Source organism: Serratia silvae, assembly GCF_023282985.1.
GTDB classification, from domain to species: domain Bacteria; phylum Pseudomonadota; class Gammaproteobacteria; order Enterobacterales; family Enterobacteriaceae; genus Chania; species Chania silvae.
In genome coordinates this window covers 57672-114514 of sequence record NZ_JAGQDC010000005.1, presented here as the reverse complement: position 1 = coordinate 114514, position 56843 = coordinate 57672, and the positions used below count along the sequence as shown (strand labels likewise).

Below are 56843 nucleotides of genomic sequence, written 5' to 3'. Positions count from 1 at the left end.
TGGGATGAGGCGGCGCAGCAGGCTATCCCCAAAGACATGCTTATCTACACGCAGGACGAGAGCGACGCGGCGCTGATCCGCTCTCAGGGCTTTCGCAACATCCGCGTTCTGAAAGATGAAAATCATTTCGTTGACGGTCTGAGTATCTATAAAACTGACGGTCAGCACGGCAGTAACGAATTGTACGCAGATGTCCAATGGGGTGATTTACTAGGTGATGCATGTGGGTTGGTCTTCACTCATCATGATGAAAAAACGCTTTATATCGCGGGTGATACCGTCTGGGTTAAACCTTATGTAAGAAGCCTGCAACGCTTCAAGCCGGAGATTGTGGTGCTAAACACCGGCTATGCTATCAATGACATTTACGGCCCGATTCTCATGGGTAAAGAGGACACGCTGCGCACGCTGAAGATGTTGCCGACTGCAATCATCGTGGCATCTCACATGGAATCGATTAACCATTGCCTTCTTACACGCACGGAGTTAAGGGAGTTCACCCTTGAACACAGCATTGAAGATCAGGTTCTTATTCCTGCAGACGGTGAGACAATGACTTTCTGATAAGTGACTCAGTCTGATTGAGGGGAAGATGCCATTCCGACAGATCACCTGTTATCCTTTGGTCAGTCAAAATCAGCATTTTAGCCGCCGGTGATCCGGGGGCTATCATTTACGGTAAGGTTAACGTTATGTCTGCACTGACGGTCGCCGTGATCGCCACGGCCGGATTTAGCCCGTTTCACTTTTCAGTGCCCTGCATTATTTTCGGACAGTCGATGCCGCAACCGGATTTATTCTGCGTCAAAATCTGTGCTGAAAAACCGGGCATCGTTCTGTCTGATATTGGTCTGTCCATCAACGTGGAGTATGGCCTTGAGCTGCTTGACGTCGCAGACATTGTTATCGTGCCCTACTGGAATCATCCTGATGAAAGACCCTCTCAGGCGCTGCTGGATAAGCTCATAAGCGCATGGCAGCGCGGCGCAGAAGTGGTAGGCCTTTGTCTCGGCGCTTACGTGCTGGCCTATTCCGGTTTGCTGGATAAGCACCGCGCCGCAACGCACTGGGAGTACGAACAGGACTTTATTGAAAGATTTCCCTCCGTGCATCTGGACAGCAACTCGCTGTATACCAGTGATGAACGTCTTATTACCTCTGCCGGCACCGCCGCTGGCATTGATTGCTGTCTGAATATTATCCGTGGTCATTACGGAACTACGGTTGCCAACCGTGTGGCACGAAAAATGGTTGTTCCTCCTTACCGGGAAGGCGGTCAAGCTCAGTTTATTGAACGTCCCATCCCGGTAACGACACGTGACAGCAAAATGAACGAGTTGATGGACTACCTGCGCCGCAATCTGGACAAGCCGCACGATCTTGACTCACTGGCCGGATTTGTCAGCATGAGCCGGCGAACGTTGACCCGTCATTTTTTCAAGGCAACCGGGACGACGCTGGGAGAATGGCTTAACGCAGAGCGTCTTCAAAGAGGTCAGGAACTGCTGGAAACCACGGACGTCAGCATTGAAAATGTGTCAGACATGGCAGGGTTTCAGTCGCCGATTTCTTTCCGCCAGAGTTTTAAGACGAGATTCAGCGTCAGCCCAAGCGAATGGCGCCGGGCATTTCGTGGCCCTGCGCCTATTGATCCGGAAAAGGCCTGACCGAAAGCGATAACTTTCTTCTTTTCCAGCAAAGGAGTCTGCCTTCGTACAACCCGCGTTACGGCCTCCAGATAGCGTACTGGCATGTGTGCCTGAACTGCGATCTTGCGATTTAATGTGATGAATATCACCTTTTCATGCAACTCAATAGCTATTTTCATTCGTTTGTTTTTATACTGCTCTGCACTTTACCTATACAAAAATAATGAGTGCCTATCATGATCGACGCCCGTTTACCCCTTACCGATATTCACCGTCATCTGGACGGCAACATCCGTGCGCAAACCATTCTCGAACTGGGCCGCCAATTCAATCTCGCCCTGCCCGCCGACGAGCTGGCTGCCCTGCTTCCCCATGTGCAAATCACCCATGCTGAACCCGACCTGATGAGCTTCCTGCAAAAGCTGGACTGGGGCGTGGCGGTGCTGGGCGATCTGGATGCCTGCCGTCGCGTGGCCTATGAAAACGTGGAAGATGCGGCAAACGCCGGGTTACACTACACCGAACTGCGTTTCTCCCCATACTACATGGCGATGAGGCACCAACTGCCGGTGGCTGGCGTGGTTGAAGCGGTGATTGACGGTATTCGCTCTGGTTGCCGCGATCGCGATATTGACGTGCGCCTGATAGGCATCATGAGCCGTACCTTCGGTGAAGCAGCCTGTCTGCAAGAGTTGGACGCCTTACTGGCCCACCGTGACGGCATTACCGCACTGGATCTGGCCGGTGATGAACTGGGCTTCCCTGGCAGCCTGTTCCTTAGCCATTTCAACCGTGCCCGTGACGCTGGCCTGCGTATTACTGTTCATGCCGGTGAAGCCGCTGGCCCGGAAAGCATCTGGCAGGCGATCCGTGAGTTGGGTGCCGAACGCATCGGCCACGGGGTTAAAGCGGTAGAAGATCCGGCATTAATGGATTACTTGGCGCAGCACGCTATCGGCATCGAGTCGTGCCTGACCTCGAATATTCAAACCAGCACCGTAGCTTCACTGGCGCAGCACCCGCTGGCCACCTTCCTGCGCCATGGCGTGGTAGCCTCAATCAATACTGACGATCCTGCCGTTCAAGGCATCGAGATTGAGCATGAATATCGCGTGGCAGCCCCGCAGGCCGGATTAACCCAGCAAGAAATCCGCACCGCGCAGGAAAACGGCCTGAAGATGGCCTTCCTCAGCGATCAGGAAAAACAGGCGCTACGCGAAAAAGTGCTTGGTTAGCACACGATGCAGGCTTAGCGGCCTTATTGGTTGCTAAGCCTGTTCCTCATAGTAAATTCAAGAATTCGCTAATCGCTTTGGTCACTTCTTTAGGGGCTTCAATCATCGCGTGATGCCCAACGTTGGCCAAAGTCAGCAACGATGCATTCTCAATAGCGCTCACTATTTCACGGCTCAGCTCAACAGGGGCTGCCCTATCATGCTCGCCACAGATAACCAACGTAGGCACCTTAATCTGGGGGAGTAACTCCTGCACGTCGCCCCGGGTAATCACAGCAGCGTCAAGAGCCAATGCCAATCCGGCCCGATCATGAGCCAACATAATGCTCCTTTCGTGGATCACCTCAACAGGATTACTCGATAACCACGCTTCGCCATTGATATGACGCTGAATGGCGGTAAATACCGCTGCACGCTGTTGCTCAGACCCATTGAGGATGACTTCACGCTGTTGTTGCCAGCGTGCCAGCCGTTCAGGAAGCTCAGCTCTGGCACTCGTGCCGATCAGGATCAATCCCGATATCAGTTCCGGATAACGTGCCGCCAGCCTGATGCCAACCATCCCGCCCTGGCTTTGACCAATAAAGGTGACTTTACCCAGCGACAGTTCCTGGATCATCAACGCCAAATCCCGGCTCAGATCGTCAAGCGTCCACCCGTTAGGATGATAACCACTTTGCCCATGGCCTGGCATATCAAGCACAATACAGCGGTATGAGTCACTCAGCGCGTTGAACTGCGCGGTAAAAGCTTGATGATCAACCAACAGCCCATGGGCAAAAATCAGCGTCGGGCCTTCGCCGCGCTCCCAATAGTGATAGAGGGTCTGGTTAACTTTAAGCTGTTGCTGCTGCCAGTTATCTACGGGGTCAAAAGCCCGGCTAAGCAACGCCGAATCTTCAAATATCTGATAGCGAGCGATCTTCGAATTAGCGACTTTAAAATGGATCACCATGTCACTGCCCACGGTATTCCCGGTACTTAACAAAGTATGACGAAAGCGCCCCAAAGCCACGACGTTATCGTTATGCTCGAAAAGCTCGCTAATGACAAACTCCTGCGGCTTGAAATTTTTGGGGAAGCTCTCGAGCCAACGCCTGACCTGCACCGTCCCTTGCAGTATTCCCACGGTAGAAACATGCGGGCTACCGTCGATATGCCAGACAACTTCATCATCCAGCAACGCGATAGTTTGATTAATGTTCCCCTGTGCAAACGCAGAAAAATAGCGCTGTACCACTTCTTTCGCACTCAACTTTGAAGCCGTACCACGATCAAGAATATCCACTATGTCACTCCTGGTGAGAATAGATCACCGATGTCATTATCGGTTGATACTGTGTGATCGAATTATATGCATTCCAAATATGCATAAATATGGACATAATCAGGAAATCATTTTCCATAAATAGAAAACAACATGATCTCAAACGAGTTGGACTGGAATGATTTACGTTTTTTTCTCACCGTAGCGAGAACGCGGAGTTTAACTAAAACCGCCACGGCGCTAAAAGTCAGCCAATCAACGGTAGCCAGAAGAATTGAGGCAATAGAAAACAGCCTGCGGGCAAACCTGTTTGCACACCATCAGACCGGTTACTTTTTGACCGACGCAGGTCAGGACATCTTAAAATATGCCGAAGAAGTGGAAGAGAGAATTCTGTTGTTGGCAAGTCGAGTCTCTGGGCTAGATCTTCGCCCTGTGGGGACAGTACGGTTAGCAACGGCGGAGACGTTGGCAAGCCAGCTGATTATTCCGGCCTTGTCACGTTTTAGCGCTCGTTTTCCCGATATCACGCTGGAAATTATTACTGGGGTCAATACTGTCTCAATCACCCGCCACGATGCTGACCTCGCACTCCGCCTTGTACGTCCGGAACAGAACTCACTTAAAATCCGCCGGGTGGGCCGAATGGCATCGGCAGTCTATGGTTCTGAAACCTATCTACGGCAGCATCCAGCGCCTGATACTCTTCCGCTGGACAGAAGAGGTTTCATTACCTGGGATAGCTCTTATAACCACCTGCCATCGGCAAAGTGGCTTAGCGGCACCTACCCGAATGCCCCTGCCACACTGGTCATAACCAGCGTCGTATCACAGATTGCTGCGGTAAAAGCCAGTCTGGGTCTGGCGGTTTTACCCTGTTTTATCGCCTCGCAAAACAGCGAGATGGTTGAGGTCATTCCGACAGAACAGGTGTTTGCAGAAGATCTGTGGTTGGTCAGCCATGCCGACTTGACCGCATCGACCCGTATCCGGGCCGTGGCTGATTTTTTAGTGAAGATTATCGCCGAAGCGCAATTGGTATAAATTGGGACAGGCACCGGCGTAAATACCACCAGTGCCTGAGCTGATTAAACAACAGCGAGCTGATAGGGCAGCACCACCCGGTGACTCTCCTCGATCAGCGCCACAATCTCCGTACGCGGGCCTGCCAACCAGGCTTGACTGCGGTAGAAATCCTGTAATACCTGTTCCATTTCCGCCATGCCGTCAAACCGCCGCAGCAGGTAATAGGCATCGGGATCGTGTAGCGAAATACCGTACTCAAGCACGGTGATCCCTGCGGCCTTATGCAGCGGCACGCTGTCATGCTGCATGATGTGGTGAAAACGCTCGCCGCTGCCCGTTTGTAAACGATATTGCAAAATCTCGACTACCTTGCTCATGCTACGTCCTTGTTTTTTTATTTAGTTACGGCAGCTGCGTGCTGCTGGGCTGTTTTACGCGCATAGCGCTGCGCCAGCACCGCACACACCATCAATTGTACCTGATGGAAAATCATCAAAGGTAACACCATCGCCCCAACGGCAGCGGCTGGAAATAGCACGTTGGCCATCGGGATACCGTTGGCCAGGCTCTTTTTCGAACCGCAGAACACGATAGTAATCTCATCGGCGGTATCAAAGCCCAGCCAACGTGCGGCATAGGTGTTGATAATCAGTATCACCGTCAACAGCACCAGCGACATCACCAGGATCGTCAGCAGCGACCAGCCGTCAATGGTGTGCCAAATCCCCTCAACCACCGCCGCGCTGAAGGCGGTATAGACCACCAGCAGGATCGAGGAACGGTCGGTGAGGTTAATCAGTTTGCGATGGCGATCGATCCATTTACCAATCAGCGGACGCGCCAGATGACCAATAACAAACGGCACCATCAGTTGCAAAATAATCGCGCCGATGGCATGCAACACGTCAGTATTGCCTCCTTGTGTGTGCATCAATGCCCCCACCAGCAGCGGGGACAGGAATACCCCAAGAATGCTGGATGCCGAAGCGCTGCAGATCGCCGCAGCCACGTTCCCTCCGGCAGCGGAGGTGAAAGCGATTGCTGATTGCACCGTGGCAGGCAGAGCGCACAGATAGAGGAAACCCAGATATACGGTCGGCGTCATTAAGCCCGGCACCAATAGGTTCATCGACAGCCCTAACAGCGGGAAGAGTGCAAAGGTACTGAGAAACACCACCAGGTGCAGCTTCCAGTGGCTCATACCGGCAATGATCGCCTCACGGGAGAGCTTCGCCCCATGCATGAAGAACAGCAAAGCTATCGCGGCGGTGGTTAAATGCTCGAAGAAGGTCTGCCAAATCCCTTCACAGGGAAACAATGAGGCCAACAGCACCACCATCAGCAACACCAATAAAAACTTGTCGATACGTAGACGTTGTAACCAAGACATTCTTCAAAATTCCTTGCCATTAAAACGTAAAAAGGGTTCAGAAGCGCTCTGAACCCTGCTGTTATTGCTGATATCAGGTGACCGGCAGCGCTTTTTGCTGTTTAGCCGACTCAATGCCCAGCTCGATCATTTCCATGACCTGTATCGCCTCGCTGGCCGCCACCGGGTTGGTACCGGTACCGGCAATCGCGTCGCGAATGGCGGCGTAATAGGCCGGGTAATTGCCCGGAATGGTCAACAGCGGCTGTTCTGCCAGCATGCCATCACGTGACAACGTCACCACTCCGTCGCGCATATCGTACCCCCAGTCGGCCTGCGGTAAACGCTCGCCGGCTTTCAGGCGGTCTTCCTGCGGATCCAGACCATATTTGATAAAGCTGCCCTGCGTACCGTGCACAATATAACGGGCAGTTTCTGCCGCGGCCAGCACCGTGCCATGCAGCACTACACGCCGATGGCCGTAATTGAGCACCGCATGGAAGTAATCTACCGATTGTGAGCCAGGGCGTAACTCGCCGAGATCGACAAACAGCGTTTGTGGCTTGCCAAACAGCTGTAAGGCCTGGTCGATCAGATGCGGCCCCAGATCGTACCAAATACCGCTACCAGCCCCACCTTGCTCACGCCAGCGCTGGCGAACTTCTGGGCGGAAACGATCGAAATGGGATTCAAAATAGACCACTTCCCCTAAAGCGCCGTCTTTCAGCAAGGCTTTTAAGGTCAGGAAATCGCTGTCCCAACGGCGGTTGTGGAACACCGAAAGCAGTTGCCCACTCTGTTGTGACTGCTGTTGTAACTGCTGCGCCTGTGACAGTGTCACGGCAAACGGTTTATCCACCACCACATGCTTGCCCGCCGCCATTGCCTGTTGTGCCAGCGGGAAGTGGGTATCGTTCGGCGTTGGGATGACAATCAGGTCAATCGAGGGATCGTTAAACAGCGCCTGCGGGTCACTGACCACCGTCATCATCGGCCAGTCGGCGTGGACTTTACCAGCGTCACTACTGGAAACGGCGGCCAACGCCATGCCAGAGGTTCCCGCGATCAGCGGAGCATGAAAGGTCTTGCTGGCGTAACCATAGCCCACCAGGCCAACGCGGATTGTTTCAGACATCTTGTTTCCTCATACAGGGCGAGATACACATCAATTCCAGGCAGTTGAAATGCTACGTCCGTGTAAGTTGGGGCGAGAAACCCGCCCCTGAATGTTGCCGCTAGAAAAAGATGAAGTCGGGATTGATTCGATTTGACACCATGATGCGGGCTGGAACAAGAGCTAAATGCAGATTAGCAATATAACCGATAGGGCTAGGCGGGCGCAGCATACAGCGCCCCTACAATGTGGTCATATCAGCAATCGCGTAAATGGTAGGTTAACCAACAACGGCAACCAAAGGTCGATCCTGGGAATGGTTCACCGGGTAGTTGATCTCCAGGCTACGGCGGCGAAAATCGCTGGGGCTGACGCCAACCCGTTTGCGAAACACGCGGGAAAAATAGAGCTGATCGTCATAGCCAACCACCCTACCAATGGTGGCAATCGATTCCTGAGTGGTTTGCAGCAGCAGCTTGGCGCGGATCACCCGCTGATCTTCACGCCAGCGCAGGATATTTATCCCGACCTGGTCACGGAACAGATGCGCCAGCCGCGAAGGCGAAAGACAAACGTGGCGTGCCACTTCATCGATACGCAACTCTCCCGCCAGATTGCCGGTAATAAACTGGCAGGCCTCAATCACCCGTGGGTCCATAATCTTCTGCGGGCTGAGGGGATCTTCCTCCATTGCGCGCAGCAACAGCCGTTCCAGCAGGTTCATGCCTATCTCTTCGGCAAAACGGCGGCCAGAGCGTTGGGTCTGCTCAATGTTGGCAAACAGCCGGTCAAACTCGGTCAGCAATTGGTTGTTGGGCAGCGTCAGACGCCCTACCTGATGTGCCTTGCTATGCCATTCCAGCCAGTCGGCCCAATAGGCTCGCGGGCGGAAATAGACCCAGCGGTGATACCAGCAGTCACTCTCCGGTGATCGGCCATAGTTATGCGCCGCCTTGGGCGGAAACAGCAGTAGATCGCCAGGGTTACAGTAAAGCGTCTGCTCACCGTCAAACACCTTGCCCTGGCCTTTAATGGTCAGATTGAGGATGTACCCCTTCATGCCGCCAGGGCGATCGATAAAGAAATCCAGCGGCCCATCTGCCATAATCGGCGTCAACCCGGCAACCAGATAGGCGTTAAAGGTGTAACCCGGCAACAACGGGTTCGGTTGGGGTTCCTGAACCATGCGATGATACATCTGGCCTCCAAAAGTGTCTTACCGATATCCCTGCGCCTGGCAATTGCAGCGCAATGCTTAACTGGCTGGGGAGTAAGGCTCCTCACCCTAGCCTTCTCCCAAAGGGAGAGGAGACTGTCTGTGCTACAGATTAACTTCCGCGTTTCGGAGCAATACAACAAGTTTACCCATCCGGAAAAATGCTGCTCATAGCAATCGCAAAATTGTGATGGGTCTTCACGCCCTGCTCTTCGCTTGTTGCTTGTAGCGGTCAAAAATCACCGCAGCCAGCAGGATCACACCGCGCACCACATACTGCGAGAACGGCGAGATGTTCAGCAGGTTCATGGCGTTTTCCACCGTGCCCAGGATCAGGATCCCGGCAATAACGTAGGAAATTTTGCCAATGCCCCCTTTGAGCGAAACGCCCCCCAGCACGCAGGCGGAGATCACGATAAGCTCATAGCCGATGGAAGTCATCGGCTGGCCGCTGGTCATACGCGAAGCCAGAATGATGCCCGCAGCGGCAGATACCAGCCCGGAAAGGACAAAGATGATGATCTTGGTACGCACTACCGGCACCCCGGCCAGACGAGCCGCTTCCTCGTTGCCACCGATAGCCAGAGTATTGCGGCCAAAAGTGGTTTTATTGAGCAGGAAACCAAACAGGATCAAGCAGCCAATGGTGATCCAAATCGGTGCAGGCAGCCCCCACCAGTTGGCATAGCCGAGCGCAAAGAAACGTTCGTCTTCGATCCCCACCGCTTTCCCATCGGAAATGATATAGGCCAGGCCACGGAAGATCTGCATGGTGGCCAAGGTGGTGATCAGCGCGTTAATCTTCAGCCGGGCGATCACAAAGCCATTGATCAGCCCAGAAAGCACGCCCAACAGCAAACCGGCAGCCACGCCGATCCACAGGCTCTCGGTCATGTTGATCACCACCGCCGCGGTGACACCCGCACAGGCGATAACCGACGCCACCGACAGGTCAAAATCGCCCGAGGCGAGGCAAAACAGCATGCCGCACGCCACCATGCCGGACATGGAGATCGCCAGCCCCAGGCCCTTCATATTGATAAAGCTGCCAAAATTCGGCACAAACGCGACGCAGACAACAAACAGCACGGCGAATACCACCAACATGCCATAACTGTCCCAGATACGCGCCAACCCCAGGCCGCCACGGTTTTTCACAGAATTGGTTGTTATACTCGACATCTCTTGCTCCTTCACCATCAGGCCATCGCCGCTGCAATATCAGGTGTACGTAACATCGCCAGGCTGAGGGCTTTTTCCTCAGAGGCCTCGCTATGGGTCAATTCACCAGAGATCGCCCCTTCACGCATCACGATGATGCGATCCGCCAGCCCCAGCACTTCGGGCAAATCGCTGGAGGCGAACAGCACAGCAATGCCCTGCTGCGCCAACTGATAAATCACGTGATAGATTTCATGTTTTGCGCCAACGTCAATGCCGCGTGTCGGCTCATCCAGCAGGATCACCTTCATCTCTTCCGACAGCCAACGGCCCAGGATCGCCTTCTGTTGGTTGCCACCGGAGAGGTTCATGATCAGCTGTTCTGCCGTTGGGGTTTTGATATTCAGCGCGCGGATATGGTGATCGGCATTGCTGGTTTCCCAGGCGTTATCGATCAGACAGCCCGCCTTGATGCTTTTACGGCGGGCACTGATGTTGATATTGTCACGCACCGAGTGCACCGGAATGATGCCGTCGGCCTTACGATCTTCCGGGCACAGCATCACGCCCGCACGGATAGCGTCAATCGGTGAACGAACATCAAGCCGCTTGCCATCCAGCATCAATTGGCCCCCGGTTATCCGCGTAGCGCCAAAAATCCCTTTCATCAATTCGCTGCGCCCTGCGCCTACCAGACCAAACAGGCCAACAATTTCTCCAGCGCGTACGTTAAGGCTGATAGGCGTTTTCACCCCGGCGGCCTGCAACTCGGTAAGCTGCAACAGCACACCTCCCAGCTCACGTGGCTGATAGCCATAGACATCACCGAGATCACGGCCAACCATCGCCTGCACCAGCACTTCATTGTTTACCTGCTGCATATCATCGAAGGTGCGCACATAGCGGCCATCCTTAAACACGGTAATGGCATCACTCAACGCGAAGATCTCCTCCATACGATGCGAGACATACAGGATCACCCGTCCTTCGGCACGCAACTCGCGGATCACCCGGAACAGCTGTTCAATTTCACGTGCCGACAGCGAACTGGTCGGCTCATCAAACGCAATCACTTTGGCGTTACGCGCCAGAGCCTTGGCAATCTCCACCATCTGCCACTGGCCAATCGACAGGTACTTCAACGGAGTATCCGGATCGATATCCAACCCGAGGTGTTCCAGCTGTAAGCGGGATTCATAACGCAGCAGTTTGCGATCCACCAGGCCATGTTTGGTCGGCAACTGGCCAAGGTAGATGTTCTCTGCCACGGTCATTTCCGGCACCAGATGCAGTTCCTGGTAGATAATCGCTACCCCGGCGTTCAACGCGTCGGTGGTATTGGCAAACTGCACCGCTTGCCCCTGGAGGTGGATCTCCCCTTTGCTTGGGGCGTAATTGCCGCTGAGGATTTTCAGCAGCGTCGATTTCCCAGCGCCGTTTTCCCCCATCAGCGCATGGATCTGCCCTGCCTGACAGCTGAAACTGATATCATCCAGCGCTTTGACGCCAGGGAAGCTTTTACCGATGCCTTTGAAAGCCAGATAGGGCGTGACGGCAGTCATAGTGCTTTCCTCAATGCTGTGCGATAAATGGCCGCCCGCTTGATGCAGGCGGCACGACCCTTACATCAGACCTTTTTTCTGCAGTTCCACCTGGAAGTTGTCACGGGTGATCAGCACCACGTCAGTCACTTCAGTAAATTTCTGCGGTTCCACGCCTTTCTCTACCCAGTCATGCAGCATCTGAATGCTCTTGTAGCCATGAATATCCGGGCTTGGCAGCAGTGAGCCGTAGAAGCCGGTAGCCTGTTTCTTGGAAAGCTCGCTTACCGCGTCAACGCCATTGATACCAATGCCGATCACATTCGGCGCTTTAAAGCCCTGGCCTTCGGTGGCACGCACGCCGCCCAGCACGGTGTTGTCGTTCATCCCGACGATCAGCCAGTTTTTCACTTCTGGATGCTGTACCAGCATCGAGTTGGCGGCATCAAACGCCCCTGGGATATCGTTGGATTTGGTCGGAACCTTGTAGATCTGCTGCTCTGGGAAACCAGAGGTTTTCAATGCGTCCATCGAGCCACCGGTACGGCGGCGTGCAGTGTCCAGTTCATCGGAAGTGATCGCCATTACGCCGGTCTCTGCCACTTTCCAGCCACGCTTGTTCATCTCTTTCCACAGCTCTGCGCCTTGGCGTTCACCTATCTTGGTAGCCGCCATCATCACTAGCGGCACGCTCTCCATCGGTTTGCCTTTGGCGTTAACAAACTGGTCGTCAACCGCGATCACTTTCAGGTCGTAGCTGCGCGCCTTGGCGACAATCGCTGAGCCGAGCTTCGGGTCTGGGGTGCAGATAACAAATCCCTTGGCCCCGCTGGCTGCCAGGCTATCGATGGCATTGAGGGTTTTCTCGCCGTCCGGCACGGCAATCTTGATCACTTCAAAGCCCAGGTCTTTACCCGCCTTGTCGGCAAATTTCCATTCGGTCTGGAACCAGGGCTCTTCTGGCTGCTTAACCAAAAAACCCAGTTTCATGGTCTCTGCGACAGCTGAATGTGACATAACCGCCGTCAGACCGATCACTGCCAACGTCTTAGTGAATTGATGCATGGTACTCTCCGCTGTTTTGCTTTCATCGGCAGAAAAACCGGGCCACCGTGAAAACGTTATCATTATGAGATCCTGTCACGACAATGGCTTTATATCTCGCCCCTTGCCGACGACTCAGGTAAGACGCAAACAGTTTTAGCCGGTATTTGTTAGTTAAATGTAGAGCGCTATCACATCCCGAGATAACAGCAGATATGTGCATACATTTAGCAAATTTAACCAAGTAGTAACTTTTGACCCCCATCACAAAATCACTGTAGCAAGCAGAAAAGTGCATACTTCCAGCCAATGACTCCTCACCGACCTCCCCGTCCCGCTCCTATCGTTAACCTCAATCTAACAAGTAAGGAGTCCGCATCATGACGGCAGGTGCTATTGCCCTGGGATTAGACTTCGGCAGCGATTCAGTACGGGTATTGGCTGTCGACTGTCAAAACGGCAACGAACTGGATACCGAGGTGGTCTACTACCCACGCTGGCAGCGTGGTGACTTCTGTAACGCCGCGCAGAACCAGTTCCGCCATCATCCACTCGACTATATCGAAGCCATGGAGCAAGCCGTCGTCGCCGTGGTGCAACGCATGAGCCAGGAACAGCGGCAGGCAGTGATCGGGATTGGGGTAGATTCCACCGGATCCACTCCCGCCCCGATTGATGAACATGGCGACGTATTGGCGTTGCGACCGGAGTTTGCCAGCAATCCCAACGCCATGTTTGTGCTGTGGAAAGACCACACCGCTATCGAGGAAGCGGAGGAGATTAACCAGCTGTGCCGCCGTGGCGATTTTCCCGACTATTCGCGCTATATCGGTGGTGTTTACTCCTCGGAGTGGTTCTGGGCCAAAATCTTGCACGTTTCACGCCAGGATGAGGCGGTACGCCACGCCGCCGCCTCTTGGGTTGAGCTATGCGATTGGGTACCAGCGCTGCTTTCTGGCACCACCGCACCGGATCGGTTAAAGCGCGGGCGTTGCAGCGTTGGCCATAAAACGCTGTGGCATCCAGACTGGGACGGTTTGCCACCTAAAGCCTTCTTTGCAGCCTTGGATGCGTTGCTGGTGGAAGATCTGCCCTATCCGCTGTTCAACGGTTCCTACACTGCTGATTTGCCGGTGGGGATGCTGAGCAAAGAGTGGGCCAAACGGCTTGGGCTGTCAGAGAGCGTGGTGCTGTCCGGTGGTGCCTTTGACTGTCACATGGGGGCCGTGGGAGCTGGTGCAAAGCCTTATACGCTGGTGAAGGTGATTGGCACGTCGACCTGCGACATTCTGATTGCCGATCGTGAACGTGTGGGCGATCGTGCCATCAGCGGCATCTGCGGCCAGGTGGACGGCAGCGTCGTGCCGCAAACCATCGGTATGGAGGCCGGGCAATCCGCTTTTGGCGATATGTACGCCTGGTTCAGCCGTCTGCTGAGCTGGCCACTGCGTGAAGCCGCCAAGACGCAACCGCAACTCCAGACACAGCTGCAACAAATCGAGCATGACATGCTGGCCGCCCTGACCACCGCCTGGGCCAAAAACCCGTCGCTTGACCATCTGCCAGTGGTATTGGACTGGTTCAATGGCCGCCGCACCCCCTACGCCAACCAACGTCTGAAAGGGGTGATCACCGATCTCAACCTCGGCACCGATGCACCCACGCTGTTTGGTGGCTTTATCGCCGCAACGGCATTTGGCGCTCGCGCCATCATGGAGTGCTTCGAACAGCAGGACATTCCCGTTGATAACGTGCTGGCTTTAGGCGGCATTGCCCGCAAATCACCGGTGATTATGCAGGTTTGCGCCGATGTGATGGATCGCCCGCTACAGATTGTCGCCTCCGACCAATGCTGCGCGTTGGGTGCGGCCATCTTCGCCGCCGTGGCCGCCGGGCATTTCAGCGACGTTCCGCAAGCCCAGCAGCATATGGCCTGCAGCATTGAACGTACTTTGCAGCCCGCTCCTGCAAACGTCGCTCGCTACCAACAACTTTATGAACGCTATCAACAGTGGTGCCAAGCCGCAGAGCCGCACTTTGCCGCAACCACCAAAAATTAATACGCTGGGGCAGACCTCACCGGCTCAATAAAACCTCTAGATCCAGGAGTTTTTGATGAACATCTTTAAGCAACGTGAAGTGTGGTTCGTGATCGGTAGCCAGCATCTCTATGGCCCAAAAACCCTGCAACAGGTGATGGAAAACGCCGAACAGGTCGTGAACAGCCTGAACCGTGACGCAGGTTTACCAGTGAAGATGGTGCTGAAACCGCTGGTCACCACGCCGGACGAAATCACCACCGTCTGCCGTGATGCCAACTATCACCAGGACTGCGTCGGCATCATCACCTGGCTGCACACCTTCTCACCGGCCAAAATGTGGATTGCCGGCCTGTCGACCCTCGATAAACCGCTGCTCCAGTTCCATACCCAATTTAATGCCGAGGTTCCCTGGGACAGCATGGATATGGACTTTATGAACCTGAACCAGACCGCCCACGGTGGCCGTGAGTTCGGGTTTATCGGTGCTCGTATGCGCCAGCAGCACAGCGTGATCGCGGGCCACTGGCAAGACAAAAATGCCCAAGAACGTATCGCTCAATGGATGCGTGTTGCCTGCGCCAAACAGGAAAGCCAGCAACTGAAGGTGGCGCGTTTTGGTGACAACATGCGCCAGGTCGCCGTGACCGATGGCGATAAAGTGGCCGCGCAGATCCAGTTTGGTTATTCCGTGGATGCTTATGGCATCGGCGATTTGGTCAGCGTGATCGATGAAGTGAGCAAGGGCGATATCGATGCTCTGATCGAAGAGTACGAAGCCAGCTATGAGCTGAGTGACCTGGCAAAAGTTAACGGTGCCAAACGGCAGAACCTGATCGATGCTGCCGCTATCGAACTGGGTATGAAACGTTTCCTCGAACAGGGCAAGTTCCACGCCTTCACTACCAACTTTGAAACGCTGCACGGCATGAAGCAGTTGCCAGGTTTAGCGGTACAGCGTCTGATGCAGCAAGGCTACGGCTTTGCCGGTGAGGGTGACTGGAAAACTGCGGCCCTGCTGCGCATTATGAAAGTGATGGGCAGCGGCTTAAACGGCGGTACCTCGTTTATGGAGGATTACACCTACAACTTCCAGCCGGGCAACGATCTGGTGGTGGGTTCCCATATGCTGGAAGTCTGCCCTTCCATCGCCAAAGAACAGAAGCCACTGCTGGATATTCAATATCTGGGCATCGGTGGCAAGGCCGATCCGGCCCGCCTGATCTTCTCTACCCCGGCAGGCCCGGCGGTAAACGCCAGCCTGATCGATATGGGCGACCGTTTCCGCCTGCTGGTCAATCAGGTTGATACCATTGAGCAGCCTAAACCGTTACCTAAACTGCCGGTGGCGCGGGCGATCTGGCGTGCTCAGCCTTCCCTGGCTACGGCGGCGGAAGCCTGGATCCTGGCAGGTGGTGCGCACCACACGGTGTTCTCGCAGTCACTAAACGCCGACTACCTGCGTCTGTATGCCGAGATGCACAACATCGAATTCCTGCTGATCGATAACGACACCACCCTGCCAGCGTTCAAAAACGAAATCCGCTGGAATGAAACCTACTACCAAATCAACCGTCGCTAAACGCGCCCGCAAAAACTGCAACCGGTTTCAGAAACCGGTTGCAAACTCATTTCAACTCGACCTAAACTAGACTCAATATTTAACGTATAGAGAGAATAGTTATGTCTGCTTTCCCGAAAGAGTTCCTCTGGGGCGCGGCTAGCGCGGCGTATCAGGTTGAAGGCGCACACGATGCCGACGGCAAAGGCCCATCCATCTGGGATACCTTCTCCCACCTGCCAGGTACCACTTACCACGGCACTAACGGCGATGTTGCCGTCGATCACTATCACCGCTTCCGTGAGGACGTGGCGCTGATGGCCGAAATGGGGATGCAGAGCTACCGCTTCTCAATCTCCTGGCCGCGCCTGCTGCCACAGGGCCGGGGCACCATCAATGAGGCCGGGGTCAAATTCTACAGCGATCTGATCGATGCCCTGTTGGAACACAACATTGAGCCGATGATCACCCTGTACCACTGGGATCTGCCGCAGGCGCTGCAAGATGAAGGCGGTTGGGAAGCACGCAGCACTGCGGAGGCTTTTGAAGAGTATGCCCGCCTGTGTTACCAACGTTACGGCGATCGCGTCAAACTATGGTCTACCTTCAATGAGACCGTGTGCTTTATCGGCTTCGGTTACATCACCGGCGGCCACCCACCGGGCGTACAGAACCCGGCGCGCGCGATCCAGGCCTGCCACCATGTCTTTGTAGCCCACGCTAAAGCGGTAGCCGCATTCCGTACCAGCGGCATTGCGGGTCAAATCGGCTTCGTCAATGTGTTGCAAACCCACACCCCGCTCAGCCAATCTGCGGAAGACTTGGCGGCCTATCAGTTGGCCGAAGGGATCTTTACCCACTGGCTGTACGATCCAGTGCTGAAAGGGGAATATCCGGCTGAACTGCTGGCGCAAACTCAGGCTCTGTGGGGCGTGCCACAATTCGCACCTGGTGATGAGCAACTGCTGCGCGACAATATCTGTGACTTTATTGGCCTGAACTATTACAAACGTGAAACCATCGCGGCCAATAATCAAGAGTCACATCTGACTATCAACACCACCGGCGAGAAAGGTAGCGGCCACCAGCAGGGTAACGAATTCGGCTTTAAAGGGCTGTTCAAGTTCGTCCGCAACCCGAATGGCGTGTATACCGATTGGGACTGGGAGATTTATCCGCAAGGCCTCACCGAAGGCATCATGAATATCAAAGCGCGTTACGGCGATATCCCTATCTACATCACCGAGAACGGTCTGGGAGCCAAAGATCCGATTATCGATGGTGAAGTGGTGGATGACGATCGCATCGACTATCTGCGCCAGCACATTGGTGCCATTGAAGACGCCATCAAACAGGGTGCCGACGTACGTGGCTATTATCCGTGGTCGTTTATCGATCTGCTGAGCTGGCTCAACGGCTTCCAGAAGCAGTACGGCTTTATTTACGTTGACCACAACAAAGATCTGGCACGCCAGCGTAAGAAGAGCTTCTTCTGGTACCAAAAGCTGATCGCCAGCAACGGTGCGGAACGTTAATCACATTCCCATTGTTACTGGACATAATACCGCAACACCCGAGCTTGAGGCAGGTGGGAGTCATTGCAGGTTAGCCGACCGTTGAGCGCAGGGATGCGCGATACGAGCCTCCAGGGATGGATTCACGGCGTGTCGGCGTTCTGTATGACTCTCACCTGTTGCACCATTACCTGCAGCGACCCAACCTGACTAACATTTTTATAGGCTAGGCCAACGAAATCGCCTTCTCCTCGCGCATTGGCACATATTTGAGTAAGCTATGCCGCTTACTTCGTTGCAATACCACTCAGGATCTCGTATGACCCAAGCTGAATATTCGCGCATCGGCGGTTGGCTGCTAGCCCCGATGGCCTATCTGATCGTTACCCTGCTCAGCGCCAGCCTGATGTTGGCCCTGTACGGTATGGCCATTTTTATGCCCGAATCACGCGAGTATCTGAGCACCAATGCTCAGGCCTTCTCCACACAGTGGTATCTGTCGGTGCTCACCACGCTGGTGATGTGGTGCTTTACGCTGTACCTGCTGTGGCTGTTCTGCCAGCGTTCACAACGTTTTCCAAAGTTGTTCCTGGTCTGGCTACTGATCACCGTGCTATTGGCGATCAAATCGTTCGCCTTTGCCCCCGTGTCCGATGAACTGGCAGTGCGTAGCCTGCTATGGCCGTTGGTGATGGCCGCTCTGCTGGTGCCCTATTTTAAGCGTTCCCAACGCGTAAAAGGCACCTTCACAGAGAAGTAACCACGGCAAGGCACGATTTGATCGCCCTGCCGGGTAAATTTTCAGCAAAACAGGCAAAAAAGCGCAATACCCTTGCGATTAGTATGTTGTCGTTACGCCGCCGATTACCGATAATAGGCGGCTTTTATTTTTTTAGGCATTGCAATGACCGAATACCTGCTCTTGTTTGTTGGCACCGTACTGGTGAACAACTTTGTCCTGGTGAAATTCCTGGGCCTGTGCCCCTTTATGGGCGTTTCCAAGAAACTGGAAAGTGCCATCGGCATGGGCATGGCGACCACATTCGTGATGACGCTGGCCTCGGTCTGCGCCTGGCTAATCAACAGCTTTATCCTAATCCCATTGGATCTGGTTTATCTGCGCACGCTGTCCTTTATTCTGGTGATCGCCGTCGTGGTGCAATTCACCGAAATGGTGGTGCGTAAAACCAGCCCGGCGCTGTATCGCCTGCTGGGGATTTTCCTGCCGCTGATCACCACCAACTGCGCCGTGTTAGGCGTGGCGTTGCTCAACGTCAACCTTGGCTACAACTTTCTGCAGTCTGCGGTTTATGGCTTTAGTGCCGCCGCGGGCTTCTCATTGGTGATGGTGTTGTTTGCCGCCATCCGTGAACGCCTGGCGGTAGCCGATGTGCCCGCACCGTTTCGCGGTTCCTCCATCGCCTTGATCACCGCCGGCCTGATGTCTCTGGCCTTTATGGGCTTTACCGGGCTGGTGAGATTCTAATGACTGCGTTGTGGATTGCCGTGGCGGCATTAAGCGCCCTGGGACTGCTGTTTGGTCTGGTGCTGGGCTTTGCCGCGCGCCGCTTTGAAGTGGAAGAAGATCCGGTTGCCGAACAGATCGACGAAATTCTGCCGCAGAGCCAATGTGGCCAATGCGGTTACCCCGGCTGCCGCCCTTATGCCGAAGCGGTTGCCAATGGCGAGATGATCAACAAATGCGCCCCGGGTGGCGAGCAGGTGATGCTCAAGCTGGCCGAGTTACTCAACGTCGAGCCGCAACCGCTGGACGGCGGTGCCGCCGTGGCCGAGCCGGTACGCAAGGTCGCCTATATTGACGAAGCCAACTGCATCGGCTGCACCAAGTGCATTCAGGCCTGCCCGGTCGACGCCATCGTGGGTGCCACCCGCGCCATGCACACGGTCATTACCGATCTCTGTACAGGCTGTGATCTGTGTGTTGCGCCCTGCCCAACCGACTGTATTGAAATGAAACCGGTCGCCACCACGACCGCCAGCTGGAAGTGGGATATGCAAACCATTCCGGTGCAAGTGATCCCCGTGGAGCAACATGTTTAATCTGTTCGCCGCTTTGAAAAAAGATCGGATTTGGGATTTTGACGGTGGCATTCATCCACCCGAAATGAAGACCCAGTCCAGCGGTGTGCCACTGCGCGTGGCTCCCCTACCCGACATATTTATCGTCCCCTTGCAACAGCATCTCGGGCCAGAGGGTGAGCTGTGCGTCAAAGCCGGTGAGCGCGTACTGAAAGGCCAACCGCTGACCTTTGGCCGTGGCCGCACCTTGCCGGTACATGCGCCCACCTCGGGCACCATCCGCGCCATTGAACCTCACGTTACCGCCCACCCTTCAGGGCTGGCGGAATTGTGTGTGATTATCGATCCAGACGGTGAAGATCGCTGGTGCGAACTGACGCCGGTCGCCGATTATCGGCAACTGGACGCGGTTGAGCTGATCCAACGTATTCATCAGGCCGGGATTGCCGGTCTGGGGGGCGCAGGCTTCCCAACGGCCAGTAAGCTGCAAGGCGGCCGTGAAGAGGTGGAAACCCTGATCCTCAACGCTGCCGAATGCGAGCCCTATATCACCGCCGACGACCGGCTGATGCAGGAACAGGCCGCTCAAATTATCGAAGGCACCCAAATCCTGCGCCACCTGCTACAACCCAAAGTGACGTTGATCGGCATCGAAGATAACAAGCCGGAAGCCATCGCCGCTCTGAAAGTCGCTTTGCGCGGGCAGGATGGCATCGCCCTGCGGGTGATCCCCACCAAATATCCTTCGGGCGGAGCCAAGCAGTTAACCAAAATTCTGACGGGCAAAGAAGTGCCTCACGGCAAGCGTTCATCCACCATCGGCGTGCTGATGCAGAACGTGGGCACCGCCTTTGCCATCAAGCGGGCGATTGTCGATGGCGAGCCGTTGATTGAGCGCGTCGTCACCTTAACCGGTGAGGCCATGAGTAAGCCAGGCAACGTGTGGGCACGCCTCGGTACGCCTGTGCAACACCTGCTGGCCTTTGGCGGCTATCAACCGCAACCTCAACAGATGGTGGTGATGGGCGGCCCGCTGATGGGCTTTACGCTGCCAACGTTAAACGTGCCGGTTGTCAAAATCAGCAACTGCTTGCTGGCCCCGACGGTAGACGAAATGGCCGTACAAGAACCAGAGCAGTCTTGTATCCGCTGTGGGCTGTGCGTTGATGCCTGCCCTGCCGGGCTGTTGCCGCAACAGCTTTACTGGTTTAGCCGTGGTGATGAGCACGAGAAGGCGCGTAAGCATAATCTGTTCGACTGTATCGAATGTGGCGCCTGTGCCTTCGTCTGCCCCAGCAACATTCCGCTGGTGCAATATTATCGCCAAGAGAAGGCTGAGATTAACGCGTTGGATCAGGAAGCGACGCGTACCGCCGAAGCCAAGGCTCGTTATGAAGCTAAGCTGGCCCGCTTAGAGCGTGAAAAATTGGCGCGCGAAGAACGTCATAAAAAGGCGGCGGTGAAACTGACCGATAGCGATCAGGATGCCGTTCAGGCGGCACTGGCTCGCGTGCGTAGTAAAAACAGTGAGGCTGCAGGCATTGCTATCACCGGCCAGGAGCCGGACAACAGTGCTGCCATTGCTGCCCGCGAAGCGCGTAAGGCACAGGCCAGAGAGCGCAAGCTTGAGCAGGCAAGCGAAATGCCGGCCGTAGAAGAGGCAGTGCAAGAGGAAGACCCACGTAAAGCAGCCGTGGCTGCGGCATTGGCGCGAGTCAAAGCCAAGAAAGCGGCGCAGGCGCAAGACGCCGATAGCGTGGCGGACACTGTAGTTTCAGAGGATCCGCGTAAGGCTGCGGTAGCGGCGGCATTAGCCCGCGTGAAGGCGAAAAAGGCCGCGCAGCAGGCTGAGCTTTCACAACCGCTAGTTGACAAGAAACCTATCCCTACGGCTGAACCGGAGGATCCGCGCAAGGCCGCCGTTGCTGCCGCACTGGCCCGAGTCAAGGCAAAAAAGGCCGCACAGCAAGCTGAGCTTACACAACCGCAAGTTGATGAGGAACCTATCCCTATGGCTGAAGCGGAGGATCCCCGCAAGGCCGCCGTTGCTGCCGCACTGGCCCGAGTCAAGGCAAAAAAGGCCGCACAGCAAGCTGAGTTTACACAACCGCAAGTTGATGAGGAACCTATCCCTGCGACTGAACCGGAGGATCCGCGCAAGGCCGCCGTTGCCGCAGCGCTGGCCCGAGTCAAGGCAAAAAAGGCCGCACAGCAGCTAGCGATGGTAGATAAAGAGTAAGCGGAATGGGGTCTTGCCGAACGCAAGACCCCATTTAGTCGATAGAAATCAGGTAGGTGTAATTGACATCGATCTGCCGCAGTTTGGCATCCTGATTCCATGCCTTGGCTTCGATCATTTCCATCTCTACGCTCCCACGCACTTCATTGCGCAACCCTGGCATCACATGTGAGATCAGGTAAGAGATGAATTTCACGCACTCTTTGGCCGTCCCCTGATGGGTAATCGCGATGTACTCGCGCGTTGGCAAACGAATATCCTCAATCTTGTGGCCAGAAAGGATATCCTTCTTGAATTCCGGCTCCACCGCCATGGTATGCGTGACCGAACACTCGCCATCGCCGCGCTCATTGACAGAATGGATGCTGAAAACCTTGTGGCATTCCGTATTCAATCCTTTGAAGAAGTCGTTAAGAATCTCCCCCTTCATGGCGAGACAAGAAGACACCTCCATCTCTTGTGCGGTATCAAACTCCAACTGCCGCGTGAACCCGACCAAATGCGTATCCGGCAACGTCAGCCGTTGTATTTCCGGGTAAAAACCTGCCTCATACACGGCTTCAAAGTCGAAGCGCGGCATCAGGCTCTTCACGTCCCATTTATCCATGGTACGGTAGCGGTTTGGCGTAATGCCAAAACGTTGCTTAAACATCCGGGTAAAGGTTTGCTGTGAATCAAAACCCAGTTCATCGGAGATATCGATAATCGTACGGTTGCTGATGCGCAGCGCGACCGCCGCACGGGTAAGAATGCGTGATCGAATATAGGTGGCGAGCTGGATACCGGTGATGCGCTTGAACTTACGCTGCAAGTGCCACTTGGAGTAGCCAGAGATACGCGCAACTTCATCCAGATTTGGCCGAGTTTCCAGATGAATTTCAACCCATTCAATCAGCTCTTCAATAAATAAAATATCTTCATTAGTCATTATCAGATGTTCGCTACTTCAAAAATGCTCAGGATAGTAACCTACGTTAATTATATGAAAGTTGTTATTCCGTGCGAAAAGCAGTCCAAAAATAGCAGCTCGATCATCAGTATGACAACCCATACTGTACGTTTAACACCCAGCCTGGCTGTTTCTCGCAGCAAAAGCCGAATATCCTTATGATTAGCACGTATTACCCGACATATGATTGAGGTAGAATGCAGCGCAGTAATTTCCCCCGGTGCCCGCACCGGGCATGCACTGATTAACATGGCAAAGAAATGGTCGTTATTCTATGAAGTTCAGGCCGGTACAACAGGCAGCCCCCAAGGGCTTACACATCGCCAGCTCTCCGTTTACCCATAACCAGCAAAGCACCAGCCGCATCATGCTTTGGGTGATGCTGGCCTGCATTCCCGGCATGGCCGCACAGCTGTGGTTTTTTGGCTATGGCAACCTTATTCAGACCGCGTTGGCGATGTTAACCGCCCTCGGGGCCGAAGCCGCCATTCTTGCTCTGCGTAAACAGCCGGTCAAAGCACGACTGGCAGACAATTCTGCCCTACTCACTGCGCTGTTGCTGGGCATTAGCCTGCCACCGCTGGCTCCCTGGTGGATGATCGTGATCGGCACCTTTTTCGCCATTGTGATCGCCAAACAGCTTTACGGTGGACTGGGGCAAAACCCTTTCAACCCTGCCATGGTGGGTTACGTGGTGCTGTTAATCTCCTTCCCGGTACAGATGACCAGTTGGTTACCACCGGAAGAACTGCGCGCAACCGCCCTGACCCTGCCGGATACCTTGCTGACTATTTTCAGCGGCCACACCGCCCAGGGAGCAACTCTGCACCAATTGCAGATGGGCGTTGATGGTATCAGCCAGGCAACGCCATTGGACGGTTTTAAAACCGGCCTGCGTAGCGGCCACTCGGTGGAACAGGTGCTTCAGCAACCGCTATTTGGCGGTACGCTGGCCGGTATCGGCTGGCAATGGATTAACCTGGGCTTCCTGCTCGGCGGCCTGTTTATGCTGGGACGTAGGCTGATCCACTGGCACATCCCGTTCAGTATGCTGGCAGTTATTGCCCTGTGTTCAGGTTTAGCCTGGACGTTAGATCCTGCCCACCAGGCTTCCCCGCTGATCCACCTGTTTTCCGGGGCCACCATGCTCGGGGCTTTCTTTATTGCCACCGATCCGGTCAGTGCCTCTACCACGCCCAAAGGGCGGTTGATATACGGCGGCCTGGTTGGCTTGCTGGTCTGGCTGATCCGCGTGTATGGCGGTTACCCGGACGGCGTGGCCTTTGCCGTACTGCTGGCCAACATTACCGTGCCTTTGATCGATCACTACACGCAACCGCGCGTGTACGGCCACCGTTAAGGAGTCAATATGCTTAATTCCATGAGAAAGCATGGCACCACACTGGCCGTGTTCGCCGCCGTGACCACCGGCCTGACCGCCGTGGTGTACCAGTTAACCAAAACCACTATTGCCCATCAGGCGGCGTTGCAACAGAAAGCGCTGCTGGACCAGGTCGTGCCGCCAGAACATTATGACAACGATATGCAGAGCGAATGCCTGCTGGTCAGCGATCCGGCTTTGGGCAACGATGCGCCTCATCATCTGTATCTGGCACGCAAGAATGGCCAACTGGTGGCGGCCGCATTGGAAACGACCGCTCCCGACGGTTATTCTGGGGCAATCCAACTGCTGGTCGGCGCCGATTTTAACGGCACGATGTTGGGAACCCGCGTGATGGAACATCACGAAACACCTGGGCTTGGCGATAAAATCGAATTACGTATCACCGACTGGATCACCTTCTTCAGCGGTAAAAAGATCGACGGCCCGGATGATAAACGTTGGGCAGTGAAGAAAGACGGCGGAATGTTTGATCAGTTCACTGGGGCCACCATCACCCCACGAGCCGTGGTCAACGCCGTGCGTCGTACAGCGTTGTTTATGGAGACGCTGCCGCCTAAACTGGATACCTTGCCTGCCTGCGGAGCCAGCGAATGAGTGAAGCCAAAGAGTTAATCGTACAGGGGTTGTGGAAAAACAACTCTGCGTTAGTGCAATTATTGGGGCTGTGCCCGCTGCTGGCGGTGACGTCGACTGCGACCAACGCCTTGGGGCTTGGGCTGGCCACCACGCTGGTGTTAACCATTACCAACGGTTCCATTTCCGCCTTGCGCCGTTGGATCCCGAGCGAAGTTCGCATTCCGATTTACGTGATGATCATTGCCGCCGCGGTGAGTATCGTGCAGATGCTGATCAACGCCTACGCTTTCGGCCTGTATCAGTCGTTGGGGATTTTTATCCCGTTGATCGTCACCAACTGCATCGTAGTTGGCCGGGCTGAAGCCGTGGCAGCGCGAAAACCGGTAGGATTGGCATTGATCGACGGTATGGCCATCGGGCTCGGCGCCACCAGTGCCATGTTTGTGCTGGGCTCGCTACGTGAGTTGATTGGGAACGGTACGCTGTTTGATGGCGCTGACCTGCTGTTGGGCGGTTGGGCCAAGGTGTTACGCATTGAGATTGTCCATTTCGACACCCCTTTCCTGCTGGCCATGCTGCCACCGGGTGCCTTTATCGGTCTGGGTTTGATGCTGGCAACCAAATATCTGATTGACGAAAAAATGAAGGCGCGTAAAGCCAAGGCTTTGGCAGCTGAACCTAACATGGAACAGGGACACGTAGAGAAAGCGTTATGAATAAAGAGAAACGCCTGGAGATCCTGACTCGCTTGCGGGATAACGACCCGCATCCGACCACCGAACTGGTGTATACCACACCTTTTGAGCTGTTGATTTCCGTGCTGCTCTCCGCTCAAGCAACCGACGTCAGCGTTAACAAGGCCACGGCTAAACTCTACCCGGTAGCCAACACGCCAGCGGCTATGCTGGCGTTGGGGGTAGACGGCGTAAAAGAGTACATCAAAACCATCGGCCTGTTTAACAGCAAAGCCGAGAACGTGATTAAAACCTGCCGTATCCTGCTGGAAAAGCATCACGGTGAAGTACCGGAAGATCGTGACGCACTGGAAGCCCTGCCCGGCGTGGGGCGCAAAACGGCCAACGTGGTGTTGAATACGGCCTTCGGTTGGCCGACCATTGCCGTTGATACCCATATATTCCGCGTCTGTAACCGCACCCACTTCGCCCCAGGGAAAAACGTGGAGCAGGTAGAGGAAAAGCTGCTGAAAGTGGTTCCTGCCGAGTTTAAGGTCGACTGCCATCACTGGTTGATCCTGCATGGCCGCTATACCTGTATCGCCCGTAAACCGCGCTGCGGTTCATGCATTATCGAAGACCTGTGCGAGTTTAAAGAGAAGGTTTACCCGCTGGATTGAACCTGCCGGGCACGGCGCTCCGTGTCCTCGACTCTTCCCCCCGGTTTTTTATCAAAAATGTGACTTCAGGCAGCATTAACCTTGGTGGAGTCCGGGATTTCCCTACAAACTCGCTGTTTCAGATATTTTCAACCGTAAAATTAGTCAAAAATTGTGGTTAACCTCACGTCTTGACGATCACATCTCATTTACAAACCTCACTACCGATCTGTTCATTTTCAGAAATTTTGCATAATCCAGTTTATGCACAACAAACAAAGGTCTAATCAATCATTAGCATTGGTATGGACTGGATATAGCTTAAATAGCAGAAGATATAACTAAATTAATTCAGGGTAGCTTTTAATCAAAATAAAAACTCGGCAAATTTAAGAATGGCAAACGTTAATACTGCATAACAATTGCAACATAGTTATATGATGTGGTTAATGATATATGTAACAGAACATGTCAAAAAGCTTGCCTCGTTGACAAAGATAGTGAACATTAACCGCCGGCATTCATCCTATAACAATGCAGAAGGGTGCAGCCCTGCATCACATTCTGCAATTTCCCGTCCTGACAATGCGGGTAGTGAAAAAACCAGAGGTACCAGTGTCAACTGCAAACAACAATTCTTCGGAAAACATTAGCCTTAACGCGTTTAAGCAACCTAAGGCCTTCTACCTGATCTTCTCGATTGAACTCTGGGAACGTTTCGGCTACTACGGTCTGCAAGGCATCATGGCGGTCTATCTGGTCAAGATGCTTGGCCTGAGTGAAGCCGACTCGATTACGCTGTTCTCCTCCTTCAGTGCACTGGTTTACGGTTTCGTGGCCATTGGTGGCTGGTTGGGGGATAAAGTTCTTGGCTCCAAGCGGGTGATCGTGTTGGGGGCCATCGTACTGGCCGCAGGTTACGCCATGGTGGCCTATTCTGGCCATGATATCTTCTGGGTTTATCTGGGCATGGCCACCATCGCCGTCGGTAGCGGACTGTTTAAAGCCAACCCTTCTTCCCTGCTGTCTACCTGCTATGAGAAAGACGATCCGCGTTTGGACGGTGCATTCACCATGTACTATATGTCCGTCAACATCGGTTCATTCTTCTCCATGCTGGCAACGCCGTGGTTGGCTGCCAAATATGGCTGGAGCGTCGCCTTCTCACTGAGCGTGGTAGGTATGTTGATCACCCTGGTCAACTTTATGATGTGCCACCGCTGGGTGAAGCAATACGGTTCAAAACCTGACTTTAAGCCTTTGCAGATCAAGAAACTGCTGATGGTGATCGTTGGCGTAGTGGCCTTGGTCGCGGTTTCCAGCTGGTTACTGCACAATCAGGTTATCGCACGCTGGGCCCTGGCTATCGTCTCTGTGGGTATCGTCATCGTATTTGCCAAGGAAACCTTCGCCTTACACGGTGCCGCACGTCGTAAAATGATCGTGGCTTTCCTGCTGATGCTCGAAGCAGTCGTATTCTTCGTGTTGTACAGCCAAATGCCTACCTCACTGAACTTCTTTGCTATCCACAACGTTGAGCACAATATCCTGGGGATTGCCTTTGAGCCGGAACAGTATCAAGCACTGAACCCATTCTGGATCATGATGGCCAGTCCTATTCTTGCCGCGCTGTATAACAAGATGGGCGACCGTCTGCCAATGCCGCACAAGTTTGCTTTCGGCATGATCCTGTGTTCTGGGGCATTCCTGGTGCTGCCGTGGGGCGCAAGCTTCGCCAACGACCAGGGCATCGTGTCCGTTAACTGGCTGATCTTGAGCTATGCCCTGCAGAGTATCGGTGAGCTGATGATCTCTGGTCTGGGTCTGGCCATGGTGGCTCAGTTGGTACCGCAACGTCTGATGGGCTTCATCATGGGCTCCTGGTTCCTGACCACCGCCGCCGCCGCGCTGATCGCCGGTAAGGTCGCGGGTCTGACCGCCGTCCCAAGCGACATCAACGATGCGCATGCTTCTTTGGCTATCTATAGCCACGTGTTTATGCAGATTGGTATCGCCACGGCGGTGATCGCCGTGCTGATGATGCTGACCGCACCAAAGCTGTACCGTATGACGCTGGATACCGCAGAAGATACGGCAGCAAAAGCGAAAGCTGCTGCTCTCTAATCCCTGCTGTAACCTGACCTCAAAAAACGCCGGAGCCTAGCTTCGGCGTTTTTTTATGGCGCGCAGGAAATTGCGAAACGCTTCGCTGTCTGAACAATCGAGTGCATTCAACGGAGTGGATATTAAGTAGACTGCAGGTGGGTGCTCTGGATCTTTCCGTCTTATGGGCACCCTTCTTTATCCTGCGGCGATAAGACCTGCGGGTAATGGATCAGATCGTGGATGCGAACCGGCTCTGTGCTGACATTATGATAGGCATGTGGGCAGTCTGCCTGGAAGCGCATGGCTTCGCCGCTGGCAAGACTGTGCCATTCGCCGTTAATCGCCAGCTCCAACTGACCACTGATGACAATGACATGTTCAATCACGCCCGGCTCATGAGCCGAGGATTCACTGAGCGCGCCAGGAGCCAAGTCGATCACAAACATATCAAAACCCAGTTGGCGGTCGAACGGGAAAAGCGGCACCACACGCATGTCAGCATTGTCTTGATTGAAGATTGGTAACTCGCCATAACGATGCAGCATAGCCGCCGGTTGCAACGGCGCCGTTTCCAGAAAAGCGGAGAAAGCCACGTTAAACCCGGTAGCAATTTTCCATAAAGTCGCCACCGTTGGGCTGGACTCGCCCCGTTCGATCTGCCCCAGCATCGCCTTGCTGACGCCCGTATTTTCGGCAGCCTGATTAAGGCTCCAACCGCGCTGCGAACGTAATAACTTCAGCGTTTGCGCCAAATGGCTGGCAAGATCCTGCATAGCTGTTCTCCTGATAAACCTGCAGCGATTATAGCCCCTTGTGCGCTATAACGCACAATGCTATGCTCCGTCAATTCGTACGTTATAACGCACACTGACTCGGGAGCGGTTATGCGCCCTGCACTCTCATTACGTGATATGTCCTTTTCTGCCATCGTCGCCGGTTTTGTGGCGGTACTGGTAGGTTACACCAGTTCTGCGGCAATTATCTTCCAGGCCGCTGCGGCTGCAGGGGCCAGCCCGATACAAATTGGCGGCTGGCTGAGCATGCTTGGTCTAGGCATGGGTATCACCTCGTTGGGGCTTTCGCTCTATTACCGTACGCCAATCCTTACCGCCTGGTCGACGCCCGGCGCAGCATTGCTGGTCACCAGTTTGCCCGGTACCCCGCTCAATGAGGCCATCGGGGTGTTTATTTTCGCCAGTGGGCTGATCCTGCTGTGTGGTGTCACCGGCCTGTTTGCCAAGTTGATGAACCATATCCCGCAGGCCATTTCGGCAGCGATGCTGGCCGGAATATTACTCCGCTTCGGGTTGGACGCCTTTGCCTCCTTGCAGATCAATTTTTCACTCAGCGCCGGTATGTGCCTGGTATATCTGTTCACTCGCCGCTATCTGCCGCGTTACGGGATTGTTCTGACGCTGCTTGCTGGGCTGATCATTGCGGCGTTACAGGGTAACATTCATTTCACCCAACAAACATTGTCCTTTGCCAAGCCGGAATTTATCGCTCCACACTTCACGCTGTCGACGTTGCTGGGCATAGGTATTCCTTTCTTTGTCGTGACGATGGCCTCGCAGAACGCACCTGGCATCGCCACTCTCAAGGCTGGCGGGTATGACGTACCCACTTCACCACTAATCAGCTGGACGGCCCTGACGGCTCTGGTGCTGGCCCCCTTTGGCGGCTTCACGGTGTGTATTGCAGCCATCACCGCCGCCATCTGTATGGGGCCGGACGTTCATCCCGATCCCAAGCGCCGCTATATGGCCGCCGTGGCTGCCGGTGGTTTTTATCTGTTAGCGGGGGTGTTCGGCGGTACCATCGGCATGCTGTTCAACGCACTGCCGGCAACCTTGATCCATACTATCGCCGGGCTGGCCTTATTAGGCACCATTGCCGGTAGTTTGCAGCGAGCGCTCCAGGATGATAAACAGCGGGATGCCGCGGTGATCACCTTTCTGATCACCGCCTCCGGGTTGACTTTGTTAAACGTGGGGGCTGCGTTCTGGGGGCTGATTGGCGGCGTGCTGGCTTACGCTATTTTCTCATTACCACGGCGCAACATGCCTTGAATCCCGCTATTGGCTCTCAACGGTTGGCAGGATAAATCCGCCATCTCCCTGCGGCAGCGCGATACCCAAGGCACGCGCTGCCAGTTCTGCCACGCGGAAATCGATATCCGCTTGCTCACCATCTTCCAAAAACCAGGCCGCGGAAAGCCCCGCCCAGGCCAGGATCCACTGTAGAAGACGGCAACGTTCCAATCCAGCCCGCGAGCAAACCTGTTCAACGCGACGATGGAAGGTATCGGGATCGGTGGCGACACCGTAATTGGGGTTGCAGAAGATATTGGCGTAATCAAAACCGCGCTCGCCATACAAACGTTTGGGATCAATCACTAACCAGCCGCGTTCGGCAAAATCCAGCACGTTGTCATGGTGGATATCCCCATGCAGCACCCCTTGCTCCCGTGGGCTGATCAGCAATTCTGCCGCGGCGGTGGCACTCAAACGCAGTATGCCTCCGTGAACCTGCGCTGCGGGCCATAAAGCATTAAACCACTGATGCAAGGGGATCAGATCGGGATAAGGTTCATCCCGTGGCGCGTGCAATCGGGCAATGACCTGACACAAAATATCAGTTGCACGTTGGTCTTCGCCATTACGTACCAGCTGTGCCAATGACAAAGTCCCCATCGCCCTTTCCAGCAAAATACCGTCATCATGCCAGGCCAGTACCCGCGCAGCCCCCTCTCCGCGCCACCAGCACATCAGCAGACCGCCAAATTTTTCTTCCTGTTCGCGGGCAATTTTCAGCATTGCGGGCATCATTTGATAGCGTACCGGCATCAACAGGCTGCTATGGGTTTCAAACGCTTGTCCGTCTGGCTCAAGTTGCCAACGTTGCAGATAAGGAATAAATGCCTGGTTGATCACCCTTATGTACCCTTATTGCCTAAATGACTGTCTGGGATGATAGTATTACCCAGCAGCATCCTGCAAAACTTTCGGCTGCACGCGCTGATGAGTGCGTGCTCTTCACGTCCATGAGGAAAATTGCGCGTGACCACTTCCTGGTCGATAACCAGATTCTCCACCACCATCCGTTTGATACGCTCACCGTACAAGCTGGGTTCTTGGAAGCGGGCAATATGACGCTCACGAATTTCGCCTTTACCTCGTACCTCGGGCAAGCAGCGTATCCGGATGCTGGTAATACAGTGCATCGTCCGCCCAGCAGGCCATAAAAACGTCGATATCACGGGCATTGTAGGCATCAAGCTGCTGTTGGACGATCTCTTCTGGGCGTACTGTTTTGCTGTTCATCGTAATCCCCTGCATAACGTTGAATCCGAGGTTAAAGCTCGACGATTTCATCAACCTGATGGTGAAACACGTAAGGATCGGAGATCAACGCGAAGGCTTCATCATCCGGATAAGTTACCGCCACCTGATAGGCTTCACCGGCGAAACATTTGATGGCCTCCCGCGATGTCCAATAGGTTGCCAGAAAGAAATGCGCATAGTCTCCCTGCACCTCTTGCCTGACAAAAGCTCCACGGTTGCCCGCAATTCCTTTAGCATGCTTGACGCCTGTGACATGTAAATGATCGGCAAATCCTTGCCGATGTTTTAGCGGCACGCAGCCGTGCCAGGTTCTAACAATCATCGCCACCCACTGAATATAAAATCGGAAATAGTGAATAAATAACCTATCATGTTTTTGGCCGATTTCAATCCGTCAGCGCATGATTTTTAAACCGATGCAGAAAGTGACATAACAGCCATTATCCGCTATGACGCAGTCGGGAATAATCTGCTAATTTATCAACTGGACTGATTGATGATGAGTGACTATGCAGCAAAAGCCTGTTTTGCATGAAGCCAGACAGTTGAAACGCCTTAACGCCGCAACGCGGCGGCAGTCGCACATGTATAAGTGGATTGCCCTGGTGGCGGCACTGGATGCGTTGTTGGTGTTTTATTATGACCGGGATATGCGTAATGTTTCATTTTCAACCCTGGTGGCCCTGGTTTGCGGCTATCTATGGATCCGCGATCGCAATAAAGCGCGCGGCTATCGTCGTGAGTACGACAACAAATACGGCAACTCTCGCAAAGAGTAATCCCGCCTCACTTTCAGCCTATTGATAAGGATCAATTTGTGCATTCTCCAACCGTCTCCCCAGAGCTGTTACAACCCTTCTCTCCATTTCAGGCATTAGCCCAAGAGTTGCTACCACTGACGCTAGAGGGCGATGATGGCTCGCATGATGTGGCCCACCTGCACCGCGTGTGGAAAAATAGTCGCCAAATCAGCCATGATGAAGGGGGAGACCAACAAATTCTGTGTGCCGCCGTGTTGCTGCATGACTGCGTTGCGATAGAGAAAAACGCCCCTCAGCGCCATCTGGCTTCCCGCATGGCGGCAGAAAAAGCCAGCATCGCGCTGGCAACCCTTGGTTGGTCTAATGAGGATATCAACAAGACTGCGCACGCGATCGAGGCCCACAGCTTTTCTGCCGCTATTCCCCCGCAAACGCTGGAAGCCAAAATACTGCAGGATGCCGACAGGCTGGATGCGATTGGCATGATCGGCGTTGCCCGCTGCTTCTACATCGGTGGCCGCATGCGTAGCGCTCTATACGATGCCGCCGACCCGCTGGCGCAACAGCGCCAGTATGATGACAAGCGATTCACTCTGGATCACTTCGAAACCAAGCTGTTCAAACTACAGGAAGGATTTCAGACTGCGGCAGGCCGAAGGATGGCGGCATTACGCACCGAACGCATGCGCCGCTTTCTCAGCGAGCTGCTGGAAGAAGTTTGATAAGCGCATTGATAACGACACAACAATATCTTTGCCATAAATGCTGTACACTGAAAGTCAACTTCACAACACAGGTTGCCAAAATGAAGAGACTAACGCTGAAAGAGATGACAGAAAGCGAACAACGTGAAGTAAAGACCGATCTGGACAGAGCAAGCAAAAACCTCGAGCGCCAGTTGACCAACTCCGAACATAATAGAATTAAAGACGAAGCCATCGATCGCATTATGGCCGCACGTGAAAAGATTGCCAAAGCGACCCGCGCAGAACGCAAAGCCAACCGGGCGCAACCAACAGGTGCCACCTTCAGTTGGACTGCCTCCATCAGCACGCGCCCACATCGTTGATCACAGACCCCGCTTCGGCGGGGTCTGTTTTTGATAAGCCAGACTCATCTGCACCCAACTATTATTAATATCCCTATTATCATCTGGTTATCCATTGACAGCTAACCGTGACCTGTCCACTATCGGATGACATTCACAGGTTACGAGATCGCCATGTCCCCTTTCATCCAACAGGCCGCACCGCAGCAAACCGCGTTGACCGTGGGTGAGGCTTTGGCGCTTACTTCAAAGAAACAGCCGCTCATTTGACCGGGGCGCGCTGTCCCGTCAGATGAGCTGACTGGATGGTGTGCAACGCGATGCTCCTCTCTGGTTTTCTCATCTGACTCCTAGTCGGTCACGCAGCAGGAGTTTAACATGGCTTCATTTTCTGGTATTTGGGTCGCACTGGTTACCCCATTCAATGATGACGACGTCGATTTCCCGGCAGTCAAAAGGCTGGCTCAGCATTTAATCGCCAAAGGCGTCGCTGGCGTGGTGGTTTGTGGTTCAACCGGCGAAGCCGCGGCCCTGAGCAAAGAAGAACAGTTGGCGGTGCTGGATGCCGTTCTCGAGGTGGTGCCAGCCCGGCAGGTAGTCATGGGGCTTTCGGGTAATAACATGGTTAGCACCCTACAGATGCAGCAGGCCATTAACCAGCGCGATATCGCCGGGGTGCTGATCCCCGCCCCGTATTATATTCGTCCTTCGCAGGCGGGCCTGGTGGAGTATTTTACCCGCCTTGCCGATGCCTCTCACGTGCCGGTGATTTTGTATAATGTGCCTTATCGCACCGGGGCAACCTTTGAGCTGGCAACGCTGCGGCAACTCGCCCGCCACCCGCAGATCAAAGCAATCAAAGATTGTGGCGGCAGCCCCGAGGCTACCATGGCGTTGATCCACGACGGCGAGATCGACGTGCTGACCGGCGAAGACCATCTGATCCTGACCACGCTATGTCTGGGTGGCAGTGGTGCGATTTCCGCTGCGGCACACCTGCACCCGGACCGCTTTGTTGCCTTGGTGGAGCAAGTGGCACAAGGCGATTTAGACGCCGCACGTAGCAATTTCTATACCCTGCTGCCAATGATCCAACAGATGTTCAGCTACCCGAACCCAGGCCCGGTAAAAGCCGCCCTGTCGCAGCAGGGGCTGATAAAAAACGAACTCCGCTCCCCAATGCAAACCGCGCCACAGGCATTGCAGCAGCAGATCACCGATTTACTGGCGCAGATGCCACAGCTCACTCTGGCGGAGTAATAAAATATTGTTGGCAAAACCGCTGTAATTTTTCTGGCCTAGGACTAGGATGGGGGGTTAAACCTGCCTGTCCTTCATCACCATCAAGGAGTTTTCGATGAAACTGTTCTATAAAGCCGGTGCCTGTTCCCTGTCTCCTCACATCGTGTTACGTGAGGCCGGGTTGGATTTCACCGCAGAGAAAGTCGATTTAGCACACAAGAAAACCGAAAGTGGTGCCGACTATCTGGCAATCAACCCTAAGGGACAAGTTCCAGCGTTGGTACTTGACGATGGCAGCCTGCTGACCGAAGGCGTGGCGATTGTGCAATACTTGGCGGATCGCGTACCGGATCGTAACCTGATCCCGGCCGCTGGCACCCTTTCACGCTATCATGCGATCGAATGGCTGAACTACGTGGCAACCGAGCTGCACAAAGGCTTCAGCCCGCTGTTTAACCCGAAGACGCCGGATGAATACAAAGCGATTGCCCGCGATAAGCTAGCCAGCCAGTTCAGCTACCTGGACTCGGTGCTGGAAAAACAGCATTATCTGTTGGGACAACGTTTCAGCGTGGCGGATGCGTACCTGTTCACCGTGTTGCGTTGGGCGAAAGCGTTACAATTTGATCTCAAGAAGCACACGCACCTGACGGCTTATTTTGATCGTGTCGCGGCTCGCCCGGCGGTGGCAGCTACGTTGAGTGCAGAAGGTCTATAAAGACTGAATAAAAGAAAGGGGCCACATTGGGCCCCTTAGACTGCTGACAAACTTTAACCGACCCGCCATATTGGGGCGCGCCCGCTCAGATTACTTCCAGTCAACCAGGCAGTAATGTTTTTTGCCGCGACGCAGCAGCGTGTAACGGCCGAACAGGCGATCGCTGTCGCTGAACAGATATTCCGGATTGGACTGCTTCTCGCCGTTGATGGTCACCGCGTTGGAACCGATCATGGTGCGAGCCTGCCCGCGTGAAGGAACCAGCTCTGCATTCACCAATGCCTGTTGCAGATCCGCATCGTTCTCCAGCTTGATGGATGGCATGCCGTCCTGTGCCAACTGCGCAAAGTCCGCCTCGGTCATTTCGTGCAGTGCACCAGAGAACAGGCTCTGGGTGATACGTTTCGCCGCGGCCAATCCTTCTGCACCATGCACCATACCGGTCACTTCTTCAGCCAGCACATACTGGGCGCGCGGTGCTTTGCCGCTGTTCTTGTCTTCTTCTTCCAGCGCATTAATCTCTTCAATGCTCAGGAAGGTGAAAAACTTCAGGAAACGATAAACGTCCGCATCCGCGGTGTTGATCCAGAACTGGTAGAATTTGTACGGACTGGTTTTTTCCGGGGCCAGCCATACCGCGCCGCCTTCGGTTTTACCAAACTTGGTACCGTCAGCCTTGGTAATCAACGGCACCGTCAGGCCGAACACCTGTTTCTGGTGCATGCGGCGAGTCAGGTCGATACCCGAGGTGATGTTGCCCCACTGGTCGGAACCCCCGATCTGCAGTTCCACCTGATGGCGGTTATACAGCTCTGAGAAGTCGTACCCTTGCAACAGGTTATAGGAAAACTCGGTGAAGGAGATCCCGGAATCATCACGGTTCAGACGCTGCTTAACCGCTTCCTTGTTGATCATCTGGTTTACCGAGAAGTGTTTACCGATGTCACGCAGGAAGGTCAGCACGTTCATGCCGCCAAACCAATCGTAGTTGTTGGCCGCAATGGCGCTGTTGCTGCCACAGTCGAAATCGAGGAACGGAGAAACCTGCTTGCGGATTTTCTCGACCCATTCGTTGACCGTTTCCGTGGTGTTGAGTTTGCGTTCGGCGGCTTTAAAGCTCGGGTCGCCGATCATACCGGTCGCGCCACCTACCAACGCTACCGGCGTATGGCCGGCCAGTTGGAAACGCTTCAGGCACAGCAGAGGCACCAGATGGCCCAAATGCAAGCTGTCAGCGGTCGGATCGAAGCCGCAATACAGTGCAATTGGCCCTTGCGCCAGTCGCTCTGCTAACGCTTCCTCGTCCGTCACTTGAGCCACCAGGCCCCGCTCTTGCAGTTGTTGAATCAGGTTGATGCTAGCCATCAATTTCTCCATGTATAAACGAATGCACCTTTGCCGGTACACGGCCTTCGCCCATTGGCGAAAATCATAAAATTCGGGGTAGCGCATAGAATAAAGCGCCAGCGGCATCAGTGCCAGCGCTTAAGGGGGATTTTCCGTCTATCAGGGTGCCAGTCGGTCAATTTTCCAGTCATTTCCTTCGCGTTGATACAGGAAACGGTCGTGCAACCGGTGTGCGCCCCCTTGCCAAAACTCAACGGAGTCAAACTTAACGCGGAAACCGCCCCAGAAACTGGGCAATGGCACTTCCCCTTGCTGAAATTTTTGCTTCAGTTCGAGGAACTTGCTTTCCAGGATGCCACGGGCAGAGATGCGCGTTGACTGTTGCGACACCCAAGCGCCGATCTGGCTGTCTTTGGGCCGACTGTTGAAATACTTCATCACTTCCAGCGTCGATAGCCGCTCGGCCTTGCCGAGGAACATCACCTGACGATCCAGCATATGCCACGGGAACAGCAGGCTGATATGCGGGTTTTGCGCCAGCTGTTGCGCTTTGCGGCTGCCAAGGTTGGTATAAAACACCAGGCCCTGATCATCAAAGTGCTTGAGCAGCACGATGCGCTGGAAAGGTTGCCCCTGTTCATCCACGGTAGCAACGCACATGGCGGTAGGATCGGCCAGACGCGCTTCACAAGCCTGTTTGAGCCAGCGTTCGAACAAATCCAGGGGGTTGGCGGTCAAATCGTTACGACGCAGCCCGCCACGGGTATATTCACGGCGCAGATCCGCCACATCAAACTCATTATTATCAGTCATCTGGGTTAGCAACCAAGCGGTAAATTCGTTGTCATATTCTGCGCCTGTAGCTGCAGGATCTCAATCATTCTGCTGCTACAAGGTAGGTTTATTGAGTCAGCACGCAGTCGCTCATGATCACTTTATCATCGCGCTCGACAAAAGCACTTTGCCCTTTCGACCAGAAGGTGTATTTACCGTCGCTGTATTTGGCACCAGACGCCGCCAGCACCTGTTTCAGCTTCAGCTGTTCACCGTCCATCAGAAAGCTGACCGTACTCTCTTCACCATTGAGATGCACGGTGAGCGGCGTCGTTCCGCATTGATAGTGCAGCGTTTCGCTCTTTTGCGGGATCACGTAGCTGCAACCTGCCAACACGAGAATCCCGGCAACCATCGCTATTTTTTTCATCAGGCGCTCCTTAAGATAGTAACCTTTCTTTATCCTAACAGAGCTAGCGGCGGCCCAATGACAAAACCGGATAAATCCCACCCAGCAGGGTTTCACAACAGGCACCGGTAACCGAAGGCAGATTACCCGGCAGACCGGAAATGGTCCGGAATGCCAGCCAGGCGAAGGCCAACGCCTCCATGTCATCCCCACTGACGCCAAAGTGATCGGTGGTAGCCACCTCGGTACCCGGTAGTAAAGCGGACATTCGCGCCATCAGCAGTGGATTACGGGCACCGCCGCCGCAGACCAGTAGCCGCTCACAGCCCCCAGCCAGCATCACCTGCTCGCTAATGGTGGTCGCGGTCAGCTCCACCAGCGTGCTCATCACATCCACTGGGGTTAACCCAGGTAACGTCGCCAGCTGTTTTTCCAACCAGCTGATATTGAAATATTCTCGACCGGTACTTTTCGGTGCCGGTAAGGCGAAATAAGGATCGGCCAACATCTGCTGCAATAACGGTAAGCATACGCGCCCTCCCATCGCCCAAAGGCCGTCTTTATCGTACGGTTGCGAGCGGTGGCGCCATACCCACGCATCCAGCAGCATATTCCCCGGCCCGGTATCAAAACCACGCACCGGTGCGCCTGGCAGTAACAATGACAGGTTGGCGATGCCGCCAATATTCAGCACCATACGGCGCTCAGTCGGGTGAGCTAATAAAGCCTGATGAAACGCGGGAACCAAGGGCGCCCCCTGGCCTCCATAGGCCATATCACGGCGGCGAAAATCCCCCACGGTGGTGATATTGGTCAACGCCGCTACCCGGTTATTGTCCCCAAGCTGCATCGAAAAGCGCGTCTCACCCTCCGGTTCATGCCACACCGTTTGGCCATGACAGCCAATGGCGGTGATTTCATGGGCCGGAATACCAGTCTGTTTTAACAGCCCCAGCACCGCTTCACCGAACAGCGTGCCCAACTGCGCATCCAACCGCCCTACGGCAGAAAGCGTGGTCTGCTGCCCTTGGCACATCCCCAGAATATCTTTTTTCAATTGGATCGGCATTGGATGGCTATAGCTTGCCTGTTGCGCCACCATACGTTCATCGATAGCGGCAAGCACCACGTCGATCCCATCCAGACTGGTGCCAGACATAACACCAATATAGCGGCCTGACTTCATTAGCAATATCCTTGCAACCGTTTTCACCCCGTAAATAGACCAGAATTGTGGGATTAACGCCATGAATTATGATGCCTTTTTTACGGCCTGTGAGCGATGTTGTTTATTTTATGCTGAGAATTGGTTACATATTCAACAATTCAGGGGGAGGGATAAAAGCACCGGTTATTTGCTTTCAGTTCTGTCATAAAGCTAAACCACCGTTTATTATTGGTTGAACAGAGAAAAGCTAAGCTGTATACAGAGACAGCTCATGGCCGATTCGGCCCTATTTGCTGTAATATTTATAGAACTTGGTTTGGGCCTACCTCCCAGATCTGGATTACCAACTGCAGGAGCTTTATATGATCAAGCGTCTTCTCGTTGTCGCTCTCGCCTCAGTCACACTGGCGGGTTGTGCAAACCAAACCGCGTCCGGTGATGTCTATTCCGCCTCTCAGGCCAAGCAGGTACAAACCGTGACCTTTGGGACCTTGGTATCCGTACGCCAAGTGCAAATTCAGGGCGATGAGGGCTCAAGCATGCTTGGCACTATCGGTGGCGCAGTCCTGGGTGGATTCCTGGGGAATACCATCGGTGGCGGCACTGGTCGTAGCCTGGCAACCGCAGCGGGCGCCGTAGCCGGCGGTGTGGTAGGCGACAGCGTCGGTAGCGCAGCTAGCCGTAGCAATGCTTGGGAGCTGGAAATCAAAACCGATAATAAAGAAAATATCGTGGTGGTTCAGAAAGCCGGGTCAACTAAATTCAGCCCGGGTCAGCGCGTTCGTATGGCGCAAAACGGCAGTACCGTTACCGTTTCTCCACTGTAACGTACTCGCCTGAATGCACAACCGGAGGCCCCTGGGCCTCCGGTTTTTGTTTGTTGCTGTGACTTAACTGAATAAAAAAGGCACTGGATTTATTGTTTTTCTTGCAGTTCGATGATGTTCTGTTCCAGTTTGCTAATCAGACCTACTAAAAGTTTTACTTCTTCTGCCGAGATACCACTAAGAATTTCACCTCTGGTCGACGTGATCACACTATCCACTTCGCGAATAATCGGCTCAGCCGCCTCGGTCAATTTGATGCGCTTGGCACGTCGATCGTTGGAGCAAGTGTGACGGGTGATCAACCCTTTATCTTCCAGCTGATCCAAGGTACGAACCAATGAAGGCTGCTCAATACCGATCGCTTTTGCCAATTGAATTTGCGACTGCTCAGGAGGTAACCGATTGATATTGTGCAATGTAACCCAATGCGTTTGTGTGAGCTCCAACGGCTTTAGCCGATGATCGATCAGCGCACGCCAAACACGAACTAATCGTGCTAAATCTGAACCTAACGTTGATTCCACTTCCCCCTCCTCATAGTTAGCATGCTAACATTAATCCTCAAAGTGTAGCCCATTTTGGTTAAATAACATTAAAAACACAAATGTATATAATCCAAATCGTAAAAATAAACACATTCTTATCAAGAATTGGTTATCCTCTATGCAAACATTCTTCATATTCACTCATAGGGATTGCTAACGTGAATACGACCTGGCTCCATACTGCGTCACCACTGCCCGACCTGGTGCTGGGTGCATCGCTTTATTTCCCCCCTATATTTAAAGCTTTCTTACTCGGATTAGTCTTCTGGTTACTGGTGCATCATCTGTTGCGCGACTGGATGTACTCCGGTGATATCTGGCACCCCATGTTGATGGATCTCTCCATCTTCGTTATTACCGTCAGCGGTTCCCTGTGGCTCCTCGCGAGTTGGTAGCTCATGAAGCATAAGACATTAAAGTATTTTTCGACGGTTATTGTTTGCGCTATCGCGCTTTGTGCTGGCTGGTGGTTATGGAATTACTACATGCAATCGCCTTGGACACGCGACGGTAAGGTACGGGCAGAGCTGGTCAATATTACCCCGGAAGTCTCTGGCAGATTAGAGAAGATACTGGTTCATGATAACCAGTTCGTCACTGCGGGAAGTCTGATTTTCAGCCTTGACCCAGTGCCTTACCAAATTGCATTGGACAATGCTGAGGCAGCGCTGGCCAAAGCGCAGGCAGATATGGCCAAGGCCGATCATGAAGCTGCACGCCGCCGCAGCCTGCCCCGTAACGTCATCTCTTCTGAAGATCTGGATGAGTCAAACCTGGCCGCCGCTTCAATGAAAGCCTCATATAAGGCGGCGCAGGCGAATCTGGAACAGGCTAAATGGAACCTCAGCAAAACGCGGATCTATGCCCCAACCGACGGTTATATCACCAACTTACAGGCCCGCGTCGGCAACTACGCCACTGCAGGAACACCATTGGTGGCGTTGGTAGACACCCATTCTTTCTATGTGCTCGGTTATTTCGAAGAGACTAAACTCAGGCATATCAGAGAGGGCCGTAAGGCGGATATCGTGTTGTATAACGGCAATATTCAGCTGCAAGGGGTAGTCGAAAGCATTGGCCGGGCCATTTACGACCAAAGCGCCGACAGCAGCAGTGATTTACTGATGGATGTGAAGCCCAATGTGCCTTGGGTGCGCCTGGCGCAACGGGTGCCGGTACGTATCAGGCTGATCGATGTTCCGGCCGATCTGCCTCTGGTAGCCGGTACCACTTGTACCATTTCAATTCATCAGCCGGATTAATGTGTGAACCTGCCTTTTCTTGAATGGAATCGCTCGCCCTGGGGCAAAGCCACCGCAGGGCAGTGGCGCTATGCGTTACGCAATACCTTGGCAATGTGCCTGGCGCTGTGGGTCGCCTTCGTTTTACAGCTGGATGAGCCCTATTGGGCACTGACCTCTGCCGCCGTCGTCAGCTTCCCGACGGTCGGCGGCGTGATCAGCAAGAGCATTGGCCGCATTTTTGGCAGCCTGCTTGGTGCTATGGCTTCACTGCTGATTGCCGGTTGCCTGAACGATCCCTGGTTGTTCAGCCTGTCGATTGCCAGTTGGTTGGGGCTATGTACCTATATTTCCAACCACTACCAGAACAATGTCTCCTACGCCTTTGCCCTGGCGGGCTATACCGCCGCGATCATCGTGTTTGGCACGGTTAACATTACCGACACCCAGCAAATTTTTGATATCACCCAGGCACGCGTCTGTGAGGTGATCACCGGTATCCTCTGTGGCGGTCTGATGATGATGATCCTACCAAGCACCTCAGATGGTGAGGCCCTGCTGGTATCGCTACGCCGCATGCACTTACGCCTGCTGGAACACGCCGCCATGCTGTGGCAACCGGAAATCAGCCTGCGGATGCGTACCTCCCACGAGGGCGTTATCGGCCAGATTCTGACCATGAATCTGCTGCGTATTCAAGCCTTCTGGAGCCATTACCGGCTACGTCGGCAAAACAATATTCTCAACTACATGCTGCACCAGCAATTACGTATCACCAGCGTCATCTCCAGCCTGCGCCGCATGTTGTTAAACTGGCCAGATCGCCCGGAAAACCTGGCGGGGGTGTTGGATCAACTGTTGAATGAATTACGCGATCCCACCACCGATAAATATCGGCTGGCACATATTCTGGTCGCCATCGCCCCTCAGGATCCGGCCGATTATCGCCATCGGGCCTTCTTCTTGCGCCTGCGCCACTTTTGCTGGCTCTATCTGCGATGTACCCGTTGGCTACAACGGCTGGAAAGTGCCACCCAGACCAGCGATATCGAACCACCACGGGTCACTTCACTGGCACGCCATACTGACAGCTATGAAGCCGCCTACAACGGGCTACGCACCTTTTTGTGTATTCTGATCGGTTGCGCTTACTGGATCGCCACCCAATGGGACTCAGGAAGTTCGGCGCTGACGCTAATCGCCATCAGTTGCGTGCTCTATTCCTCTACGCCTTCGCCGATCAAATCCATTACCACCTTACTGAAAGCCGTCTCCCTGCTGTTTGCCTTCTGCTTTGTGATGAAGTTTGGCCTGATGATCCAGATCGACGACTTTTGGGTATTCTGCGCTTTCCTGTTCCCGACCCTAGTCACGATGCAAATGATGAAACTGCAAAATCCGCCCTATGCTCCACTGTGGGGTCAGTTGATCGTGTTTATGGGATCGTTTCTCACCGTGACCAATCCTCCGAGCTACGATTATCAGGGGTATATCAATGACAGTCTCGCCAAGATTGCCGGTGTGCTGTTGGCCGGATTGGCTTTCCAGATCCTGCGGCCAAGCTCAGACAAACGCAAAAGCCGACGCATTATCCGCGCCTTACGCCGTGATTTTATCGATCAGTTGAGTAAGAAACCGCAGCAAAGCGAAAGTCAGTTTGAATCGCGTATCTATCACCGCATCAGTCAACTGAATCAAAGCCTGGATCAGGAGGCTCGCTCCTGGCTATTGCGCTGGGGTGTGGTGTTGTTGAACTGCAGCCACGTGGTCTGGCAGCTACGTGATTGGCAAACCCGATCAGACCCGTTGGCTGCCGTGCGCGACGTCTGTATTCATTGTTTGAAGGGCGTCATGACCGAGAAAGGGGTTCAGCATGCGTCGTTGGACGCCACCTTGCAAGAATTGCAGCGCATGAGCTCTGCGCTTGCCCATCATCCAGAGCAGGCGGCCCGTGATTTGGCTGGTTTGATTTGGCGGCTTTACTGTTCACTGCAACAATTACAGCAGGCGATCATTCCACCACAAGCAACAACAGCGCCCACGCCAGGCTGACGCGGGCGGCTGATTTACTTGATTACGCCGCAGGCGAAGCGATCACCACCGCCCCCCAGAGGTTTGGGTTGATCGGAGTGATTATCCCCCCCGGCGTGTACCATCAGTGCCTTGCCTTCAATTTCGCTGATTTTTTTCAAGCGCGGAGCCAACACCTGGGTGTCAGCCATGCCATCCGCCGTGACATAGATTGCTGGCAAGTCGCCTAAATGCCCGTTGGCATCATAAGGCCCGAGATGCTTGCCGGTTTTCTCAGGATCAAAGTGGCCACCCGCAGCCAGTGCGGCTACCGCCTTGCCATCTTTCATACCCGGCTCGCAGCTGTCTTTCTCATGAACGTGAAAACCGTGCACACCGGCAGGTAAGGCTTTCAGCTGTGGGGTGAACAACAGGCCGTAAGGCGTTTCGCTAATTGTGATTTTACCAATGTCCTGACCAATTCCCTGGCCGGTCACCAGATTCATTTCGACATCAACCGTTGCCGCCTGGGCAACACCACAGGCCATCAAACCCAACGCCGCACACCAATAACGTTTCATCACTCAATCTCCATGCGATAGTTATAGTCCTTAGGGAGTATATACCGTATAAATCTTGCCACAGTTGGAAATAACCGTTAATCAGGGATGCCAGTGAGCCTGTTATAATTTTTTGTGACCTTCCTCCCGTTATTCCTTGGCTTTCTGCCACCTTCCGTCGGCGAATGTCATTAACACAAAGGTACCAGCACCTTTTATTTATTAAGCTGCAAGCTTACTGATAATTAAAAGGAATAGTGCGTGAAAAAGAAAATAACCCCTCTGGTTACGCTGTTTTTAGCCATGTTATGGTTGCCCACCGCGGCGCTATCGCAAACGGTAGCTCCCCTACCGCAGGATCAGGCCAACACAGAACAGACAAAAACGCTGCGCTTTTATCTAGTCCGCCACGGGCAGACTTACTCCAATATCAAGGAGATGACCATCGGCGGCGGCGGTAACGCTCAATTGACACCAAAAGGTCGTTATGACGCCAGCAGTTTAGGGCTGGGTCTGGCAGAAGTGGAATTTATCGCCGGTTATAGCAGCACCTTGGGGCGGGCCTACGAAACCGCCAACCAGATTTTGCGTGGCCGCAACATGCAGGTGAAACAGATTGAAGACCTGAAAGATATCTCGTGGGGCGATGCCGAAGGGGGCCGAATTGACGATCTGACGGATAAATTCGGCCATTCCGGCAACGACTTCGCGTTCTATTTTGGCGATTATAACGATCCAGCCTTCAAATCTCCGGTCAATGCCGAGAATATGGCTAATTTTTCGGCGCGCTTTGAAGGTGCATTACGGCAGATTGCAGCACTGCATCCCGATCAGAATGGCAATATTCTCGTCACTGCCCACTCTTCAATGGCGTTCTACCTGCAAAAATACCGAGCCAACCAACCGCTGGCGGGGTTAGCTAATACCAGCGTCTCGGTGCTGGAGTTAAAGGATGGCCAATTCCATCTCATCGATTTTAATAATACCGATTATCTTAAATCTGGCTACGCCAGAGAAAAGGCTTTGTCACCGCTGGAAATCACTCTGATTGTTAATCCACTGACCCAGTTGCAGCAGGCGGGCGTCATGGAAGGCACCACAGATTCAGACCTTACCGACGCGGGCGAAAAGGCTAACCAGCAATTACACCGCACACTAAAATCCACCCGGTTTATCGCGGCTTATAGCAGCGAGTTGGGGCGTGCCTACAAAACCGCCCAACGCGTGATGGCTGACCATCAAATCCCGGTTCAGCAAGATAGCCAATTGAATGAAATGTTCCTGGGGCACTGGGAGGCCGAAAAGGTGGCAACGCTGAAAAGCGACCAGAGCGAAGCGGCGAGAAACCTGTTCTCAGCAAACAACCTGATCCGCTTTGTTGCGCCAAATGAGGGCGAAAATGGTGAGATCGCCGCCTATCGTTTGGATAGGTTCCTGACAGCTATCGGTCAAAAATATGAGTTTAGCCAAGGTAAAGTGATCGTTTTCACCCACCCTTTAATCCTGAATGCGTTCATTAACAAACGGTTGCCAAACTACTCGTGGCAACCAAACCAAGGGATGCAAGTTGTCACCTTAGCGTATAAAAACGAAACCTTCAGCGTGATGCAAGTGAAGTAGCGGCAAAGGCTGGCACGGTGCCAGCCTTACTAGCTAAACTTAAGGAACGTCGTAACCCAATGCCGCTTTACGAATGCGGAACCACTGCTGGCGGCTCAACGTCAGTTCTTGCGCCTTCAGGGCCGAACGTACCCGTTCGATCTTGCCAGAGCCAATGATTGGCAGCGGTGCCGAAGGCAGACGCATCACCCAGGCATACACCACCTGCTCAATGGTTTCGGCACCTATCTCTTGCGCCACCGTTTGCAACTCATCACGTAGTGGCTGGAACTCAGCATCGCTGAACAGCCGCCCGCCCCCCAAACAAGACCAAGCCATTGGTTTGATACGCAGTTGCTGGCAATGATCCAAGGTTCCGTCGAGGATCGTCGGCTGATAGATCGGGGATATCTCGACCTGGTTGGTCACCAGCGAGAACGGCAGGCGCGACTGCAATAAGGAAAACTGTGCTGGCGTAAAGTTCGAAACGCCGAAATGACGCACCTTACCGCTTTTATGTAGCGCCACAAAGGCTTCTGCTACTTCATCGGCTTCCATCAGCGGATCGGGACGATGGATCAACAATAAATCCAGGTAGTCCGTATGCAGATGTGATAAAGACTGCTCTGCGCTGTGCACGATATGCTCGCGATCGGTAATGTAATGCCCGATCGGGTTACCCGGCTTGGCAGTAGTAGCGATGCCGCATTTTGACACCAGTTCCATCCCCTGGCGCACCGAGGGTTGTAACTTGATAGCCTCGCCAAAAGCCTGTTCGCAGGCATAGCCGCCATAAATATCCGCGTGATCCGCCGTAGTCACCCCCAGCTCAACGTGTTGCTTGATAAACGTCAGCAACTGCTGCGGTGACATGCCCCACTCCATCAAACGCCAGTAGCCGCAAATCATGCGGGAAAACTCGGGTCCCTGTGGCGCCAGTTTAATACGATTCAGCATTTTTAAACCTCATGACAGTAGTTAACGCCAGCATACACAAGCGCCCAAGGCGTAGGAAACGCAAAAGCGGCCTTAGTGGCTTTTACGCACGACAGGTCGAGAAAATCAGCAATAAAGTTAAAACAGCGAGGGCTGCTCTGGCGGGATCTCTTCCGGCTGCTTACCGGTACGCAGTGAGCGCAGGTAACGCTGGCGACACAGGCGCAGGACGTCCTTTTTCTGGGCATCGTTCATTTGCATCCAGCCAAAGCGCTCCTCGCGGCTGCGCAGGCAACCACGACAATAGCCGCGCTCATCGGCCTGGCAAATGCCACGGCACGGGCTGGGAATGTCAAAGAATTCGAGTTGCTGCGCCACACGTCCTCCTGCGTTGTCATGCTAATTGAAGACGTCATCGGGGCCATTGGCAAGTGGCTTTTCCCCATGACGGCGAAAATACTCTCGCAAATAGTGTAGCGCCTGGCGCGTTTTCTCCGGCAGAATCCGTTCCAGAGTCAACGCATGCAGCCGATATGGCGCTGGCCGCCACTGCGGTAACAGGGCGATTAATTCCCCCCGGCGCAGTTCGTCACCAATCTCATACAGCGGCTGGCCGGAAATCCCCAGACCATTGCGGGTAAAGGCCCGGATCACGTTCATGCTACCGCTGACAACCTGCCCCGCCGCCAGACGTAGTTTGAATGTTTCCCCCGCATGATGATGTAAATCGAGATGCAGCCCGTGACCGCTACCAGTGATCCAGCGATGTTGTACCAGTTCCTGCGGCGTTTCTGGCACGCCATGCTGGCTGAGATAACGCGGCGCGGCGCAGAGCACCATTGGCCAGGCAGTCAGCGGGTGAGCGATCAGGTTGGTATCTGCCAGTTGTAAATTCACACGCAGCGAGATATCCACCCGCTGCTCGATCATATCCACCACCTGGTCGTCTGCCAGAATGCGCAGCGTCAGTTTTGGGTGCGCCAGCAGCAAGGGAGCCAGGGCCTCCGCCAAGGGGCCGCTACCGATCCCGACGGTGGTGGCAATGCGTAGTTCGCCCACCAGCGTATCCCGCAGTTCCGCCAGCCGTTGCTCCGCGCGCTGTGCTTCCTGCAACATGGCTTCGCAGCCGGGATAAAAGGCTTCCCCCGCATCGGTCAGTGCCAAACGGCGAGTCGAGCGGTGCAATAACGGCACCCCCAGCGACTTTTCTAACGACCGCATATGCTGACTGACCGCAGAGGGCGTCATCTCTAGCCGACGGGCCGCCGCAACAAAAGATCCCTCGGCCACCACGGTGGCGAATACCGCCATTCGATTCAGTTTATCCATGATTATGAAGTTTTACTTAATCAAGAAAGCATAAATATGGCACTAATCAGCCGCATTGTTAAGGTTTATAGTATTTCTACTGCGCCGCCACTGAGTGGTACGGCAACCCGCTTAACAACATTTCACAGGAGAGACCTCATGAAAGTCGCCATTATTGGAGCAACCGGTTTTGTTGGCCGCCGCGTAGTCGATGAAGCTTTGGCCCGCGGCCTGCAAGTAACCGCCATCGCCCGTCAGAAAAAAGATCTGCCGGATAATGCCAATCTCACCATCGCCCTGGGTGACGTGGCCGACACCCCATGGTTAGTACAACAGTTAGCTGGCCATGACGTGGTGATCAGCGCCTATAACCCAGGTTGGGCGGAAACGGATCTGTATGAGAAAACCGCTAAAGGTGCCCAACAAATCCTGGCGGCGGTAAAACAATCCGCGGTTAAACGCCTGCTGTACGTTGGCGGTGCCGGTAGTCTGGAAGTGGCACCGGGCGTTGAGCTGGTTGATACCCCGCAGTTCCCGGAAAATATTCGCCCAGGGGCCCAAGCGGTACGGGATTTGCGTAATGCCTTGAAAAAAGAAACCCAGTTGGATTGGACCTACCTTTCTCCTGCCGCGTTGCTGGAACCCGGCAAGCGTACCGGCCAGTTCCGTTTGGGCACGACACAATTGCTGATGAAGGGGGACGCACCGGCCAATATTTCGGTAGAAGACCTCGCGGTTGCCATTATCGACGAAGTTGAAAAACCGCAGTTCATCAAGGCACAGTTTACCGCTGCCTATTAATCGTCCGCCAGCGGCTGTAATCGTTGCAGCCGCTGTCCTGCCGCTCACTACGTCTAAGGTTATCTTAAGTTTCATCTGGTAAATTTCGGCGCATTACCTCATGGCAGGAGTCAGATTTGGCAATGCGCTTACGTCAATCATTACAATGCAACAGCTTGGGTTTTATCCTGGCTTGCGCCCTATTCTTCACGCTTTTCCAGAACCTGCTATTTATTCACCAGGCCTGGTCATATATCACCTTTGATAGCGTACATAGCATCATTTTTGCGGCGACTATGCCGGTGGTTATTTTCTGTGCCCTGAATATTATCTTCAGCGTATTAACCATTCCGTTCCTGCGTAAACCCCTGGTTATTCTCTTACTGCTCGGCAGCGCGGCGGCCAACTATTTTATGTTCAGCTACGGCGTGGTGATTGATGGCAATATGATGCAGAACGCCTTCGAGACCAACCCGCAGGAAGCGACGGCGTTGCTCACCCCTCGTATGGGGCTATGGCTGCTGTTGCTGGGTATTTTACCTGCCGTTTTCGTGTGCTTTGTACGCATCAATAAAACCCGCCCTTGGTGGTACATGATTGGCCTGCGCGCGGCCAATGTGATGCTTTCCGTGGTGGTGATCCTGTTGGTTGCGGCGTTGTTCTACAAAGATTACGCCTCACTGATCCGCAACAATAAAAGCGTGGTGAAAATGCTCACCCCAAGCAATTTTGTGGCTGGCGCCATCAAATACGCTCAACACCGTTATTTCCACCAAAATCTGCCGCTGATCAAGATCGGTGAAGATGCCCATTTAGGCCCGGTGATTAGCGGCCAGACCAAGAAGACCTTGGTGATACTCGTGGTCGGCGAAACCGCACGAGCAGAAAATTTTTCGCTAGGTGGTTACTCGCGGGAGACCAACCCCCGTTTGAAGCAGGACAATGTGGTTTATTTCAAAAATGCCAGTTCCTGCGGTACCGAAACGGCTATCTCCGTGCCCTGCATGTTCTCCAACATGCCACGCGGCGATTACGATGCCACCTTGGCTGCCCATCAGGAAGGCCTGTTGGACGTGATGGCCCATGCCGGAGTGAACCTGTTGTGGCGCGATAATGACGGCGGTTGCAAGGGTGCCTGCGATCGTATCCCGCATATCGACATGACCAAGCTGAAGCTTTCACAGGATTGCGATGGCGATGTCTGCATGGATAACGTGCTGCTACATAAACTGGACGATTATATCAACGGCCTGAAAGGGGATGGTGTGATCGTACTGCATCAGATGGGGAGTCACGGCCCGGCCTACTATCGCCGCAGTACGCCAGAATTACATCAGTTCTCACCGACCTGCGACAGCAACCAGATCCAGGACTGCACCCACGAGCAATTGGTGAATACCTACGACAACTCGCTGCTGTACACCGACGCCATGCTGGATAGCACCATCAAGTTGCTGCAACAATACAGCGGCAAATTCAATACGGCGATGGTCTATCTTTCCGATCACGGTGAGTCGCTCGGGGAGAACGGCATGTACCTGCACGGTACGCCTTATATGTTAGCGCCTTCGCAGCAGACCCACGTGCCTTTCCTGATGTGGATGTCAGCCGATTATGAACGCAATTTCGGCATCAATCGCCAATGCCTGCAATCCTTGGCGGACACCGATCAGGTTTCACAGGATAATCTATTCCATACCCTGTTAGGCATGCTAAACGTGCAGACACAGCAATATCAGTCTGACCTGGATATTCTGCAACGCTGTCGCAAGGCTTAACTTCAGCCGCTCTCTCAGGCACAATAGTCTAAACGGGCACCGCATGCAGCTTATCGGGCGCAGCATGCGAGTTAGTTGAAGAGTGCCTGCAACCTCAGCCGGGATTTTTACCGTTTTTTTTATCTGCGACTTGACCTAGACCAATCGGTCTATTATTCTCATTTCCATTATGACAAAACAGACGAATTGCAACGGGGATACCCGAGAACATCTGCTCGCTACCGGCGAAACGCTCAGCCTGCGCCTTGGTTTTACCGGCATGGGCCTAAGTGAGTTGCTCACTACCGCAGGCGTGCCCAAAGGATCGTTCTATCACTATTTTCGCTCGAAGGAAGCCTTCGGCGAAGCGATGTTGCAACGCTATTTTGCCCACTACGACGCCCAAATGCAGGCGCTATTTGCCGCCAACCGCAGCGATGCGCGTAATCAGTTATTAAGTTATTACGCACAGGCCATCAGCTTCCACTGCCGTAGTGAGTGCCATAACGCTTGCCTGGCGGTGAAACTTTCCGCAGAGGTCAGCGATCTTTCTGAACCTATGCGCCATGCGTTGGAAGCGGGCACCAGCCGCGTGATCGGCCATCTGCAAGACGCGATCGAACGCGGGATCCGCGAAGGTTCGCTGGCTGTCACCATGAGCCCGGCGACCACGGCGGAAACGCTGTATTCGCTGTGGTTGGGCGCATCGTTGCGGGCTAAAATCCGCCACTCGGTCGCCCCACTGACCTGTGCGCTGGAAAGTATCGAATTGCTGTTGCGCCCAGCGCAGGCATAACCCCCCTTTTTTTACCCGAAAGACATGTTAGCGATACTGTTTATCATCACTAGTCGACTGGTCTAATACTATAGGATGCACTATGAAGATTGAAAAATTGTTCTCTCCACTCAAAGTTGGCCACACCACCCTACCCAACCGTGTGTTCATGGCTCCGCTGACTCGTCTGCGCAGCATCGAGCCAGGTGACATCCCAACGCCGTTGATGGCGGAGTATTATGCGCAGCGTGCCAGCGCTGGCCTGCTGATCACCGAAGCTACCCAGATTTCTTTCCAGGCGAAAGGTTATGCCGGAGCTCCCGGTCTGCATACCCCAGAACAAATCGCCGCGTGGAAAAAAATCACCCAGGCGGTACATGACAAACAGGGCCATATTGCCGTGCAACTGTGGCACGTAGGCCGCATTTCACATTCCAGCTTGCAGCCGGGCCAGCAGGCTCCCGTGGCGCCTTCAGCGATCAATGCCGAAACCCGCACCACGGTACGTGATGAAACCGGGGCTTGGGTGCGTGTGCCAACGTCTACCCCACGTGCGTTGGAAACCAACGAAATTCCGGGGATCGTCAACGATTTCCGTCAGGCAGCGGCCAACTCGCGTGAAGCCGGTTTTGACTACATTGAACTGCACGCCGCGCACGGTTATCTGCTGCATCAGTTTATGTCACCGGCTTCCAACCAACGTACCGACCAATACGGTGGCAGCATTGAAAACCGTACCCGTCTGACGCTGGAAGTGGTCGATGCCAGCATTGCTGAAATCGGTGCCGATCATGTTGGCATCCGTATCTCACCGTTGGGCCCATTCAATGGCCTGGACAACGGCGAAGATCAAGAAGAAGCGGCGCTGTATCTGATCGAAGAGTTGAACAAGCGCGGTATCGCCTACCTGCATATTTCCGAGCCGGATTGGGCGGGTGGCAAACCTTACTCAACCGCGTTCCGCGATGCAGTAAGAGCGCACTTCCAAGGGGTGATTATTGGTGCAGGTGCCTATACGGCGGAGAAAGCGGAAGAGCTGATCGCCCAAGGCTTTATTGATGCCGTCGCCTTTGGCCGCAGCTATATCGCCAACCCAGATCTGGTGGAACGCTTTAAACAGCAGGCTCCGCTCAATGAGCAGCGTGCCGATTTCTTCTACGGCGGCGGTGCCGAGGGTTATACCGATTACCCAACACTGTAAGGGAATTAAATTGGCTTTGCACTCAGCTAATAAGGTGCGCTAAATACCGCGATATCCCAGGCTGAGGTGGGTGGGAGCCATACAGGTTAGCCGACCGTTGAGCGCATGGACGCGCGATACGAGCCTCCATGGATGGATCCACGGCGTGTCGGCGTTCTGTATGGTTCCCGCCTGCTGCACTATTATCCGCAGCTATTTTTTGTTTGTGACAACGTAACCCACCCCATCACCTACTGCACGCGTTGAATTGCCTTATGCGACAAGGCTATACTGTCTGACACTGTTCAAGTCACCCGCCGTCAGCCGCGGCACATCCAATCAGAGGAAATTATGCGCTTACTCCATACCATGCTCCGTGTCGGCGATCTGCAACGCTCCATCGACTTCTATACCAAGGTATTAGGCATGCGCTTACTGCGTACCAGTGAAAACACCGAGTACAAATACTCGCTGGCTTTCGTAGGTTATAGCGATGAAAGCGAAGGCTCGGTGATCGAGCTGACCTATAACTGGGGTGTCGACAGCTACGACATGGGCTCCGCCTTTGGTCATCTGGCGCTGGGCGTCGATGATGTGGCTGCCACCTGCGACAACATCCGTCAGGCCGGTGGCAAAGTCACCCGCGAAGCCGGTCCAGTCAAGGGCGGCACCACCGTGATTGCCTTCGTCGAAGATCCGGACGGTTACAAAATCGAGCTGATCGAGAACAAGCACGCAGGTCACGGCCTCGGTAACTGAGGTTTCTCCAGGGCGCACCCTGCGCCCTGCTTTCTAACTCCGCTGCACCAAGACTAGAAATTTGTCATAATGCGCGCTGAATTCGCTAAAGATAAGAAACTGATGGCCGAAAAAAGTGATCTTAACGCCCTGAGTGGCCGTTTCCGCGGGTTTTATCCCGTTGTGATTGATGTGGAAACCGCCGGGTTTCATGCTCAGACCGATGCGCTGCTAGAGATTGCCGCCGTCACGCTGAAAATGGATGAGAATGGCTGGTTACAGCAAGATGAAACACTGCATTTTCATGTAGAGCCGTTTGAAGGGGCGAACCTGCAACCGGAAGCGCTGGCCTTCAACGGTATCGATCCACATAACCCACTGCGTGGTGCAGTGAGTGAATATGATGCTCTGCATGCGATTTTCAAAGCCGTACGTAAAGGCCTTAAGGATCAAGGATGTAACCGGGCGATCATCGTGGCGCATAATGCCAATTTTGATCACAGTTTCCTGATGGCTGCCGCCGAACGTGCCGGCCTGAAGCGCAACCCGTTCCATCCATTCGCCACCTTTGATACCGCTGCGCTTAGCGGGCTGGTATTGGGCCAGACGGTGCTGGCCAAAGCCTGTATTGCCGCCGGTATGCCGTTTGACAGCAGCCAGGCACACTCAGCACTTTATGATACCCAGCAAACCGCCCAGTTGTTCTGTGAACTGGTCAACCGCTGGAAACGCCTTGGCGGCTGGCCGATTGCCAACAGCCATAATGACGGCGCGGAGTAACTTAAAACGTATACCCTATGGATTTCAAGCCGCAGCTAGGCGACAAGCTTGCTCATCCCCAGGATCTTACTTTTGTAAGTGACTGGGGTGCGCAAGTGCGGGTAACAACGCTGCGGCTTGAAAGATAACGGGTATAAAAAAATCGGGCGGCACTGTTAACAGTACCGCCCGATTTTATCTGGTAAACCCCTCGCCATTAAGGCTGTTGGTCTTCCTGATCTTTATATTTCTCGGCCGTTTCTTTGATCAACGGCTGCAGTTCACCACGCTGGTACATCTCGATGATGATATCGCAGCCGCCAACCAGTTCGCCATCGACCCACAGCTGCGGGAAGGTTGGCCAGTTGGCGTATTTTGGCAGCTCGGCGCGGATATCCGGGTTTTGCAGAATATCAACATAGGCAAAACGTTCGCCACAGGCTGACAGCGCCTGCACGGCCTGAGCAGAGAAACCGCAGCTTGGCAATTTCGGTGAGCCTTTCATATACAGCAGGATCGGGTTGGCAGAAATTTGCTGCTGAATTTTTTCAATCGTCGTCATTATTGCTTCCTCAAGCCACATCATGGCTACAACATGCATCACACTGGCTATTGTAGCGGTAGGACCGGTGCCAAGAAAACGCCATCTTTTGCAGGGACATTTTCTAATTGCCGCAACAAACGTAGCGGTCACACCGAACCGGATAAAACATGGCCTCAGAATAACATTTTTAATCCGACCGTTTCACTATTATATTTACGCCGCCCTATACTGGCGTGGATTAAGTCAAACGCATGAACTCTGTCGCTTTTTTAGGCACCAGGCGTTTGATTTTGCAACAATAAAAATGCCATTAACGTTTTCTCACAATATGGATTAGTATTTATAAGATCCGTGCTGTTTTATAGGGTGAATTTCGGGAATACTGTGACTCATTCAATTTTTGTTTCGGGGCCAAGGTTGGTAACATCGACATGCGGTTAATTATTACACTTTTTGTGCTGCTGTTTACGCAGCTCTTCTTCAATCTGGCGCACGCTGCGCCACAGGCACGTGTTTCTGCCGAGCAGCGCAAGAGTCACGTTAATGAAGCCCGGTCAGACGACCGCAAGAAAAAGAAAGCGGTGAAAGCCAATAAAAAAGTGAAGGCAGCCTCCCCTCCGAAAACGGTAAAAAACAAACCAGCAACCTTAAAAACCGCAAAAAAAACCACCAGCGTTAAAACCAAAAGCCAGGCAACCAAAACGGCCAAACTCAAAGTAACCCCGCCTAAAAAAGGCTATAAAAAAGGTTATGGTCGCCATCGTGAAGAAGGCAAGGCTACGGCAAAATTGGCTGGCCGCGAAGAACCGTTGAAACTTTCCGCCGCCCACAAAAAACGTTATCAGCACGCCAAGCAGACCGCCATGGCCAAGCTGATGGGGCAAATGGGTAAACCCTACCGCTGGGGTGGGTCTTCACCCGGCACTGGCTTCGACTGTAGCGGGCTGATTTATTACGCGTACAAAGACGTAGTGAAAATCAAAATGCCGCGTACTGCCAACGAAATGTACCACCTGCGTGATGCTGCGCCGATCAAGCGTAATGAGTTGGAGAAGGGCGACCTGGTGTTCTTCCGTATCAATAACCGTGGCACAGCCGATCACGTTGGCGTCTATCTTGGTAACGGTAAGTTCATCCAGTCACCGCGTACCGGTGAAGAAATTCGCATCAGTCAGTTGGATAACGACTATTGGCAGAACCATTACATTGGCGCCCGCCGCGTAGTGACCCCAACCACTATTCGTTGACCTATCACGGCTGAGTCTGCTGCTCGGCCGTACTTTCCCCAAAAAAACAAAAAGCTGCTGCGACTTTAATCAATCAGTCACTTGGCACACTTTGGATGTTCTTTTCGCCCGGAAAGTTGTTAAGATTAATAACCATAACAAAAGTGGTGCAATTGCGTTTTTTCGCCCTCGGCCACTCAGGCCAGCAGCATCGGAGAAGCGTATTGGCTATAAAAGGAGAAAGCAATGTCGTTTGAATTACCTGCATTACCGTATGAGAAAAATGCTCTCGAACCGCACATTTCCGCAGAAACGCTGGAATACCACTATGGCAAACACCATAACACCTACGTGGTTAACCTGAACAACCTAGTGAAAGGCAGCGAGTTCGAAGGAAAATCTCTGGTCGAGATCATCAAAACCTCCACCGGAGGCGTGTTCAACAACGCCGCTCAGGTCTGGAACCATACCTTCTATTGGCACTGTTTATCACCGCAAGGGGGTGGCGAGCCAACGGGCGCAGTGGCTGAGGCCATCAATAAGTCATTCGGCTCTTTCGCCGCCTTTAAAGAACAGTTCACCGATGCCGCCGTGAAAAACTTCGGCGCTGGCTGGACCTGGCTGGTGAAAAAAGCCGACGGTAGTCTGGCGATCGTCAGCACCTCGAATGCGGCAACCCCGCTGACGGGCGCAGACGTTCCGTTATTGACCGTTGACGTATGGGAACATGCTTACTATATCGACTACCGCAATGCGCGGCCAAAGTACCTGGAAAACTTCTGGGCGTTGGTAAACTGGGCGTTCGTGGCAAAAAACCTGGCTTAACGACGGGTGACTAGCTAGTAATAAGGCGCGGCATCAAG

Annotated in this window: 59 protein-coding genes (1 of these 59 only partly in view); 35 read left to right on the top strand and 24 right to left on the bottom strand. The window is 53.8% G+C overall.

The features are described from left to right. The 3 genes from KAJ71_RS08595 to add form a co-directional block, all read left to right on the top strand. A protein-coding gene (locus KAJ71_RS08595; protein ID WP_248945334.1) for an MBL fold metallo-hydrolase crosses the window boundary here: on the top strand, window positions 1-564 show its 3' portion. Its footprint begins 216 nt before the window's first position; only the last 564 of its 780 coding nucleotides appear in the window; the start codon falls outside the window, past its left edge; its stop codon occupies window positions 562-564. Window positions 565-692: 128 nt separating this feature from the next. Beyond that, window positions 693-1667, top strand: coding sequence for a GlxA family transcriptional regulator (locus tag KAJ71_RS08590; protein WP_248945333.1), 975 nt, complete (start codon window positions 693-695; stop codon window positions 1665-1667). A 218-nt stretch (window positions 1668-1885) separates the two neighbouring features. Beyond that, a complete protein-coding gene (add, locus tag KAJ71_RS08585; RefSeq protein WP_248945332.1) occupies window positions 1886-2884 on the top strand; it encodes an adenosine deaminase in 999 nt (332 codons plus the stop codon). A 46-nt stretch (window positions 2885-2930) separates the two neighbouring features. On the opposite strand, the gene KAJ71_RS08580 is transcribed toward add, so the two are convergent. Beyond that, window positions 2931-4172, bottom strand: coding sequence for an alpha/beta fold hydrolase (locus tag KAJ71_RS08580; RefSeq protein ID WP_248945331.1), 1242 nt, complete (start codon window positions 4170-4172; stop codon window positions 2931-2933). Between the two features lie 132 nt (window positions 4173-4304). Between KAJ71_RS08580 and KAJ71_RS08575 the strand changes: the two genes are divergently transcribed. Beyond that, window positions 4305-5195, top strand: coding sequence for a LysR family transcriptional regulator (locus KAJ71_RS08575; protein WP_248945330.1), 891 nt, complete (start codon window positions 4305-4307; stop codon window positions 5193-5195). 44 nt (window positions 5196-5239) lie between these two features. Here the strand turns inward: KAJ71_RS08575 and KAJ71_RS08570 are convergent, their stop codons facing one another. From KAJ71_RS08570 to KAJ71_RS08540, 7 genes are all read right to left on the bottom strand, one after another. Then, window positions 5240-5554: an NIPSNAP family protein gene (locus KAJ71_RS08570; protein ID WP_248945329.1), complete on the bottom strand. Its 315-nt coding sequence runs from the start codon at window positions 5552-5554 to the stop codon at window positions 5240-5242. 17 nt (window positions 5555-5571) lie between these two features. After that, window positions 5572-6567 carry a bile acid:sodium symporter family protein gene (locus KAJ71_RS08565; protein ID WP_248945328.1) on the bottom strand — a complete coding sequence of 332 codons (996 nt, stop codon included), beginning with the start codon at window positions 6565-6567 and terminating at the stop codon, window positions 5572-5574. 73 nt (window positions 6568-6640) lie between these two features. Further along, window positions 6641-7681 carry an oxidoreductase gene (locus tag KAJ71_RS08560; RefSeq protein WP_248945327.1) on the bottom strand — a complete coding sequence of 347 codons (1041 nt, stop codon included), beginning with the start codon at window positions 7679-7681 and terminating at the stop codon, window positions 6641-6643. A gap of 259 nt (window positions 7682-7940) precedes the next feature. After that, the gene (gene araC, locus KAJ71_RS08555) at window positions 7941-8858 is read right to left on the bottom strand and encodes an arabinose operon transcriptional regulator AraC (protein ID WP_248945326.1); all 918 of its coding nucleotides are present in this window, start codon (window positions 8856-8858) and stop codon (window positions 7941-7943) included. A 216-nt stretch (window positions 8859-9074) separates the two neighbouring features. Further along, the gene (araH, locus tag KAJ71_RS08550; RefSeq protein ID WP_248945325.1) at window positions 9075-10058 is read right to left on the bottom strand and encodes an L-arabinose ABC transporter permease AraH; all 984 of its coding nucleotides are present in this window, start codon (window positions 10056-10058) and stop codon (window positions 9075-9077) included. Window positions 10059-10075: 17 nt separating this feature from the next. Continuing rightward, window positions 10076-11599, bottom strand: a complete 1524-nt coding sequence (gene araG / locus KAJ71_RS08545) for an L-arabinose ABC transporter ATP-binding protein AraG (protein WP_248945324.1) — start codon at window positions 11597-11599, stop codon at window positions 10076-10078. A gap of 60 nt (window positions 11600-11659) precedes the next feature. Next, entirely contained in the window at window positions 11660-12643 is a 984-nt protein-coding gene (locus KAJ71_RS08540; RefSeq protein WP_248945323.1) for an arabinose ABC transporter substrate-binding protein, read from the bottom strand. A 359-nt stretch (window positions 12644-13002) separates the two neighbouring features. On the opposite strand from KAJ71_RS08540, the gene KAJ71_RS08535 reads away from it, so the two are divergent. The 7 genes from KAJ71_RS08535 (at window position 13003) to rsxC (ending at window position 22015) form a co-directional block, all read left to right on the top strand. Next, the gene (locus KAJ71_RS08535; RefSeq protein ID WP_248945322.1) at window positions 13003-14682 is read left to right on the top strand and encodes a ribulokinase; all 1680 of its coding nucleotides are present in this window, start codon (window positions 13003-13005) and stop codon (window positions 14680-14682) included. Window positions 14683-14737: 55 nt separating this feature from the next. Continuing rightward, on the top strand, window positions 14738-16243 hold the full coding sequence (araA, locus tag KAJ71_RS08530; RefSeq protein WP_248945321.1) for an L-arabinose isomerase: 1506 nt from the start codon (window positions 14738-14740) through the stop codon (window positions 16241-16243). Window positions 16244-16344: 101 nt separating this feature from the next. After that, window positions 16345-17757 (top strand): glycoside hydrolase family 1 protein, encoded by a 1413-nt coding sequence (locus KAJ71_RS08525; protein WP_248945320.1) that lies wholly within the window; start codon window positions 16345-16347, stop codon window positions 17755-17757. Between the two features lie 298 nt (window positions 17758-18055). Continuing rightward, window positions 18056-18496 carry a DUF2569 domain-containing protein gene (locus KAJ71_RS08520; RefSeq protein WP_248945319.1) on the top strand — a complete coding sequence of 147 codons (441 nt, stop codon included), beginning with the start codon at window positions 18056-18058 and terminating at the stop codon, window positions 18494-18496. Window positions 18497-18640: 144 nt separating this feature from the next. Beyond that, window positions 18641-19222, top strand: coding sequence for an electron transport complex subunit RsxA (rsxA, locus tag KAJ71_RS08515; RefSeq protein ID WP_021178056.1), 582 nt, complete (start codon window positions 18641-18643; stop codon window positions 19220-19222). Continuing rightward, a complete protein-coding gene (rsxB, locus tag KAJ71_RS08510) occupies window positions 19222-19797 on the top strand; it encodes an electron transport complex subunit RsxB (protein ID WP_248945318.1) in 576 nt (191 codons plus the stop codon). Before rsxA ends, rsxB begins: the two co-directional genes overlap by 1 nt. Further along, the gene (rsxC, locus tag KAJ71_RS08505; RefSeq protein WP_248945317.1) at window positions 19790-22015 is read left to right on the top strand and encodes an electron transport complex subunit RsxC; all 2226 of its coding nucleotides are present in this window, start codon (window positions 19790-19792) and stop codon (window positions 22013-22015) included. Before rsxB ends, rsxC begins: the two co-directional genes overlap by 8 nt. 34 nt (window positions 22016-22049) lie before the next feature. Here the strand turns inward: rsxC and KAJ71_RS08500 are convergent, their stop codons facing one another. Continuing rightward, complete coding sequence (locus tag KAJ71_RS08500) at window positions 22050-22943, bottom strand: helix-turn-helix domain-containing protein (protein ID WP_248945316.1); 894 nt, start codon at window positions 22941-22943, stop codon at window positions 22050-22052. 295 nt (window positions 22944-23238) lie between these two features. Here KAJ71_RS08500 and rsxD point away from each other — a divergent pair, with 295 nt between their 5' ends. The 5 genes from rsxD to dtpA all read left to right on the top strand — a co-directional run bounded on the left by rsxD (window position 23239) and on the right by dtpA (window position 28402). Further along, window positions 23239-24324 (top strand): electron transport complex subunit RsxD, encoded by a 1086-nt coding sequence (gene rsxD, locus KAJ71_RS08495; protein ID WP_248945315.1) that lies wholly within the window; start codon window positions 23239-23241, stop codon window positions 24322-24324. 9 nt (window positions 24325-24333) lie between these two features. Further along, entirely contained in the window at window positions 24334-24963 is a 630-nt protein-coding gene (gene rsxG, locus KAJ71_RS08490) for an electron transport complex subunit RsxG (RefSeq protein WP_248945314.1), read from the top strand. Continuing rightward, window positions 24960-25661 carry an electron transport complex subunit E gene (locus tag KAJ71_RS08485; RefSeq protein ID WP_248945313.1) on the top strand — a complete coding sequence of 234 codons (702 nt, stop codon included), beginning with the start codon at window positions 24960-24962 and terminating at the stop codon, window positions 25659-25661. Before rsxG ends, KAJ71_RS08485 begins: the two co-directional genes overlap by 4 nt. Further along, window positions 25658-26299: an endonuclease III gene (gene nth / locus KAJ71_RS08480; protein WP_248945312.1), complete on the top strand. Its 642-nt coding sequence runs from the start codon at window positions 25658-25660 to the stop codon at window positions 26297-26299. The genes KAJ71_RS08485 and nth overlap by 4 nt, the downstream gene beginning before the upstream one ends. Window positions 26300-26893: 594 nt before the next feature. Then, entirely contained in the window at window positions 26894-28402 is a 1509-nt protein-coding gene (gene dtpA, locus KAJ71_RS08475) for a dipeptide/tripeptide permease DtpA (protein ID WP_248945311.1), read from the top strand. Between the two features lie 161 nt (window positions 28403-28563). Here the strand turns inward: dtpA and KAJ71_RS08470 are convergent, their stop codons facing one another. Next, window positions 28564-29157 carry a helix-turn-helix domain-containing protein gene (locus tag KAJ71_RS08470; protein ID WP_248945310.1) on the bottom strand — a complete coding sequence of 198 codons (594 nt, stop codon included), beginning with the start codon at window positions 29155-29157 and terminating at the stop codon, window positions 28564-28566. A 111-nt stretch (window positions 29158-29268) separates the two neighbouring features. Between KAJ71_RS08470 and KAJ71_RS08465 the strand changes: the two genes are divergently transcribed. Beyond that, window positions 29269-30453 (top strand): benzoate/H(+) symporter BenE family transporter, encoded by a 1185-nt coding sequence (locus KAJ71_RS08465; protein ID WP_248945309.1) that lies wholly within the window; start codon window positions 29269-29271, stop codon window positions 30451-30453. Window positions 30454-30459: 6 nt separating this feature from the next. On the opposite strand, the gene KAJ71_RS08460 is transcribed toward KAJ71_RS08465, so the two are convergent. Genes KAJ71_RS08460 through KAJ71_RS08445 form a run of 4 tightly spaced genes read right to left on the bottom strand, consistent with a single transcriptional unit; the run spans window position 30460 to window position 32050 of the window. Beyond that, window positions 30460-31314 (bottom strand): aminoglycoside phosphotransferase family protein, encoded by an 855-nt coding sequence (locus KAJ71_RS08460; RefSeq protein WP_248945458.1) that lies wholly within the window; start codon window positions 31312-31314, stop codon window positions 30460-30462. A gap of 5 nt (window positions 31315-31319) precedes the next feature. After that, window positions 31320-31574 (bottom strand): hypothetical protein, encoded by a 255-nt coding sequence (locus tag KAJ71_RS08455; protein ID WP_248945308.1) that lies wholly within the window; start codon window positions 31572-31574, stop codon window positions 31320-31322. Further along, window positions 31555-31707: a hypothetical protein gene (locus KAJ71_RS08450; RefSeq protein ID WP_248945307.1), complete on the bottom strand. Its 153-nt coding sequence runs from the start codon at window positions 31705-31707 to the stop codon at window positions 31555-31557. The genes KAJ71_RS08455 and KAJ71_RS08450 overlap by 20 nt, the downstream gene beginning before the upstream one ends. Before the next feature lie 31 nt (window positions 31708-31738). Beyond that, window positions 31739-32050, bottom strand: coding sequence for a hypothetical protein (locus tag KAJ71_RS08445; RefSeq protein WP_248945306.1), 312 nt, complete (start codon window positions 32048-32050; stop codon window positions 31739-31741). Between the two features lie 187 nt (window positions 32051-32237). Here KAJ71_RS08445 and KAJ71_RS08440 point away from each other — a divergent pair, with 187 nt between their 5' ends. The 5 genes from KAJ71_RS08440 to gstA all read left to right on the top strand — a co-directional run bounded on the left by KAJ71_RS08440 (window position 32238) and on the right by gstA (window position 35497). Then, window positions 32238-32507 (top strand): hypothetical protein, encoded by a 270-nt coding sequence (locus KAJ71_RS08440; protein WP_248945305.1) that lies wholly within the window; start codon window positions 32238-32240, stop codon window positions 32505-32507. A gap of 38 nt (window positions 32508-32545) precedes the next feature. Beyond that, entirely contained in the window at window positions 32546-33211 is a 666-nt protein-coding gene (locus KAJ71_RS08435) for an HD domain-containing protein (protein ID WP_248945304.1), read from the top strand. 83 nt (window positions 33212-33294) lie between these two features. Further along, window positions 33295-33558 (top strand): YjbD family protein, encoded by a 264-nt coding sequence (locus KAJ71_RS08430; protein WP_024486509.1) that lies wholly within the window; start codon window positions 33295-33297, stop codon window positions 33556-33558. Window positions 33559-33915: 357 nt separating this feature from the next. Then, window positions 33916-34797, top strand: coding sequence for a 4-hydroxy-tetrahydrodipicolinate synthase (gene dapA, locus KAJ71_RS08425; protein WP_248945303.1), 882 nt, complete (start codon window positions 33916-33918; stop codon window positions 34795-34797). 97 nt (window positions 34798-34894) lie between these two features. After that, complete coding sequence (gene gstA, locus KAJ71_RS08420; RefSeq protein ID WP_248945302.1) at window positions 34895-35497, top strand: glutathione transferase GstA; 603 nt, start codon at window positions 34895-34897, stop codon at window positions 35495-35497. A 90-nt stretch (window positions 35498-35587) separates the two neighbouring features. Here gstA and tyrS read toward each other — a convergent pair whose 3' ends face one another. The 4 genes from tyrS to anmK all read right to left on the bottom strand — a co-directional run bounded on the left by tyrS (window position 35588) and on the right by anmK (window position 39213). Next, a complete protein-coding gene (gene tyrS, locus KAJ71_RS08415; protein WP_248945301.1) occupies window positions 35588-36862 on the bottom strand; it encodes a tyrosine--tRNA ligase in 1275 nt (424 codons plus the stop codon). Window positions 36863-37003: 141 nt separating this feature from the next. Next, a complete protein-coding gene (gene pdxH, locus KAJ71_RS08410; RefSeq protein ID WP_248945300.1) occupies window positions 37004-37657 on the bottom strand; it encodes a pyridoxamine 5'-phosphate oxidase in 654 nt (217 codons plus the stop codon). An 88-nt stretch (window positions 37658-37745) separates the two neighbouring features. Continuing rightward, the gene (locus KAJ71_RS08405; protein ID WP_248945299.1) at window positions 37746-38048 is read right to left on the bottom strand and encodes an MliC family protein; all 303 of its coding nucleotides are present in this window, start codon (window positions 38046-38048) and stop codon (window positions 37746-37748) included. 43 nt (window positions 38049-38091) lie between these two features. Next, on the bottom strand, window positions 38092-39213 hold the full coding sequence (gene anmK / locus KAJ71_RS08400; RefSeq protein ID WP_248945298.1) for an anhydro-N-acetylmuramic acid kinase: 1122 nt from the start codon (window positions 39211-39213) through the stop codon (window positions 38092-38094). A 344-nt stretch (window positions 39214-39557) separates the two neighbouring features. On the opposite strand from anmK, the gene KAJ71_RS08395 reads away from it, so the two are divergent. Then, the gene (locus KAJ71_RS08395) at window positions 39558-40022 is read left to right on the top strand and encodes an outer membrane lipoprotein (RefSeq protein WP_248945297.1); all 465 of its coding nucleotides are present in this window, start codon (window positions 39558-39560) and stop codon (window positions 40020-40022) included. Window positions 40023-40111: 89 nt separating this feature from the next. Here KAJ71_RS08395 and slyA read toward each other — a convergent pair whose 3' ends face one another. Next, entirely contained in the window at window positions 40112-40546 is a 435-nt protein-coding gene (gene slyA, locus KAJ71_RS08390; RefSeq protein ID WP_248945296.1) for a transcriptional regulator SlyA, read from the bottom strand. 179 nt (window positions 40547-40725) lie between these two features. On the opposite strand from slyA, the gene KAJ71_RS08385 reads away from it, so the two are divergent. The 3 genes from KAJ71_RS08385 to KAJ71_RS08375 are packed head-to-tail and all read left to right on the top strand — an operon-like array spanning window position 40726 to window position 43860. Then, the gene (locus tag KAJ71_RS08385; protein ID WP_248945295.1) at window positions 40726-40962 is read left to right on the top strand and encodes a DUF1656 domain-containing protein; all 237 of its coding nucleotides are present in this window, start codon (window positions 40726-40728) and stop codon (window positions 40960-40962) included. Window positions 40963-40965: 3 nt separating this feature from the next. Beyond that, window positions 40966-41829 (top strand): efflux RND transporter periplasmic adaptor subunit, encoded by an 864-nt coding sequence (locus tag KAJ71_RS08380; RefSeq protein ID WP_248945294.1) that lies wholly within the window; start codon window positions 40966-40968, stop codon window positions 41827-41829. A 3-nt stretch (window positions 41830-41832) separates the two neighbouring features. After that, complete coding sequence (locus KAJ71_RS08375) at window positions 41833-43860, top strand: FUSC family protein (protein ID WP_248945293.1); 2028 nt, start codon at window positions 41833-41835, stop codon at window positions 43858-43860. 14 nt (window positions 43861-43874) lie between these two features. Here the strand turns inward: KAJ71_RS08375 and sodC are convergent, their stop codons facing one another. After that, entirely contained in the window at window positions 43875-44399 is a 525-nt protein-coding gene (sodC, locus tag KAJ71_RS08370) for a superoxide dismutase [Cu-Zn] SodC (RefSeq protein WP_248945292.1), read from the bottom strand. Window positions 44400-44639: 240 nt separating this feature from the next. Between sodC and KAJ71_RS08365 the strand changes: the two genes are divergently transcribed. Then, window positions 44640-45998 (top strand): histidine phosphatase family protein, encoded by a 1359-nt coding sequence (locus KAJ71_RS08365; protein WP_248945291.1) that lies wholly within the window; start codon window positions 44640-44642, stop codon window positions 45996-45998. Window positions 45999-46037: 39 nt separating this feature from the next. Here the strand turns inward: KAJ71_RS08365 and KAJ71_RS08360 are convergent, their stop codons facing one another. From KAJ71_RS08360 to KAJ71_RS08350, 3 genes are all read right to left on the bottom strand, one after another. Then, window positions 46038-46934, bottom strand: a complete 897-nt coding sequence (locus KAJ71_RS08360; RefSeq protein WP_248945290.1) for an aldo/keto reductase — start codon at window positions 46932-46934, stop codon at window positions 46038-46040. 117 nt (window positions 46935-47051) lie between these two features. Next, window positions 47052-47291 carry a DUF1289 domain-containing protein gene (locus tag KAJ71_RS08355; protein ID WP_248945289.1) on the bottom strand — a complete coding sequence of 80 codons (240 nt, stop codon included), beginning with the start codon at window positions 47289-47291 and terminating at the stop codon, window positions 47052-47054. Between the two features lie 21 nt (window positions 47292-47312). Further along, complete coding sequence (locus KAJ71_RS08350; protein ID WP_248945288.1) at window positions 47313-48242, bottom strand: LysR substrate-binding domain-containing protein; 930 nt, start codon at window positions 48240-48242, stop codon at window positions 47313-47315. A gap of 138 nt (window positions 48243-48380) precedes the next feature. Between KAJ71_RS08350 and KAJ71_RS08345 the strand changes: the two genes are divergently transcribed. The 6 genes from KAJ71_RS08345 (at window position 48381) to rnt (ending at window position 54231) form a co-directional block, all read left to right on the top strand. After that, window positions 48381-49022 carry an NAD(P)-dependent oxidoreductase gene (locus KAJ71_RS08345; protein WP_248945287.1) on the top strand — a complete coding sequence of 214 codons (642 nt, stop codon included), beginning with the start codon at window positions 48381-48383 and terminating at the stop codon, window positions 49020-49022. Window positions 49023-49144: 122 nt separating this feature from the next. Then, window positions 49145-50779, top strand: coding sequence for a phosphoethanolamine transferase EptA (gene eptA, locus KAJ71_RS08340; RefSeq protein WP_248945286.1), 1635 nt, complete (start codon window positions 49145-49147; stop codon window positions 50777-50779). A gap of 169 nt (window positions 50780-50948) precedes the next feature. Continuing rightward, a complete protein-coding gene (locus tag KAJ71_RS08335) occupies window positions 50949-51554 on the top strand; it encodes a TetR/AcrR family transcriptional regulator (protein ID WP_248945285.1) in 606 nt (201 codons plus the stop codon). An 82-nt stretch (window positions 51555-51636) separates the two neighbouring features. Beyond that, the gene (locus KAJ71_RS08330) at window positions 51637-52734 is read left to right on the top strand and encodes an alkene reductase (RefSeq protein WP_248945284.1); all 1098 of its coding nucleotides are present in this window, start codon (window positions 51637-51639) and stop codon (window positions 52732-52734) included. 330 nt (window positions 52735-53064) lie between these two features. Beyond that, a complete protein-coding gene (gene gloA / locus KAJ71_RS08325; protein WP_021178093.1) occupies window positions 53065-53472 on the top strand; it encodes a lactoylglutathione lyase in 408 nt (135 codons plus the stop codon). A gap of 69 nt (window positions 53473-53541) precedes the next feature. Continuing rightward, window positions 53542-54231 (top strand): ribonuclease T, encoded by a 690-nt coding sequence (gene rnt / locus KAJ71_RS08320; protein WP_248945283.1) that lies wholly within the window; start codon window positions 53542-53544, stop codon window positions 54229-54231. 196 nt (window positions 54232-54427) lie between these two features. On the opposite strand, the gene KAJ71_RS08315 is transcribed toward rnt, so the two are convergent. Beyond that, the gene (locus KAJ71_RS08315) at window positions 54428-54775 is read right to left on the bottom strand and encodes a Grx4 family monothiol glutaredoxin (RefSeq protein ID WP_172413932.1); all 348 of its coding nucleotides are present in this window, start codon (window positions 54773-54775) and stop codon (window positions 54428-54430) included. A gap of 410 nt (window positions 54776-55185) precedes the next feature. Between KAJ71_RS08315 and KAJ71_RS08310 the strand changes: the two genes are divergently transcribed. Continuing rightward, window positions 55186-56001 (top strand): C40 family peptidase, encoded by an 816-nt coding sequence (locus tag KAJ71_RS08310; RefSeq protein ID WP_248945282.1) that lies wholly within the window; start codon window positions 55186-55188, stop codon window positions 55999-56001. A 225-nt stretch (window positions 56002-56226) separates the two neighbouring features. After that, complete coding sequence (gene sodB / locus KAJ71_RS08305; RefSeq protein WP_248945281.1) at window positions 56227-56805, top strand: superoxide dismutase [Fe]; 579 nt, start codon at window positions 56227-56229, stop codon at window positions 56803-56805. The last annotated feature ends 38 nt before the right edge of the window (window positions 56806-56843 follow it).

Excerpts from the sequence above, each read along its gene's own strand:
- KAJ71_RS08590 (WP_248945333.1), top strand. The coding sequence starts at position 693 with ATGTCTGCACTGACGGTCGCCGTGATCGCCACGGCCGGATTTAGCCCG.
- add (WP_248945332.1), top strand. The coding sequence starts at position 1,886 with ATGATCGACGCCCGTTTACCCCTTACCGATATTCACCGTCATCTGGAC.
- KAJ71_RS08575 (WP_248945330.1), top strand. The coding sequence starts at position 4,305 with ATGATCTCAAACGAGTTGGACTGGAATGATTTACGTTTTTTTCTCACC.
- KAJ71_RS08570 (WP_248945329.1), bottom strand. The coding sequence starts at position 5,554 with ATGAGCAAGGTAGTCGAGATTTTGCAATATCGTTTACAAACGGGCAGC.
- KAJ71_RS08565 (WP_248945328.1), bottom strand. The coding sequence starts at position 6,567 with ATGTCTTGGTTACAACGTCTACGTATCGACAAGTTTTTATTGGTGTTG.
- KAJ71_RS08560 (WP_248945327.1), bottom strand. The coding sequence starts at position 7,681 with ATGTCTGAAACAATCCGCGTTGGCCTGGTGGGCTATGGTTACGCCAGC.
- araC (WP_248945326.1), bottom strand. The coding sequence starts at position 8,858 with ATGTATCATCGCATGGTTCAGGAACCCCAACCGAACCCGTTGTTGCCG.
- araH (WP_248945325.1), bottom strand. The coding sequence starts at position 10,058 with ATGTCGAGTATAACAACCAATTCTGTGAAAAACCGTGGCGGCCTGGGG.
- araG (WP_248945324.1), bottom strand. The coding sequence starts at position 11,599 with ATGACTGCCGTCACGCCCTATCTGGCTTTCAAAGGCATCGGTAAAAGC.
- KAJ71_RS08540 (WP_248945323.1), bottom strand. The coding sequence starts at position 12,643 with ATGCATCAATTCACTAAGACGTTGGCAGTGATCGGTCTGACGGCGGTT.
- KAJ71_RS08535 (WP_248945322.1), top strand. The coding sequence starts at position 13,003 with ATGACGGCAGGTGCTATTGCCCTGGGATTAGACTTCGGCAGCGATTCA.
- araA (WP_248945321.1), top strand. The coding sequence starts at position 14,738 with ATGAACATCTTTAAGCAACGTGAAGTGTGGTTCGTGATCGGTAGCCAG.
- KAJ71_RS08525 (WP_248945320.1), top strand. The coding sequence starts at position 16,345 with ATGTCTGCTTTCCCGAAAGAGTTCCTCTGGGGCGCGGCTAGCGCGGCG.
- KAJ71_RS08520 (WP_248945319.1), top strand. The coding sequence starts at position 18,056 with ATGACCCAAGCTGAATATTCGCGCATCGGCGGTTGGCTGCTAGCCCCG.
- rsxA (WP_021178056.1), top strand. The coding sequence starts at position 18,641 with ATGACCGAATACCTGCTCTTGTTTGTTGGCACCGTACTGGTGAACAAC.
- rsxB (WP_248945318.1), top strand. The coding sequence starts at position 19,222 with ATGACTGCGTTGTGGATTGCCGTGGCGGCATTAAGCGCCCTGGGACTG.
- rsxC (WP_248945317.1), top strand. The coding sequence starts at position 19,790 with ATGTTTAATCTGTTCGCCGCTTTGAAAAAAGATCGGATTTGGGATTTT.
- KAJ71_RS08500 (WP_248945316.1), bottom strand. The coding sequence starts at position 22,943 with ATGACTAATGAAGATATTTTATTTATTGAAGAGCTGATTGAATGGGTT.
- rsxD (WP_248945315.1), top strand. The coding sequence starts at position 23,239 with ATGAAGTTCAGGCCGGTACAACAGGCAGCCCCCAAGGGCTTACACATC.
- rsxG (WP_248945314.1), top strand. The coding sequence starts at position 24,334 with ATGCTTAATTCCATGAGAAAGCATGGCACCACACTGGCCGTGTTCGCC.
- KAJ71_RS08485 (WP_248945313.1), top strand. The coding sequence starts at position 24,960 with ATGAGTGAAGCCAAAGAGTTAATCGTACAGGGGTTGTGGAAAAACAAC.
- nth (WP_248945312.1), top strand. The coding sequence starts at position 25,658 with ATGAATAAAGAGAAACGCCTGGAGATCCTGACTCGCTTGCGGGATAAC.
- KAJ71_RS08470 (WP_248945310.1), bottom strand. The coding sequence starts at position 29,157 with ATGCAGGATCTTGCCAGCCATTTGGCGCAAACGCTGAAGTTATTACGT.
- KAJ71_RS08465 (WP_248945309.1), top strand. The coding sequence starts at position 29,269 with ATGCGCCCTGCACTCTCATTACGTGATATGTCCTTTTCTGCCATCGTC.
- KAJ71_RS08450 (WP_248945307.1), bottom strand. The coding sequence starts at position 31,707 with ATGAACAGCAAAACAGTACGCCCAGAAGAGATCGTCCAACAGCAGCTT.
- KAJ71_RS08445 (WP_248945306.1), bottom strand. The coding sequence starts at position 32,050 with ATGATTGTTAGAACCTGGCACGGCTGCGTGCCGCTAAAACATCGGCAA.
- KAJ71_RS08440 (WP_248945305.1), top strand. The coding sequence starts at position 32,238 with ATGCAGCAAAAGCCTGTTTTGCATGAAGCCAGACAGTTGAAACGCCTT.
- KAJ71_RS08430 (WP_024486509.1), top strand. The coding sequence starts at position 33,295 with ATGAAGAGACTAACGCTGAAAGAGATGACAGAAAGCGAACAACGTGAA.
- dapA (WP_248945303.1), top strand. The coding sequence starts at position 33,916 with ATGGCTTCATTTTCTGGTATTTGGGTCGCACTGGTTACCCCATTCAAT.
- gstA (WP_248945302.1), top strand. The coding sequence starts at position 34,895 with ATGAAACTGTTCTATAAAGCCGGTGCCTGTTCCCTGTCTCCTCACATC.
- tyrS (WP_248945301.1), bottom strand. The coding sequence starts at position 36,862 with ATGGCTAGCATCAACCTGATTCAACAACTGCAAGAGCGGGGCCTGGTG.
- pdxH (WP_248945300.1), bottom strand. The coding sequence starts at position 37,657 with ATGACTGATAATAATGAGTTTGATGTGGCGGATCTGCGCCGTGAATAT.
- KAJ71_RS08405 (WP_248945299.1), bottom strand. The coding sequence starts at position 38,048 with ATGAAAAAAATAGCGATGGTTGCCGGGATTCTCGTGTTGGCAGGTTGC.
- anmK (WP_248945298.1), bottom strand. The coding sequence starts at position 39,213 with ATGAAGTCAGGCCGCTATATTGGTGTTATGTCTGGCACCAGTCTGGAT.
- KAJ71_RS08395 (WP_248945297.1), top strand. The coding sequence starts at position 39,558 with ATGATCAAGCGTCTTCTCGTTGTCGCTCTCGCCTCAGTCACACTGGCG.
- KAJ71_RS08380 (WP_248945294.1), top strand. The coding sequence starts at position 40,966 with ATGAAGCATAAGACATTAAAGTATTTTTCGACGGTTATTGTTTGCGCT.
- sodC (WP_248945292.1), bottom strand. The coding sequence starts at position 44,399 with ATGAAACGTTATTGGTGTGCGGCGTTGGGTTTGATGGCCTGTGGTGTT.
- KAJ71_RS08360 (WP_248945290.1), bottom strand. The coding sequence starts at position 46,934 with ATGCTGAATCGTATTAAACTGGCGCCACAGGGACCCGAGTTTTCCCGC.
- KAJ71_RS08350 (WP_248945288.1), bottom strand. The coding sequence starts at position 48,242 with ATGGATAAACTGAATCGAATGGCGGTATTCGCCACCGTGGTGGCCGAG.
- KAJ71_RS08345 (WP_248945287.1), top strand. The coding sequence starts at position 48,381 with ATGAAAGTCGCCATTATTGGAGCAACCGGTTTTGTTGGCCGCCGCGTA.
- eptA (WP_248945286.1), top strand. The coding sequence starts at position 49,145 with ATGCGCTTACGTCAATCATTACAATGCAACAGCTTGGGTTTTATCCTG.
- KAJ71_RS08335 (WP_248945285.1), top strand. The coding sequence starts at position 50,949 with ATGACAAAACAGACGAATTGCAACGGGGATACCCGAGAACATCTGCTC.
- KAJ71_RS08330 (WP_248945284.1), top strand. The coding sequence starts at position 51,637 with ATGAAGATTGAAAAATTGTTCTCTCCACTCAAAGTTGGCCACACCACC.
- gloA (WP_021178093.1), top strand. The coding sequence starts at position 53,065 with ATGCGCTTACTCCATACCATGCTCCGTGTCGGCGATCTGCAACGCTCC.
- rnt (WP_248945283.1), top strand. The coding sequence starts at position 53,542 with ATGCGCGCTGAATTCGCTAAAGATAAGAAACTGATGGCCGAAAAAAGT.
- KAJ71_RS08310 (WP_248945282.1), top strand. The coding sequence starts at position 55,186 with ATGCGGTTAATTATTACACTTTTTGTGCTGCTGTTTACGCAGCTCTTC.
- sodB (WP_248945281.1), top strand. The coding sequence starts at position 56,227 with ATGTCGTTTGAATTACCTGCATTACCGTATGAGAAAAATGCTCTCGAA.